The following is a 54707-nucleotide window of genomic DNA, read 5'->3' as shown; positions in this document are numbered from 1 at the left end:
GGGGTCTCCTCCACCGCTGCGGGGGTGGCCGGGGTCGGTGCCTGTGCCGGTGGCTGGCTGCTGGCGGGGGTGGGCTCCTGGGCCGGCTTGCAGGCCGACAGCGCCAGCAACAGTGCCAGCGGCAGCAGCAACGGGGTCTTGCGGGTCATGGCATGTCTCCGGAATCGGTGTAGATATCGCTGACCTTGCGCTTCAGGCGTTCACGCAGGGGCAGTCGCAGATCGTCCAGCGCCGCCAATGCGGCACGTCCCAGGCTGTCATCACGATACGGCAGGTGCTGCTCGGCCACCGGGATGCGCAGCTGGGTGCATTCGTAAAGATCGGCCAGGCTGACTTGGTCCAGATCGCGCGACAGCAGCCACTCGCCGCGCTCATCGCGACGCAGCAGGTCGATGTCCTGCAGATTGCAGATCAGGTCCTGCAGCAGTGAATCGGTCAGCATCGGCTCCAGCCGCAGGATCTCGTCATCGGCCAGGCCCTTGCCCTTCGCCCGTGCATGCTGGAAGCGGCCGAGCAGGCGAAGCAGTCCATAGAACTCATACCCCTGCGGCAGGCGCAGTTCCACCGGCTGGTAGCGGAAGGCCGCCATCGACGAAGACAATGATGCGCCGAGCAGCACCGCCACCCAGCACAGGTAGATCCACAGCAGCAGGATCGGCACGAAGGCCACCGTGCCATACAGCTTCTGGTAGGACTGGAAGCTGCCCAGATAGGCCCCGATTCCCCACTTCACCAGCTCCAGGATCACCGCCGCCAGAATCGCGCCGGGTATCGCGTGCCGCCACTTCACGGTGTGGTGCGGCACCACCCGGAACATCAGCGTGATGCAGACGAACTCGATCAGGATCGGCGCCAGCCGCAGGGCCAGTTCGGCCAGCCAACGGCCCTCCTGGGTACCGAACAACGGCAACGCGAACACCCGCGCCGACACCGCCAGCGACGCAGCGGCGAGCATCGCGCCCAGGGTCAGCACGGTCCAGTAGACCAGGAAGCGGGTCAGCTTGGGCCGGGTGGAGCCAACCCGCCAGATCTGGTTGAAGGTCTCTTCCACGCTGTTGAGGGTGATCAGCAGCGATACCACCAGCGCGATGAAGCCGGCGGCGGTGAGCTGGCCGGCGCTGGCCGAGAACTGCCGCAGGTAGCCCTCGGCCGCGCGCGCGGCGTTGGGCACGAAGTTGGAGAAGACGTAGTCGCTGAGCTGGTCGCTCCAGCGGTCGAAAACGGGGAAGGCCGAGAGCACGCCGAACACCACGATGGCCAGCGGCACCAGCGCGAACACCGTGGTGTAGGCCAGCGCCGCCGCTGCCTGGAACAGGCGGTCGTCGAGGAAGCGATGCCACAGGAAGCGGCCGAAACTGATGGCCCGTGCGCGATCCCGCGCGCGCTCCATCCACAGGTTGAGCGTATCCAAAGGTTCCATCGGCGAAAGGGTACCCGATGCGGAATGCTGGCAGGATAGCCATACTGGTGGCCACACGACGAGGAGAAGCGGGCACGATGGGCGAGATTCTGGTGCTGTACTACAGCCGGGGCGGTTCGGTGGCACGGCTGGCGCGCCAGATCGCGCGGGGCGTCGGCGAAGTGCCTGGCATGAACGCGCGCCTGCGCACGGTGCCGCCGGTGGCTGCGGTGACCCAGACCGCACAGCCGCCGGTGCCCGACGATGGCGCCCCCTACGTGAGCGTGCAGGACCTGGCCGAATGCCAGGGCCTGCTGCTCGGCAGCCCGACCCGCTTCGGCAACATGGCCGCGCCGGTGAAGCATTTCCTCGACGGGCTCGGCGCCGAATGGGTCAACGGCACCCTGTCGGGCAAGCCGGCCGGGGTGTTCACCTCGACTGCTTCGATGCATGGCGGCCAGGAATCGACCCTGCTGTCGATGCAGGTACCACTGCTGCACCATGGCTGCGTGATCGTCGGCATCCCGTTCACCGAGCCGGCGCTGAGCCACACCACCAGTGGCGGCACGCCGTATGGCGCCAGCCACGTGGCCGGTGCCGCCGACGACCCGCAGCCGACCGACGATGAAGCCGTGCTTGCGCGCGCGCTTGGCCGCCGGGTGGCCGACATCGCGCAGCGTTTGGCCCGATGAGCACCGGGCAGCGCACGGTCCTGCTGCTGGCCCTGATGGGGCTGGCTGCGCTGTTCGCCGGCTGGTTCATCAATGACAAGCACTGGCTGGCCACCCAGCTGGTGTTTACCGCGCCACCGCTCGCGCTGGCCATTGCGCTGCGCCTGGGCTGGCGCAGGACGGGTTTCTGGGCCTCGGTGCTGGCCCTGGGCTGGTTCAGCCACGGCGTGATGAGCGCCTGGAGCCACCCGCAGACGCGCTGGCTGGCGCTGATCGAAATCACACTGGCCCTGCTGGTGATCTTCAGCGCCAGCCTGCCAGGGCTGCGCGCCCGCTTCGGCAAGCGACGCTGACGCTGCGCCCGCCGGGCCGTATCATCTGTGCTCCCGGCCCCGCGCCGCTGCACCTGTCCTGGTTTCGCGCATGCACATGATGGAAGAGCTCCTGGTCGTCACCACCGGTGGCACGATCGACAAGATCTACTTCGACGACAAGTCGGACTACCAGATCGGCGATCCGCAGATCGGCATGATCCTGCGCGAGCTGGGCGTGACGTTCCGCTTCAACGTGATTCCGATCCTGCGCAAGGATTCGCTGCACATCAACGATGAGGACCGCGAGCTGATCCGCGCCACCATCGCCGCGCAGCCGACCCGGCACGTGCTGGTGACCCACGGCACCGACTCGATGGTGCAGACCGGCAAGGTGCTGGCGACGATCCCGGACAAGACCATCGTGATGACCGGTGCACTGAGCCCGGCACGCTTCCGCGGCTCGGATGCGGAGTTCAACATCGGCTGTGCGATCGGTGCGGTGCAGTCGCTGCCGAGCGGCGTGTACATCGCGATGAACGGGCGGATCTTCGACCCGCAGCACGTGCGCAAGAACGTGGCCGCGAACCGCTTCGAATCGGTCTGAGGAACAGCGTGCCGACCAAGGTCGGCACCCACCATGGCGCGGCGGCACGTACCACCGCCGGCCCCATGCAAGAACGCCCCGGCCTGGGCCGGGGCGTGCCCATGGAGAGGGACTTGGGCTCAGTACTGGGCGTTGAGGGTCACGCCCGAGAAAGTGCTGTACGCCTTCACCCGCACATACCAGGTACCGGCGGCCGGACTGTTCACCGTGCAGGTCTCGCTGTTGCCGCTCAGGTACGGACGGCAGGTGTACACCGTGTCGGTCGGCGCGCTGCCCTGGCGGATGTAGAGGTCGGCGTCACCGGTGCCGCCGCTGATCGCCACGCGCAGCTGGCTGCTGCCGGCCGGGACATTGACGGTGTAGCTGAGCGATGAACCACTGCTGGCCGACAGGCCGGTGACCGGCACATTGTTCTGCAGGACGTTGCCGCCCGGATTCGGAGTGCCGCCCCCGTTGATGGCCGCGGACACCGCAGCGTTGGCGTCGATGATGCCGGCACCGCAGCCACCCGAGCATGACCCCGGCAGCGGGCGTGCGGTGCTCTTGATGATGCTCTCGACCTGCGCCGGGCTAAGCGGGCTTGGCGCGACCGATTGCATCAGCGCAACCACGCCGGCCACATGCGGCGCCGCCATCGAGGTGCCGTTGTACGACGCGTAGCTGGCGCTGCCCGGCGTGGTGGTGCCGGTGTTGAGCGTGGACAGGATGCTCTGGCCCGGTGCCGAGATGTCGATGCCGGTGCCGTAGTTGGAGAAGCTGGCACGCGCACCGGCCGAGGTTGTGGCCGCCACGGCAATCACGTTCGGGCAGTTGGCCGGCACCGACGAGGACACGTTGGTGTTGCTGTTGCCGGCGGCGACCACCACGGTGGTGCCACGGCCGACAGCGCCATTGATCGCATTCTGGTAGGTGGTGGAGCAACTGCCGCCACCACCCAGCGAGAGGTTGATGACTTCAGCCGGGTTGGCATTGGCCGGCACGCCACTGACGGTGCCGCCGGAGGCCCATACGATCGCGTCGGCGATGTCGGAGGTGTAACCGCCGCACTTGCCGAGCACGCGCACCGGCACAACCTTGGCGTTGAACGCGGTACCGGCCACGCCGGTGCTGTTGTTGGTCACTGCCGCCACGGTGCCGGCGACGTGGGTACCGTGCCAGCTGGAGTTGGAGGCCGGGATGCCCGAGCCGCACTCGTTGGCGCCGTACCAGTCGCCTTCATCGTTCGGGTTGTTGTCGCGACCGCCACCATCGCGCGCCATCGCGGCGTCGCTGATGAAGTCGTAGCCGGGCAGGATGTTGGCGTTGAGATCGGGGTGGTTGGTGATGCCGGTGTCGATCACCGCCACGACCACGCCGGTGCCGGTCGACTTGTCCCAGGCCGGCTGCACGTTGATCGACGCATTGGAGGTACCGAAGCCCCACTGTTCGCTGAAGCGGGTGTCGTTCGGGGTCAGCGTCGCGCGCATGATCTGGTCGACTTCGACGTACTCCACGTTCGGATCGGCGGCCAGCTTGCGCATCAGCAACTCCGATTCAGCCTGGTCGAGCGGGCGATCGGTCCTGACCAGGGTCGGGCCGACGGCCAGCTTGCGGACCTGCTGCAGGCCCAGTGCGCGGCCCTGGCTGCTGGCCAGGCCGGCGGCGGCATTCTTCAGTGAAGAGGCCAGTGCGGTGGTGTTGGCCACCGGCGCGCTGCCGTCGCGGTACTTCACGATGAAACGCTGGTGGGTCGGCGCGGACTGCAGGCCGCTGAGCTGGACATCGCCGGCCAGCGCAGGCGTGGCCAGCAGCAGCGATGACAGAACGGACGCACCAAGGACCACCCACACTCGACGCACACGCGGTTGCGTTACCTGGGACATCGTATTTCCCTTTCTTGTGGTGTGAATGCCGGAATCGGCAGAAGCACCGGCCCGAACCCTGGGCTGGCTTGCATTGGCGAGGTTCGAAGTCCGGCGAGCCAGCGGATCCCCCTAACGATCCGCCGTGCAGATGACGCTAATGGCCGAAACCGGACACCACAAGATTTTCAGCGTCTTTTCAGCTAGATGAAATGTTCGTTCTGAGACTTTTCGGGTCAAGGGTTTGTGAAGGTGAAGGAACTTTCTCGCGTCCTGCACAGACCTGACTGGGCCATCACATGTCCCGGAATGACTTTGCCGACATCGGCGTCCGCCGATCCGGGGTCAGATGCCTTTTCACGCGGAAAGGGATCTGACCCCTTGGCCTGAAATGCAGAAAGCCCGTCGCGGGGACGGGCTTTCCAGAAGCGCAGCCGGGCGCGGGCCCGGCTCTACGATTCGATGTGGGCGATCAGCCCAGCTTGACCAGCCAGTTGTGGCGGTCCGGCAGGCGGCCGTACTGGATGTCGGTCAGTTCCTTGCGCAGCGACATGGTCACTTCGCCGGCCGGGGCGTTGATGTCGCCCACCGAGAAGCCCTCGCCCTTCAGCTGGCCGATCGGGGTGACCACCGCGGCGGTGCCACAGGCAAACACTTCGCTGATCGCACCGGAGGCGACGCCGTCCTTCCACTCGTCGATGCTGACCTTGCGTTCTTCGACCTTCATGCCGCGGTCGCGGGCCAGCTGCAGGATGCTCTCGCGGGTGATGCCCTCGAGGATGCTGCCCGACAGTTCCGGGGTGACCAGCGTGCCGTCCTTGTAGACCAGGAACACGTTCATGCCGCCCAGTTCTTCCAGGTACTTGCCTTCGACCGGGTCGAGGAACAGCACCTGCGAGCAGCCCTGTGCCTGCGCCTTCTGCTGCGGCAGCAGCGAGGCGGCGTAGTTGCCACCGCACTTGGCAGCACCGGTGCCGCCCTTGGCCGCACGCGCGTATTCGGTGGACAGCCAGATCGACACCGGGGCAACGCCCTTGGCGAAGTACGGGCCGGCCGGGCTGGCGATGACGTAGTAGCCGGCCTTGTGCGCACCGCGCACGCCGAGGAAGGCTTCATCGCCGATCATGAACGGGCGGAAGTACAGGCTCGACTCGTCGGCCGACGGCACCCAGTCGCCGTCGACGGCGATCAGCTGCTTCAGCGATTCGACAAAGATCTCCACCGGTAGTTCCGGCAGCGCCAGGCGCTGCGCCGAACGCTGCAGGCGACGGCCGTTGGCATCCGGGCGGAAGGTCCAGATCGAGCCGTCAGCATGGCGGTAGGCCTTGATGCCTTCGAAGATCTCCTGGCCGTAGTGCAGCACGGCCGCGGCCGGGTCCAGCTGCAGCGGACCGTAGGCACGCACGTTGGCGTTGTGCCAGCCGGTGTCCTTGTCCCAGCGTACTTCCACCATGTGGTCGGTGAAGTGCAGGCCGAAGCCCGGCTTCTCCAGGATCTTGGCGCGCTCTTCAGCGCTGCGCGGGTGGTCCGAACGGGTGACGGCGAAGCTGGGAATGGACTGGGACACCGGAGATTTCCTGTTCTGGTTGCGGGTATTGCCGGGCCCGCGTCACTGCGGGCCGTGGGTCAAAGCATGCCGGTCTCGAGCCGGGCCGCCTCGGACATCATGTGCTGGTTCCACGGCGGGTCGAACACCAGGTCGACGTCGGCCTCGGCCACCGTCGGGATCATTTCGAGTTTGCTGCGCACGTCGTCGACCAGGATCTCGCCCATGCCGCAACCCGGTGCGGTCAGGGTCATCTTCACATCGATCTCGCGCTTGCCTTCGTCCAGGTGCTTGATCTCGACCTCGTAGACCAGGCCCAGTTCGACGATGTTCACCGGAATTTCGGGGTCGAAGCAGGTGCGCAGCTGCTGCCATACCAGCTGTTCCACCTGTTCATCGGTGGCGTCGGCCGGCAGTTCCAGCGGTGCCGGCGCTTCCTTGCCGATGGCGTCGCCGTCCTTGCCGGCGATGCGGAACAGGTTGCCCTCGACGAACACCGAATAACTGCCGCCCAGCGCCTGGGTGATGTACCCATAGCTGCCGGCGGGCAGGGTCACGGTGTCGCCCTGCGGGACCATCACGGCCTCGCAATCGCGTTCGAAGTGGACAGGTTCGCTGCTACGGGAATACATGGGGACCGATATGGGGCCGTGGCCGGGGCCACGCAAGACGGCATTCTAGCCCAGCCGCCCTGCCGCCGCCGGTGCACTGCGGCAAACCACAGTATCCTGTGGGTGATCTTCAGGGAGCTTCGATGTCCTCCAATGCCGCGCGTGCCAGGACCGTGACCTGGCTCTGGCCCATCATGCTGTTGCTGGGCCTGCTTGTTGCTCCCCTCGCCTGGATGGTGCTGGCGCTGATGACCGGCCGGCAGGTCGGCTGGATGGCGGTTGTGACCGCCCTGGAACTGGTGTTCATGCTGCGCATGGGTACGCTGGGCCCGGGCCGGCTGCGCATTGCACTGGTCGTGCTGGGCACCCTGCTGGTGACCGCCGTCGCCAATTGGACCATCGCCAGCGCCTGGATGGGCGGCTCGATCGGGCTGGACCTGTGGGACGCGACCCTGCGGATGGGCCCGCACCTGGCCTGGACCCTGATCGCCCTCGCCAATGGCGCGGTGGAATGGCTGTGGCTGGCGCTGGGCGTGGCCGTGGGCGCCTGGCTGGCGCGCTGACCGCGCAGATCCACGTCACGCGTGGATGAGGGTAGCGCCGGGCCATGCCCGGCGAGCGCAGCGGTCCGCACGAAACGCCGCCGGGCATGGCCCGGCGCTACCGGTACGGCCTCAATGCCCGCCGTCGAGCGCCTTCAACTCGCTGACCAGCGAGGCTGCCGCTTCGGCACCATCGCCGTACAGCATGCGGGCGTTGTCGGCGTAGAACAGCGCATTCTCGATGCCCGCAAAACCAGTGCCCTTGCCGCGCTTGATCACCACCACGTTGCGCGCATTGACCACGTCCAGCACCGGCATGCCGTAGATCGGGCTGGCCGGGTCGGTGCGTGCCACCGGATTGACCACGTCGTTGGCACCAATCACCAGCACCACGTCGGTGTTGGCGAACTCCGGGTTGATGTCGTCCATGTCGGCGATCAGGTCGTAGGGCACACCCGCTTCGGCCAGCAGCACGTTCATGTGCCCGGGCATGCGCCCGGCCACCGGATGGATGGCGAACTTCACCTTCACCCCGCGCTGGCCCAGCCGCTGCGCCAGCTCCCAGATCTTGTGCTGGGCCTGCGCCACGGCCATGCCGTAACCAGGCACGATCACCACGCGTTCTGCGTAGGCCATCATCGCCGCGACATCCGACGCTTCAATCGGCTTCTGCGCACCGCTGATCGCCTGCGCTTCCCCGCCGGCGCCACCACCGAAGTTGGAGAACAACACATTGCGGATCGGCCGGTTCATCGCCTTGGCCATCAGCCGGGTCAGCAGGATGCCGGCGGCGCCGACCATCATGCCCGCGATGATCAATGCCTCGTTGCCCAGCACGTAGCCTTCGAACGACACCGCCAGGCCGGTGAACGCGTTGTACAGCGAGATCACCACCGGCATGTCGGCGCCACCGATAGGCAGCGTCATCAGCACGCCCAGCGCCAGCGCCAGTACGAAGAAGGCGATGATCGCCCAGGTGCTGAGCGTGCTGGCGGCGATGATCGCCAGCACCACCACGGCCAGCGCCACCAGCAGGTTCATCACCTGCTGGCCGGGCCAGGTCACGCGCTTGTCCAGGCGCCCATCCAGCTTGGCCCAGGCAATCACCGAACCGGACAGCGACACGGCACCGATCGCCGCGCCGACCACCGCCAGCAGCAGCACCGTGCCCGACGGCTGGCGCGCGGCCAGGTCGGCCAGCGCCTGCGCGCTCCAGTGGCGGGTATCGCGATGGGCCAGGAAGGCGTAGCGCAGCAGTTCCACCGCACCGATCGCCGCCGCCGAGCCACCGCCCATGCCGTTGTACAGCGCCACCATCTGCGGCATGTCGGTGATGGCGACCTTGCCGGCCGACCACCAGGCCAGGCCGGCGCCGAGCAGCAGCGCCACCAGGATCAGCGGCACGTTGTGCAGTTCGGGGAGCAAGAAGGTCGCCACCGTGGCCAGCAGCATGCCCAGCCCGGCCCAGCGGATGCCGCTGCGCGCGGTCAGCGGCGAGGCCATGCGCTGAAGGCCCAGAAGGAACAGCGTGGCGGCAGCGAGGTAACTGGCCTTGACCAGCCAATCGAGCAGTTCGACGGTGCTGATGTTCAAGCCTGCGGCTCCTTCGGTTCGTCCTGGCCCCCCTTGGGCGCGCTCGGCTTGAACATTTCCAGCATGCGCGCGGTGACCACGTAGCCACCGGCGGCGTTGCCGGCACCGAGCACCACGGCGAGGAAGCCCAGGGCTTTCTCCAGCGGCGTCTGCGCATGCCCCAGCACCACCATCGCGCCGATCAGCACGATGCCGTGGATGAAGTTGGAGCCCGACATCAGCGGGGTATGCAGGATCACCGGCACCCGCGAAATGATCACGTGGCCGGCGATGGCCGCCAGCATGAAGATGTACAGCGCCACGAACCCGTCACTCACTGGCAACGCTCCTGCTCTGTCTTCGTCGTCCCATCATAACCATGGGCTGAACCCCGCGTGCACCCGGCGTCAACCGAAGCGGCGCTCACGCGTTGTCGATGGTGACCCCGAGCGAGGAACCGTACCCTGTGCTGGTGAGCAGCCCCGTCCCCCCGAGCGCCGAGACCGATGCCCCGCCGGCATCGCTGGAGGCGTTCCTGGCCAGCGTCGGCCCGCGTGCGTTCCGCTTCGCCGAGGCCGGCCTGCGCCAGCGCGAAGACGCCATGGATGCGGTGCAGGACGCGCTCATGCGCATGCTGGACTACGCCGACAAGCCGGCGGCCGAATGGGCACCGCTGTTCTGGAGCATCCTGCGCCGGCGCGTGATCGACGTGCAGCGCCGGCGCCGCTTCCGCCTGCCGTTCTGGCGCGACAACCAAGACGCGGAAGGCGGCGGGATCGACTGGGCCGATCCCGGCCCCGACCCGGCACAGGCGCATGAACAGCGCCAGCAGTACCAGCAGCTGGTGGACGCGTTGCGCCGCCTGCCCGCCCGCCAGCGCGAGGCCTTCACCCTGCGCGTGCTGCAGGACCTGGACGGGGCCACCACTGCCCGCGCCATGGGCTGCAGCGAAGGCGCGGTAAAAACCCATCTGGCACGCGCCCGGCAGGCGCTGCAGGATTATCTGGAGATCCACCCGTGAAACGCTCCCTGCCTTCCGACGACACCCTGCGCAGCCTGCATGCGCAGTCGCTGCAGGCGCTGTCGCCTGCAACGTTGGCCCGGCTGCGCCACGCTCGCCACGGCGCCACGGCCGCCCACCGGGGGCGCTGGCGCTGGTGGCTGGCCAGTGCGTGCTCGCTGGTGGTGGCGCTGGGAATAGGCCTGCAGTTCACCGGCCATGGCACGCTGACGGGCCCTGCGCCGGCACCTGTGCTTGCCGCGGTGGAAGACAACAGCGCGCTCTACGACGAAAATCCCGATCTGTACCTGTGGCTGGGCGATACCGACCTGGCGATGGAGTGAATCATGCCCCGACTGCACACCCTGCCCCTGCTGATGACCCTGTTGCTGCTGCCGGCCGTCCCGGCGGTGGCGCAGAGCGCCGCGCCCGCCCCTGCCGCACGCCCTGCGCCGGCCGCACCGCTGCCGGCCTGGGAACAGTTGAGTGAAGCGCAGCGGGAGTCCCTGCTGGCGCCGCTACGCGACCGCTGGAACAGCGCCGATGCCGGCCAGCGCCAGCGCATGCTCTCGCACGGCCAGCGCTGGCAATCGATGAGTCCGGAAGAGCGCGACAAGGCCCGCCGCGGCCTGCGCCGCTTCGAGCACATGAGCCCGGAACAGCGCGAGCAGGCCCGCGCCCTGTTCGGCCAGATGCGGGGGCTGCCCCCCGCGCAGCGCGATGCCCTGCGCGAGCGCTGGTCACAGATGACGCCGGAACAGCGCAAGGACTGGGTGCGCGACAACCCGCCGCCGGCGAAGCCCCGGTAAGGCCAGATTCAATCCTCTGTAGCGCCGAGCCCACGCCCGGCTGCTTCATCGCGTCTGCGCAAGCCGAGCATGGGCTCGGCTCTACAGCATGCAGGTCAGGTCACGCCTGCCAGCGCGTCTTGGCCAGCAACTCGTCTTCCCAGTCGAAACCGAGCTGCCCTTCGCGCACGAACAGCGCGACGAAGTTGAGCAGGTTGCGCGCATACATCTCGCTGGCCTGGGTCGCGCCGCGGCTGGCCAGGCCCAGTGGGCCATCAATGGTCACGCCCTGGTGTTCGATGCACTGCCCCGGCTGGGTCAGAGCGCAGTTGCCACCGCTCTCGGCAGCCAGATCCACGATCACGCTGCCAGCAGCCATGCCCTCCACCATTGCCGCAGTCACGATCGTCGGCGCCGGTCGCCCCGGCACCGCTGCGGTGCAGATCACCACATCCACGCTGCGCAGGTGGTCGGCCAGCCGGCGCTGCTGCTCGGCGCGCTCCTCATCACTCAGTGCGCGCGCATAACCGCCCTCGCCGGCCGCACTCACGCCAAGATCGAGGAAGCGTGCACCCAGTGACTGGATCTGCTCGCGGGTTTCCGGGCGCACGTCGAAGCCTTCCACCTGTGCACCGAGGCGGCGCGCGGTGGCAATGGCCTGCAGGCCCGCCACGCCGGCACCGATCACCAGCACCTTGGCCGGGCGCACAGTGCCGGCGGCGGTGGTCAGCATCGGGAAGAAACGCGGTGCACGTTCTGCAGCGATCAGCGCCGCCTTGTAGCCGGCCATGCCGGCCTGCGAACTGAGTACATCCATCGCCTGCGCACGGGTGGTGCGCGGCAGCTGCTGCAGCGGGAACAGCTGCAGGCGACCATCGGTCGCCAGCGCGGCCAGCGCCGGATCGCTGGCCGGGGCCAGCAGGCCGACCACGCTGGCGCCGGGCTTGAGCTGTTCCAGCACCGCCGCAGGGGGGGCCTGCACGCACAGCAGGATGTCGATCTCGGCCCAGCGGCCCGCGTCGAAGACGCGTGCACCGGCATCGTCATAGGCGGCGTCGGTGAAACCAGCGGCCAAACCCGCGCCCGCCTCATACCAGACGGCAATGCCCATGGCCCCGAGCTTGCGCGCGGTTTCCGGCGTCAGCGCCACGCGCCGTTCGCCCGGCGCGGTCTCCTTGATCCCCAGCAACGCCACGGCCATGCAGGTCCCCGCTGATCGGTGAGTTTTCCCGATCCTAGCAGGCGGCCACGGCTCAGTGCAGCGTTGCGCTGCCCGGGTCCAGCCGATCGATCACACCCTGCATCGCGCTGTCGAAGGCGCCATCGTCAACGTGGGCACGCAGGCGGCCCAGCCGCACCATCACCGCCAGTTCTTCCGGCGAGGCCACGCAGAAGCGCACGCCCCGACGGTTGACGAACAACAGACGCGAGGAAATCGGGCTGACCCAGGACAGCTTGCCGGCCTGGACCTTGCCGTCCTTGTCGACGAAATCCAGCCAGTTGCCGATTTCCATGCGGCGGAAGCGGTCGGCATCGGCGTTGTCGAAATCGTCGGCGTCGATCTGCCCGCCGAGCTCGACCGCTGGCGATTCAGCCACCGGCGGTACCGGCAACGCAACCTGCGGCAGCTCCGGCAGCGCGCGCTGCAGCTCCGGCCGCGATTCGGCAATGCCCTGCAAGGTGTCATGCAGGGCATCAATGGCGCCGGTGGCGGCATCACCGTGCACGCCAACGCTGCCGAACACCTTGGCCAGCGCCGGCTGCCAGGCCTGCAGCCATGGCTTGCCGACGATCTGGCGGCGCGCCTCGGCCACTTCCTCCAGCAGGCCGTCGGCCAGGCTCAGTGCCTCGGCCACCGACGCGCCCTCCTCGCCCTCGCGCAGCAGGGCCAGGGTCAGGTGGTGCTGCCACGGCTGGCGCAGGAACTCGGCGATGGCCGGCGGCAGGGAGGCATCGCCGATGCGACGGTCCAGTTCGGCACCTGCCCGGCTGCGGGCCATTTCCAGCTTTTCCTGGCCACGCTGCGTTTCGGCGGCGCGCCGCTCGGCGATTTCCACGCGGCGGCGGTGCTGCACGAGGAACTCGCGGAATTCCTCTTCCAGGGTCAGGAAGATCGCCAGGTTCTCGTTGAACTCGGCCACCAGCCGTTCGATGATCTCCTCGACCTTGGCCATCAGCATGCGCTCGGCCTGGCTCTCGCCGGTGTTGCCCTCGCAGGCCTCCGCCAGCGAGTTGAGCAGCTTGCGCGCCGGATGGGTCTTCTGCACGAACATCCGGCGGTCGAGCATCGCCACCTTGACGAAGGGCACCACCAGGCGGCCGATCAGCTCGCGCGAGCGGCCTTCCAGTTCGCGCTCGTCCAGCATCACGTCGAACAGCATGCCCACCAGGTCGATCGCATCCTCGTCCTGCGGGTCCAGCCGGGTCTGGCCCGGATCGACGCCCAGCCGGGTCGCGCTGGACAGTACTTCACTCTTCAACCGCTGCGCCAGGGATTCGCCGTCCTCGCCGATGGCCGCGCGCAGGGTGGCGCTGGGCGTGGCCTGCAGCAGTGACAGCACCGACATCATCTCGCGCTGGCTCAACGGGCGATGCTGGCCGACCGCGACCTGCGCGGCCGAGGTGGCATCCTCGCGAACGTGACGGGTCTGCTGCAGCAGCTCATGCAGGGCCTCCAGCAGCATGCCCTGCTGGCCGGCATACGCCTCGCCGTTGCCGGCATCGTCGCCCCCGAGATGCTGCTGCATGTGGCCACGGCGCTCGGACCAGCGCGCGGCAAAGCGCTGCGCCCAGGCCGGCGCGGCCTGCTCATCATCGCTGAACTCGGATTCCAAGCCCGCCGCGTGGCGCGGCTCGACCAGATCATCCGCCCCCGCCGCCATGCGCGGGTCGGGCGCGGCCGACAATGGACGCCGCGGGGCCCCCACCTGCGACATCACGCCAGCGGCGGCCAGCTGCTCGTCCAGCTTCTCGTAGATGCGGCCCACCGGCGCGCGCAGGTCGCGCTCGCACAGCTTGATCAGCACCAGGTGCACTTCCGGCGCCAGCTCGCAGCCGGCAAAGGCCTCGTGGATGGCCACGCCCAGGTGTTCGGGGCTGACCGGGTTGTGGTCGGCATCCAGCTCGGCGCCGCCGATCAGGCGGCCCAGGCGCTGGTCCAGCCGCGCCAGCACCGGCTTGAAGTCGCGCAGCAGCACGGTGGCGAAATTGCGCACCGCCAGCCGCGATTCCAGTACATGTTCGGCCAGCAGGCTCAGGCCATCTTCGGCAGGACCGGACAGGGTCGCCTCGGCCGACAGCGGCTCGCCGCTGGCGAGCGCGTCCCAAGCCCGCTGCAGATGGCCGGCGAAGGCACCGGCGATGTCCTCGCGGCGGCGGCGCAGTTCACGCATCGCATCCAGGAACAGCAGCTGCGACGAACCGGCATTGCCGGCGCGGTCGAACAGTGCGTCGTCGAAACGCGCCAGTGCGGCCCCGAAAACCTGGCACAGCGCGGGCAGGACCATGTCCCGGGCACGCTGCAACTGGACCGGGTCACGACCCGGCGATCCCATCGGTGTGGGCGCGCTCATCATTCGGGAAGGCTCCCCACCTTCTCTGGTACGACAGTCAGCATGGACATCGCGGCGGCCGGCACACCCCATGTACCGGTACGTCGATGGTAGGCCGGCCAGCCCGTCACGGACAGTGAAACAGTCCTCACTTCAAACCTCATGACCGGCGGCCCGGCAAGATGGATATCGTAAGCCGTGCAAGGCCCACGAGGCGAGAGCAGGCGGCCGTCCCTTTCCCGCCAGTGGCATGATGTTCATCACAGTTTGGTATTCAGGGGCTGGACGCGACCCAGACGGCGTCTTCGACCACCCCGACTATAATCAAATGCCCGTGATGACCGGTTCAGACTCCATGCCCGACCCCACTGCCCTGCTTGCCCTGGATGCCCGCCGCTCGGTGCCCTCGCGGCAATTGGGCGAGCCCGGCCCGGACCCGGCAACCCTGCAGCGCATGCTGGCCTCGGCCGTACGCGTGCCCGACCACGGCAAGCGGGTACCGTTCCGCTTCCTGAAGATCGCCGGCGATGCACGTCACACTCTGGGCAACTTCCTGGCCGAGCGCAGCCGCCAGCGCGACCCGCATGCCGGCGAGGCGGTATTCGAGAAGGACCGCCAGCGTTTCAGTCATGCCCCGCTGGTGATCGTGGTGGTGGCCAGCCCGCGACCGGACCCGAAGGTCCCCGAACAGGAGCAGCTGATGACCGCCGGCTGCGTCTGCTTCGCCCTGCTGCAGGCCGCACAGGCGCTGGGCTTCGGCGCGCAGTGGCTGACCGCCTGGATGGCCTTCGACCCCGCCGTGCACGCCTACCTGGGCCTGGCCGAGGGCGAGAGCGTCGCCGGTTTCATCCATATCGGTACGCCGAAGGCCGCCGTGCCCGAGCGCGAGCGTCCGGACCCGGCCGCGCTGCTGCGCGACTGGACGCCGCCGGCATGAGCCTGCCGGCACCGCCGCCTTCGCTGTACCTTGTCGATGCCAGCATCTACGTGTTCCGCGCCTGGCACTCGCTGCCGGACCAGTTCCAGGACGCGCAGGGCTGGCCGACCAATGCCGTGCACGGTTTCGCCCGCTTCCTGCTGGACCTGCTCGAGCGCGAGCGCCCGCAGCACATCGCCATCGCCTTCGATGAAGCGCTGGACAGCGGCTTCCGCCACCGCCTGTACCCGGCCTACAAGGCCAACCGTGATCCGGCACCGGAAGCACTCAAGCGGCAGTTCGTGCACTGCAAGGCGTTATGCGCGGCGTTGGGCCTGGCGGTGCTGGCGCACCACGAATACGAGGCCGACGACCTGATCGGCAGCGCCCTGCACGTTCACCGCAGCAGCCATCGCGGCGTGATCATCTCCGCCGACAAGGACCTGTCGCAGCTGCTGGCCGACCATGACGAGCAGTGGGACTATGCGCGCAACCAGCGCTGGAACGTGGCCGGGGTGAAAGCGCGGCACGGCGTGCACGCGCACCAGATTGCCGACTACCTGGCGCTGTGCGGCGATGCGGTGGACAACATTCCCGGTATCAGTGGCGTGGGCAGCAAGTCCGCCGCCGTGCTGCTGGCCCATTTCGGCAGCATGGATGCACTGTACGAACGCCTGGACGAAGTGCCGTTCCTGCGCCTGCGCGGCGCGGCCCAGATGGCGGTGCGCCTGCGCGAGCAGCGCGAGCATGCCCGGCTCTGGCGCCAGCTGACCACCATCGCGCTGGACGCGCCGCTGGAAGGCAGCCAACCCGGCTTGCTGCGCCAGGCGGCCGACCCGGAACTGCTCGGCGGCCTGTGCCAGACCCTTCGATTCGGCCCGATGACCCGCCGCCGGCTGTTCGATGCCGCTGGCGTGGCCGACCCTCTTCCCACCCACAGCGAGCCCGCATGAGCCAGCGCAATACCGAAGCCCCGCGTGTCGTCTATGAAGGCAAGTACCAGCGCATGGTCGTGCGCGGTACCTGGGAATACAGCGAACGCACCCACGCCGGCGGCCTGGCGGCGATCATCATCGCCGTCACCCCGGAGGACAAGGTGCTGTTCGTCGAACAGTTCCGTGTACCGCTGCAGGCCCCCACCATCGAGATGCCGGCCGGCCTGGTCGGCGACATCCACGCCGGCGAATCGATTGAAGTCTCGGCCGTGCGCGAGCTCGAGGAAGAAACCGGCTGGACCGCCGATCACGCCGAAGTGCTGCTGATCGGCCCGACCTCTTCCGGCGCCAGCAGCGAGAAGATCGCCTTCGTGCGCGCCACCGGCCTGCGCCGGATCGGCGAAGGGGGTGGCGACGACAGCGAGGACATCATCGTCCACGAGATTCCGCGCAGTGAGGCAGCGGCCTGGCTGGTGCAGAAGATGGGCGAAGGCTACGAGCTGGACGCCAAGCTCTGGGCCGGGCTGTGGATGATCGAGCATCACCTGGACGGACGCCCGCGTGGCTGACGCCGACCTGCATGCGCTGCCGGCGCTGCTCGGCGCCGACGACCCGGCGATCTACACCCTCCACCGGCCGCAGGGCGCGTCGCCGTACCTGCTGCTGGCCGACCACGCCGGCCAGCAGGTGCCGCGTGCCCTCGCAGGCCTGGGCTTGCCGCAGGCCGAACTGGACCGCCATATCGGCTGGGACATCGGCATTGCCGGCACCACTCGTGCACTGGCCGAACGGCTGGATGCCTGGGCGATCGAACAGACCTATTCGCGGCTGCTGATCGACTGCAACCGCCCACTGGCCTCGCCCACGCTGATTCCGGAGGTGAGCGACCACACCGTGGTGCCCGGCAATGCCGCGCTGTCGGCGGCGCAGCGGCAGCAGCGCATCAATGCGATCCACGCACCGTACCACGCCCGCATCGATGCGGAACTGGACGCGCGCCGCGCTGCCGGCCGCCCCACCCTGCTGGTGATGATGCACAGCTTCACCCCTGTGATGAACGGCGCGCAGCGACCGTGGCACGCCGGCGTGCTGTACCACCAGGACACGCGCTTTGCGCATGCCCTGCTGCAGGCACTGCGCGATGAAGGCGACCTGGTGGTCGGTGACAACGAACCGTATTCGGTCAGCAGTACCAGCGACTACGCGGTACCGGTGCATGGCGAAGGGCGCGGCCTGGTGCACGTGGAACTGGAGATCCGCCAGGACCTGATCGCCGATGCCGCCGGGCAGCAGGCGTGGGCAGAGCGGCTGGCGCGGATCTTCAGCGCGTTGCAGCCGCAGTTGCTGGCGCTGGGTTGAATGCGCGTGGATCCATTCCGGATCGGTAGTGCCGGCCGCTGGCCGGAAACCTCAGGGTAGTTGGATCAATGTGTTTGCCGGCCAGCGGCCGGCACTGCCCAGGCGCGGCACATCCACCCACGGCAGCGCCTTCAATCATGCCTCGTTGGCCGGGCAGACGGTGGCGGCCGATTCGGCCGGCGCCGGGCGCAGGCCCAGCGCGATCACCACGCCGAACAGTGAAAACAAGGCGGCACCGTATTCGGCGCGCACCAGCCCGGCCAGTGCACTCGGCGAACCGGCTGCACCCGCATGGGCATTGGCCACCATCACCAGCACCGCCAGGCCCAGCGCACCACCGATCTGCTGCGCGGTCGCCGCCATGCCAGATGCAACACCCTGCTGTGCGGACGGCACGCCCTGCCCGGCCACGATCCACATCGAGGTCCAGGTCATGCCCTGGCCGATGCTCAGCACTACCACGCCGGGCAGCAGCGGCCAGAAGTTCGAGGCGTGCGGGAGTGTTGCTGCGGCCCAGGCGATGCCAACGGCACCGGCCAGCTGGCCGAGCACCAGCACCTTGCGTGCACTCCAGCGCTTCAGCGCCCACTCCGCCAGCTGGATGCCGACCGTGCACACCGCCGTCGCCGGCAGGAAAGCCAGGCCGGCCTGCAGCGGGCTCCAGCCGTAGCCGTCCTGGAAGTACAGCGCCATGAAGTAGTACTGCACTCCATAGCTGCTCATGAAGGCGAAGGTCAGGCCCAGTGCCGCGCGCAGTCCGGGCAGCCGCAGCAACGCGAACTGCATCAGCGGATCGCGGCTGCGCTGTTCGATCTGCACGAACGCCACCAGCAGCAGCACCGACAGCAGCAGGCAGCCCAGCGTGGCCGGCGCAGTCCAGCCCCACTCCGGCCCTTGCACGAGGGTAGTGACCAGCAGACTGCCGCCGGCAGTGACGGTGAGGCAACCGGCCAGATCGAAGGAACGGCCCTGCAGACGCGGGCCATCGGCCGGCAACCACGCGCCCGCAGCGACCGCGCAGGTGGTGGCCAGTGGCACGATCACTGCCAGCACCGCCGGCCAGCCGAACGCTTGGGTCAGCACGCCACCGAGCAGCGTGCCCAGCGCCAGACCCACCGCGCTGGCCATGCTCCAGATCGCAAGTGCGCGGTTGCGCACCGGACCTTCCGCATACAACGTGTTGATCAGCGCCAGCGTGGCCGGGAACAGCAGTGCCGCGCCGATGCCCTGCGCCGCACGCGCGATGATCAGCAGGGTGGCGTTCGGCGCCAGCGCGCCGAGCAGCGACGCCAGTGCGAACAGCAGCATGCCCAGCCGGTAGAAGCGGCGACGGCCGATCAGGTCGGCGGCACGGCCACCCAGCAGCAGGCTGCCGCCGAAGGCCACGGTGTAGGCACTGACGACCCATTGCAGCTGCTGTGCGTTGATCTGCAGCGCGCGCCCCATGTCGTGCAGGGCGACGAAGATGATGGTGGCATCCAGGGCGATGATCAGCTGGGCGGTGGCCAGCAGGGCCAGCGCCCAGCGCGGGTACTTGAGGGGAGGCATCGACGGTCCGGTGCTGTGGGGGAGCGCAGTCTCATTGATGCAGAGCTATCAATAAACCCCTTTCCAGCCATATCTGTCATGATTTTCAGCATGAATGGAACCTCGATGGACCTCAATGCCGTGCGCATGCTGGTGCAGGTGGCCGAAGCACGCAGTTTCACCGTCGCCGCCGGGCAGCTGGGCCTGAGCCAGTCAGGCCTGTCGCGCGCGATCAGTCGGCTGGAGGCCACGCTGGGGGTGAAGCTGCTGCAGCGAAACACCCGCAACGTGGCACTGACCCCGGATGGTCGTCAGTTCGTCGATCAGGTCGCTCCGCTGCTGTGCGGTCTCGAGGACGCCGAACGCCAGTTGGCCGACCGTCCGTGCACACCCTCGGGCACTCTGAAGATCAGTGCGCCCTCGATGTTCGGGCGCAAGGTGCTGGTACCGCTGCTGGGGTCGATGCTGCAGCAGCACCCGCATCTGCAGGTGGAAGCCGTGCTCAACGACCGCCTGGTCGATCTGGTCGAGGAAGGCTTCGATGCCGCGCTGCGCACCGGGGTCATCGCCGACCAGCGCATCGTCGCGCGCCCGCTGCGTCCGCTGCGCTGGGTGACGGTGGCCAGCCCCGCGTATCTGGCCCGCTGTGGCGCACCGGACGATGTGGCGGCGTTGCAGGGCCACGCGTGCCTGGCGGTGCGCAACCTGCGCAGTGGCCGGCTGGTGGACTGGCAGTTCCTGCAGGACGGGCAACTGCGTGAGGTCACACCGCCGACGCGGATGGTGTTCGACAGCGGCGATCCGCTGGTGGAAGCGGCCATCGCCGGTATCGGCATCGTGCAGGTGATGGATTTCGCCGTGGCCGACGCGCTGGCCGACGGCCGGTTGCAACGCGTGCTGCAGCCGTTCGAGGGCCGCAGCCGTGCGCTGTCGCTGATCTACCCGCCGTCGCGCCAGCACTCGCCGAAGCTGCAGGTGCTGGCCGACGCGTTGCTGGCCGGGGACTGGTAAATCCACGCCATGCGTGGATGGGGGTTGGCAGCGTCGGGCCATGCCCGGCGCTACCGGTGAGGCGTTGCCGGCCAGCGACCGGCACTACCGATCAGGCGAAGCTATCGGTGGCGCGCACCAGTGCGTCCACGTTCTCGGCCTCGAACGCCGAATGGCCCGAAGCCGGGGTGATTTCCAGCTTCGCCTTCGGCCACACCTTGGTCAGGTCCCAGGCGTTGGCCAGCGGGCAGACCACGTCGTAGCGGCCGTGCACGATCACGCCCGGAATGTCGGCGATGCGGTGTGCGTCGCGCAGCAGCTGGTCTTCCACCTCGAAGAAGCCGCCGTTGACGAAGTAGTGGTTCTCGATGCGGGCAAACGCCAGCGCGAAATGCGGGTCTTCGTGGCTGTTGATGAAGTCATCATCGACGTGCAGGAAGCTGGTCGCGCCTTCCCACACCGCCCACGCCTTGGCCGCTTCCAGGCGGGTGGTCTCGTCTTCGCTGGTCAGGCGGCGGTGGAAGGCCGAGATAAGGTCATGACGCTCCACCAGCGGAATCGGCTTGAGGTAGTGCTCCCACGCATCCGGGAACAGGCGGTTGGCGCCTTCCTGGTAGAACCATTCCAGCTCCCAGCGACGCAGCATGAAGATGCCGCGCAGGACCAGTTCGGTCACGCGCTGCGGATGGGTCTCGGCATAGGCCAGCGCCAGGGTCGAGCCCCAGCTGCCACCGAACACCTGCCAGCGATCGACCTTCAGGTGCTCGCGCAGCTTCTCGATATCGGCGACGAGGTCCCAGGTGGTGTTGTCCACCAGGTCCGCGTGCGGGGTGGAACGGCCGGCACCGCGCTGGTCGAACAGGATGATGCGGTACTTGGACGGATCGTGGAACTGGCGCATCTTGTCGCTGCAGCCGCCACCCGGGCCACCATGCAGCATCACCACCGGCTTGCCTTCCGGGTTGCCGCACTGTTCGAAGTACAGCGTGTGGCGGTCGTCGACCTTCAGGGTGCCGACGTCGTAGGGGGTGATGGCGGGGTACAGCGTACGCATGCTTGCAGCTCCAGGGTGATGCCCTGCCGGGGCAGGAGAACCTCCATTCTAGGCCGGACGCCGGCCCAGGGTGATGCGGTCGCGCTGCTCCAGGTCCTGCACGGTCTGCACCTCGGTAAAACCCGCCGCGTCGAACAGCGCGCGGATCGCCTCGCCCTGGTCCCAACCGTGCTCGATCAGCAGCCAACCATCAGGCAGCAGGTGGGCCTGGCCACCGTCGACGATGCGGCGGATGTCATCCAGGCCATCCGGACCCGAGGCCAGCGCGGTGGCCGGTTCGAAGCGCAGGTCACCCTGTTCCAGGTGCGGGTCGTCGCTGGCGATGTACGGTGGGTTGCTGGCAATCAGGTCGAAACGCGCGCCCTGCAGCGGCGCATACCAGTCGTGCCCGCCCTCGGCGAAGCGCACGTTGAGCAGTTCATGGCGCGCGGCGTTGCGCCTGGCCACGGCGAGCGCGCCCGGGCTGGCATCGGTGGCCAGCACCTGCGCCTGCGGCCGCTCGCTGGCCAGCGCCAAGGCGATCGCACCGCTGCCGGTGCCGAGGTCGGCCACCTGCAGGTCGCGATTGGCCGGCAGGCGCTCGAGCGCCAGTTCCACCAGCAGCTCGGTTTCCGGGCGCGGAATCAGCGTGGCCGGGTCGACCTCCAGGTCCAGCGTCCAGAAACCGCGGCGGCCGGTCAGGTAGGCCACCGGCTCACCGGCCACGCGGCGGGCCAGCAACGCCTCGAAGGCGGCCTGGTCATTGGCGGCCAGCGGATCGGTGGCATGGGCGAACAGCCAGCTGCGTGGGCGCTCCAGTACATGCAGCAGCAGCAGTTCGGCTTCGTGGCGGGCGTCGACACCGCCCAAGCGGGCACTGGCGTCAGCTACGACCTGACGCAGGGTGGGTTGGGCTTGAAAGGACATGCTGCAATTGTAGAGCCGAGCCTGTGCTCGGCTGCTTCTGGAGCAGCCGAGCACAGGCTCGGCTCTACAAAACCGGAATCCGTTCAGGTTCCGCCGGATGGGATAAGGAGGGGCTATCAGCCCTCTTCACACGTCCCGGTCGATTTTCCTTGTCACACAAGCAGTTGCAGGATGGGAGCGGCAGGGTTCAGTGCCTGCTCATGGCCATTTGATAGACTCCATCTATCAAATAGATGCAATCAATGGATTGTTCTTATCGCGAGCGAATGGGTAACCTAGCTCCTGTCGATTCACCCACTCCCCTTCACCAAGAGGAAAAATGATGTCCCTCATCAATACCCAGATCCAGCCGTTCGAAGCCAACGCCTACCACAACGGCGAGTTCATCAAGGTTTCCGACGCCAGCCTGAAGGGCCAGTGGTCCGTCCTGATCTTCATGCCGGCCGCCTTCACCTTCAACTGCCCGACCGAGATCGAAGACGCCGCTGACCATTACGCCGAGTTCAAGAAGGCCGGCGCCGAGGTCTACATCGTCACCACCGACACCCACTTCTCGCACAAGGTGTGGCACGAGACCTCGCCGGCCGTCGGCAAGGCCCAGTTCCCGCTGGTCGGCGACCCGACCCACCAGCTGACCCGCGCCTTCGGCGTGCACATTGAAGAAGAAGGCCTGGCCCTGCGCGGCACCTTCATCATCAACCCGGAAGGCGTGATCAAGACCCTGGAGATCCACTCCAACGAGATCGCCCGTGACGTGTCCGAGACCCTGCGCAAGCTGAAGGCTGCCCAGTTCACCGCCGCCAACCCGAACCAGGTCTGCCCGGCCAAGTGGAAGGAAGGCGAGAAGACCCTGACCCCGTCGCTGGACCTGGTCGGCAAGATCTAAAGCAGTACCGGCCTGCCGTGGCCCCACGCCACGGCGCGCCCTTCATCCCCGTGCCGGTCCCCCCGCCGGCGTGGGGGTGAACCCAAGACAGCCAACGCGCGCCCGCCTTGGCCAGCCAGCCCCTTCCACGGTCGCTGTCTTGGGTTCACCCCTACCCCCTGCTGGTCCGCTACCTTCTACAGCGGTGCCACGCCCCCTGTTTGCCTGAAGCCAGGAGATGACCCGATGTTGGACGCCAACCTGCAGTCGCAGCTGAAGACCTATCTGGAGCGCGTGACCCGCCCGATCCAGATCACCGCGCACGCCGACGACGGCGCCAAGTCGCAGGAAATGCTGGACCTGCTGCAGACCCTGGAGAGCCTGTCGGACAAGATCTCGCTGCAGGTGCTGCGCGATGGGCAGGGCCGCGTGCCGTCCTTCGACCTGGGCACCCCGGGCCAGGACATCCACCTGACCTTCGCCGGCCTGCCGATGGGCCACGAGTTCACCTCGCTGGTGCTGGCGCTGCTCCAGGTGGGCGGTCATCCGTCCAAGGCCACCGCCGAGCTGATCGAGCAGGTGCAGAACCTGGAAGGCGACTACCGGTTCGAAACCTACTTCTCGCTGTCCTGCCAGAACTGCCCGGACGTGGTCCAGGCGCTGAACCTGGCCGCAGTGCTCAACCCGCGCATCCAGCACGTGGCCATCGATGGCGCCCTGTTCCAGGACGAAGTCGAGAAGCGTGAGATCATGTCGGTGCCGACCGTGTATCTCAACGGTGAAGTGTTCGACCAGGGCCGCATGACCCTGGAGCAGATCGTGGCCAAGCTGGACACCAATGCCGGCAAGCGCGATGCCGAGAAGATCGCCGCCAAGGACGCCTTCGACGTGCTGGTGGTGGGCGGTGGCCCGGCCGGTGCGGCAGCGGCGATCTACGCCGCGCGCAAGGGCATCCGCACCGGCATCGCCGCCGAGCGCTTCGGTGGCCAGGTGCTGGACACCATGGCCATCGAGAACTTCATTTCGGTGAAGGAGACCGAGGGCCCGAAGCTGGCCACGGCGCTGGAACAGCACGTGCGCGAGTACGACGTGGACATCATGAACCTGCAGCGTGCCAGCGCGCTGGTGCCGGCCGGCGAAGACGGCCTGGTGCAGGTGCAGCTGGAGAACGGTGCGGTGCTCAAGTCCCGTTCGGTGATCCTGTCCACCGGCGCACGCTGGCGGCAGATGAACGTGCCGGGCGAAGACCAGTACCGCAACAAGGGCGTGGCCTACTGCCCGCACTGCGATGGCCCACTGTTCAAGGGCAAGCGCGTGGCGGTGATCGGCGGCGGCAATTCCGGCGTGGAAGCGGCCATCGATCTGGCCGGCATCGTGTCGCATGTAACCCTTCTGGAGTTCGATTCCAGCCTGCGTGCCGACGAAGTGCTGCAGAAGAAGCTGCGCAGCCTGGCCAACGTGACGGTGCTGACCAGCGCACAGACCACCGAAGTGCTGGGCGACGGCAGCAAGGTCACCGGCCTGGTGTACAAGGACCGCATCGGCGGCGATGCCCACCGCGTCGAGCTGGAAGGCATCTTCGTGCAGATCGGCCTGCTGCCCAACACCGAGTGGCTGAAGGATGTGGTGGCGCTTTCGCCGCGCGGCGAGATCGTCATCGATGAGCGCGGCCAGACCAACCTGCCGGGCGTGTTCGCCGCTGGCGATTGCACGACGGTGCCCTACAAGCAGATCATCATCGCCATGGGCGCCGGCTCGACCGCCGCACTGAGTGCGTTCGACCACCTGATCCGCTCGTCGGTGAGCAACAGCAGCGGTGCCGTTGCTGAAGCAGCCTGATCCACCGTTCCCAGATCACCGGGAACATTGTCTGCCTGTCGGGTAACCACGCCGTCAGCCGGTCCGTTACCCCTGGGGTGTAAGGATGAACCTACGTGATCTGAAGTACCTGGTAGCCCTGGCCGACCACAAGCATTTCGGCCGGGCTGCCGCCGCCTGCTTCGTCAGCCAGCCCACGCTGTCGACGCAGATCCGCAAGCTGGAAGAAGAGCTGGGCCTGCCGCTGGTGGAACGCGCACCGCGCAAGGTGATGCTGACCCCGGCCGGTCAGGAAGCGGCGGCACGGGCGCGGGTGATCGTGTCCGAAGTGGAACAGCTGAAGGAAGCGGCGCGACGCAGCCGCGATCCGGAAGCCGGCACGGTGCGCCTGGGCATCTTCCCGACCCTCGGCCCGTACCTGCTGCCGCATGTGATCCCGCGCATCCGCGAGCGCTTCCCGGAGCTGGAACTGCTGCTGGTCGAGGAGAAGAGCGACGTGCTGCTGGACCGCCTGCGCGAAGGCAAGCTCGACGCCGCACTGCTGGCCCTGCCGGTGATCGACGACCAGCTGCATGCCGAATTCCTGTTCGAGGAGCCGTTCCTGCTGGCTGTCTCCGGGCGCCACCCGTTGGCCCGTCGCGAACATCTGGACGTGCAGGAACTGGCGACGCAGAAGCTGCTGCTGCTGGAAGACGGGCATTGCCTGCGCGACCAGGCGCTGGAAGTCTGCCGCCTGTTCGGCGCCAATGAGAAGTCCGAATTCCGCGCCACCAGCCTGGAAACGCTGCGGCAGATGGTCGCCGCCGACGTCGGCATCACCCTGCTGCCAAGTCTGTCCGTGCAGCCGCCGGTGCCGCGCTCGAACAACATCCGCCTGCTCGATTTCACCGGCGAGGGCCGTCCCAGCCGCCGCATCGCCATGATCTGGCGTCGCAGCTCGGCCATGAACGACTTCCTGATGGAGCTGGCCGACCAGTTCAAGCGCCTGCCGCAGGCGCTGTTCACCTTGGATGCGCTGAACGCCACGTCCGATGCGGCATCCCTGCCCGGCCCGGCGCTGAACGGCTGAACCCCTGCAGCATCGGCCCGGAATCGGCAGGAGTCGATTCCGGCCGCATTTGTCCCCACAATACAGACAGGCGGCGCCAGCAGGTGCCGCCTTTTGCATGGCTTTCAACCAAGGAGCTTCACCATGAGTACCGCCAGCGGCCTGCCGCCGTCGATCACCGTTTCTACTTTCGACATGGACCGCCTGGACGCCATGCTCGAATCCCCCGCGCTGAGCCAGACGCCTGCCGCGCTCGCGCTTGCTGAAGAACTCAACCGGGCCACCGTGATGGCACCGGACCAGATTCCCGAAGGCATCGTCATGATGCATTCGCGCGTGGAATGCGAAGATGAAGTGTCGGGCGAAAAGCACGTCCTGACCCTGGTCTTCCCCCGCGAAGCCAACGTTGATGAAGGCAAGGTCTCCGTGCTGGCCCCGGTCGGCAGTGCCCTGCTCGGCCTTTCGATCGGCCAGAGCATCGACTGGAACGCGCCCGGTGGCCGGAAGCTGCGCCTGCGCGTGACCGCGGTCCATAACGACCGCCCCTGATTACCGCTGCGCACCGCGCGCGATTCGATTCCCTTGCACCAGGAGCCGCAATGAGTACCCCGTCCAAACTGTCCCAGCTGCGTGAACTGTCCGTGGTCGTCGCCGATACCGGTGACTACGAGGCGATCAAGCGCCTGCAGCCGGTGGACTGCACCACCAACCCGACCCTGGTGAAGAAGGCGCTGGACCTGCCGGTCTACGCCGAGCTGATCGAACGCGAACTGGCCTGGGGCCGCCAGCAGGGTGGCGACCGCGAAGCCGTGGTGCACGCGGTGGCCGACCGCCTGACCATCGGCGTCGGCGCGCTGCTGAGCACGCTGGTGCCGGGCCGGGTATCCACCGAGGTGGATGCCGACCTGGCTCACGACACCGCGGCCACCGTGGCCAAGGCCCGCCAGTTCATCCAGATGTACGCCGACGCCGGCGTGCCGCGCGAGAAGATCCTGATCAAGATCGCCGCGACCTGGGAAGGCGTGGAAGCCGCGCGCATCCTGCAGGCCGAAGGCATCGACTGCAACCTGACGCTGATCTTCAACCCGACCCAGGCGCTGGCCTGCAGCGAAGCCGGCGCGTTCCTGATCTCGCCGTTCGTCGGCCGCATCCTCGACTGGTACGTGGCCAACGGCCAGACCCCGGCCACCATCGACGAAGACCCGGGCGTGAAGTTCGTGCGCGGCGTGTACGCCGAATTCAAGCGTCGCGGTTCGCCGACGGTGGTGATGGGCGCCTCGTTCCGTTCGACCGCGCAGATCGAAGCACTGGCCGGCTGCGACCGCCTGACGATCTCGCCGGACCTGCTGGAGAAGCTGGACGCCGACCACGGCGAGCTGCCGCGCAAGCTGGTGGCCGGTGCAGCCGATGGCACGGCGGTGACGCCGATCGATGCGGCGAAGTTCGCGGCGGATCTGGCGGCCGATCCGATGGCCACCGAGAAGCTGGCAACCGGTATCGAGGCGTTTGCCAAGGATCTGGAAGCACTGCGCGAGCGGATCCGCGCGGCACTGTGATTCCGGCCAACGCCTGAGCCCCTCGTGGCGGGTCGGTTGGTCGCGAAAGGCATGAAGCAACAGCCGTGCTGGGTCGGGCGGGTTGGGTTCGCGGGAGACGCCGTGAATCCATCCCTGGAGGCTTGGCCGCCGCATCCATGCGGCGGACACTCCCGCGAACCCAACCCGCCCGCCCTCTGACAGTTTCCTGTGGCCGCCCGCCACGGAAGAAAGAAAGAAGAGCAACAGCGGGTCGCGCGCTTCGCTTGCTCGGAGCCGAGCATGGCTCGGCTCTACAAGGGCAATGCAGAACCAAACAAAAAGGACGCGGCAAACGCCGCGTCCTTTTTGTTTTTCTTCAGTTCGTCAGTAACCCATGCTCTTGCCCACCGTCACCGGGAAACTGTCGAAGGGGGGCCGGGGGCGGCTGGCAGGACCGTTGGCGCCATGGGCCCGAGGCATGCCTCGGGCGGGTTGGGCAGGACGCCCAACCCCGGTCTTGCCGTGTGCGCAGGACAGCGCACACGAGCAAGGCGCCATCGAGCCCCCAGGGACGGGTTCACGGCGTGTCCTGCCAACCCACACCGCCCCACCCAACAAGCAGCAACCCAGAGCCGCTTTGGCTTTGGCTTTGGCTTTCAGCCGTTGACGTTGCCCGCCGCAGGCGGACCACCGCGCGTCAGCGCGGCGCCTCCACATCCAACCCGATCGGGCAGCTCACGCCAGTGCCGCCGATGCCGCAATAGCCGTTCGGATTCTTCGCCAGGTACTGCTGGTGGTAGTCCTCGGCGTAGTAGTACGCCGGTGCCGGGTACACGATCTCGGTGGTGATCGGGCCGTAGCCGGCCGCATCCAGCTGCGCCTGGTAGGCCTCGCGACTGGCCAGCGCGGCCTTGTACTGGCCCTCGTCGGTGGCATGGATCGCCGAACGGTACTGGGTGCCGGTGTCGTTTCCCTGGCGCATGCCCTGCGTCGGGTCATGGCTTTCCCAGAACAGCTGCAGCAGCCGTTCCAGGCTCACCACCGCCGGGTCGAACACCACCTGCACCACTTCGGTGTGGCCGGTCAGGCCCGAGCAGACCTCTTCATAGGTCGGGTTCGGGGTGATGCCGCCGGCATAGCCGACCGAGGTGCTGTACACGCCCGGTTCGGTCCAGAACTTGCGCTCGGCGCCCCAGAAACAGCCCAGCGCGAAGCGGATCTGCTGCAGGCCGGCGAAGCGGTCCTTCAGCGGATGGCTGTTCACGAAGTGCTGGTTGCTGTGCAGCGGCAACGGCTGCTCGCGTCCCGGCAGCGCCTCTTCCGCGCGCGGCAGGCGCTGCTTGAAGGCCCCGATGCCGAGGATGCCCTGGCCAATTCCCAACATGATGCGCTCCTACGCCGGAAGGCCGGCTATGTCGTCTGCATCTGAAATGGGGGCGTCCGGCGCGTGGCCCAAGTCCAGCGCGGCCACGATGTCCTCGGCCTGCGGGCGTGCCGCATCGGGTATACCGACCCGCAGCACACCAAACAGCGGCAGCTCGCCCATGCCGCCCAGCAATGACTCGCCAAATACAAAAGCGGGAATGCCGGCGTCTTCCAGCGCGTGCTTGACCAGGTGGGCGTCGAACAGGTTGTCGGCCTTGTACACGATGTGCATGCGGCGGCTCCATGGGACAAGGTTCCAGCATACGCCCGCCCCGTCCCGGTAGCGCCGGGCAATGCCCGGCGGGTTGCCGCCGCGCTCGCCGGGCGTGGCCCGGCGCTACCGATCCGGACCGGGCAACCCCGCCCGGTACGCGCTAGACTGTTGGTCTTTCTGCCCTTTTTCGCCCCAGACTCATGTCCGAGCACACCCCCGCCAGCCCCGAGACCCCCGCCGACAGCCACGAAAAGCGCGATTTCATCCGCCAGATCGTGCGCGAGGACCTGGCCAGCGGAAAGCACCAGGCGATCAAGACCCGCTTCCCGCCGGAACCGAACGGCTACCTGCACATCGGCCATGCCAAGTCGATCTGCCTGAACTTCGGCATCGCCGGCGAATTCAGCGGCGTCTGCAACCTGCGCTTCGACGACACCAACCCGGCCAAGGAAGATCCGGAGTACGTGGCCGCGATCCAGGACGACGTGCGCTGGCTGGGCTTCGAGTGGAACGAGCTGCGCCATGCTTCGGACTACTTCCAGGCCTATTACCTGGCCGCCGAGAAGCTGATCGAACAGGGCAAGGCCTATGTCTGCGACCTGTCGGCCGAGGAAGTGCGCGCCTACCGCGGCACTCTCACCGAGCCGGGCCGCCCGTCGCCGTGGCGCGACCGCAGCGTCGAAGAGAACCTCGACCTGTTCCGCCGCATGCGCGCCGGTGAATTCCCGGATGGCGCGCGCACCCTGCGCGCGAAGATCGACATGGCCAGCGGCAACATCAACCTGCGCGATCCGGCGCTGTACCGCATCAAGCACGTCGAGCACCAGAACACCGGCAGCGCGTGGCCGATCTACCCGATGTACGACTTCGCCCACGCGCTGGGTGATTCGATCGAGGGCATCACCCACTCGCTGTGCACGCTGGAGTTCGAAGACCACCGCCCGCTGTACGACTGGTGCGTGGACAACGTCGATTTCGCCCATGACGATGCGCTGACCCAGCCGCTGGTCGATGCCGGCCTGCCGCGCGAAGCTGCCAAGCCGCGCCAGATCGAGTTCTCGCGCCTGAACATCAACTACACGGTGATGAGCAAGCGCAAGCTGATGGCGCTGGTCACCGAACAGCTGGTGGACGGCTGGGACGACCCGCGCATGCCGACCTTGCAGGGCCTGCGCCGCCGTGGTTATACCCCGTCTGCGATGCGCCTGTTTGCCGAGCGCGTGGGCATCAGCAAGCAGAATTCGCTGATCGACTTCAGCGTGCTGGAAGGCGCGTTGCGCGAAGACCTGGACAGCGCAGCACCGCGCCGCATGGCGGTGGTCGATCCGGTCAAGCTGGTGCTGACCAACCTGCCGGAAGGCCACGAAGAGCTGCTGACCTTCAGCAACCATCCCAAGGACGAGAGCTTCGGCAGCCGCGAAGTGCCGTTCGCACGCGAGGTGTGGATCGACCGCGAGGACTTCGCCGAAGTGCCGCCGAAGGGCTGGAAGCGCCTGGTGCCGGGTGGCGAAGTGCGCCTGCGCGGCGCCGGCATCATCCGCTGCGACGAAGTGATCAAGGATGCCGATGGCACCATCACCGAGCTGCGCGGCTGGCTGGATCCGGAATCGCGTCCGGGCATGGAAGGCGCCAACCGTAAGGTCAAGGGCACCATCCACTGGGTCAGCGCCGTGCGTGGCGTGCCGGCCGAGATCCGCCTGTACGACCGCCTGTTCTCGGTGCCGAACCCGGATGATGACTCGGAAGGCAAGACCTACCGCGATTACCTCAATCCGGAATCGCGCCGCACCGTCACCGGCTATGTCGAGCCGGCCGCGGCCAGCGCCGCACCGGAGCAGTCGTTCCAGTTCGAACGTACCGGCTACTTCGTCGCCGACCGCCGCGACCACACCGAAGCCAAGCCGGTGTTCAACCGCAGCGTGACCCTGCGCGATACCTGGTCGGCCTGAGGACCTGCGCGGGCGCCAGCATGGCGCCCGCACGCCATCGACAATGATCACCGCCCTCTCCGTCCTGTTCTGGTTCATCTCGCAGCATCCGCTGCTGACGTTCTTTGCAGCGATGGTGCTGGCCGGGCTGGTCTCGTGGTGGCGGCGCTTTCCGGGCTACGCCATCGTGGTGTTCCCGCTGGCGATGCTCAACATGTTCCTCGGCCACTTCCTCAACGCCACCTTCCTCAACGTGGTGGGCGAGCGTGGTGAAGCGGTGATCGTCAAGGCCGAGCGAACCAGTTCCACGCTCAACGAACAGTACATCTGGCGCTACGAAGGGGTGCTGCATACCGCCGAGGGCCGCGACGTGGACGTGGTGTTCTACACCAACACCGCTTCGCTGTGGCCGCTGGAAAACGCCATCCGCATCCCGGCGCGCGACCAGCCGTTCGTGGTCAAGTACACGCCGGGCTTCCCACGCAACTTCGTCATCCTCACCAACGAATCCCCGCATGGCATCGCCCAGGCCCGTGCCAGTGCGCGCGAGCGCGTGGAGGTAGCGGCGCGCAAGCTGCACTTCAGCCCGGGCAATGCCGAGTTCCGCGCGGACTATCGCCGCGAACTGGAAAGCTGGCTGCGCGACCACGGCAACGACCCGCAGCAGCAGCCCGACGCGCAGCGATATCGCGCCGAGCTCGACGCGCTCGACCATTAGATTTTCCAGGCCCTGCCTGGATGTTCCACCCCATCCACCGACAGGCCTGACATGACCACGACCTCCGCTGCCCTCCTCCCGCTGCTGCAGCAGGTCCTTCAGGACGCCGGCACCGCCAGCCGCGTCGACGGCAACGCGCTGCTGCTGGACAGCGGCCTGCGCCTGACCCCGCATGCAATGGCCGCACACGCGCGCGACAACGGTGGTTGGCAGACCTCCACCGTCATTGAAAGCCAGCATCCGCAGTTGTTCGCCGATGGCCTGTTCGAGTACCAGCACGCAAATGGTGCCGATGAGCAGGCATCGCTGCTGTCCGGCTTCCAGGCCTGGGCCCGGGTGGACCTGGTGACCCTGCAGACCGCGATCGGCGCCCAAGACGCGCAGGGCCTGCCGATGATGGGCCTGACCTATCCGGCCGGCGCTGACGGCCAGGAACTCGAACGCACCGTGGTGCTCGGTCCACTGGCGCATTACCGCGAGCATGAGATGGACACCGGCCCCCGCAGCGAAGATGATCATGGCTCCTGCCCCTGCTGCCTGTTCACGCGCAGCATCGATGCATTCGATGCGCTGCTGAAGACGCGTTCTTTCCTGGCCATCCGCCTGTTCGCCTCGCGCGATGCCAATGGCCTGTGCGAGGCCGATTGCCGGGTCAACGGCCACGACTTCGCCGCCGCCCTGCCCCTGCTGCGCGCCTACGCGGCCAGCTGGCCGCAGGCAGGGCTGGAATTCCGCAAGCAGTACGTGGTGGTCCGCACCGGCTCGCCAGGCTGACCCACGCCCACACCCGATACAGGCCGGTGCGGCTACACTGCGCGCCGGTTCCCCAAGCAACCGCACTTTTTTCCATCCCACACGAGGCACCCCCGCGATGCTGTACGCGCAAGTCCACCTGACCCTTCCCGCCTGGATCCACGACCAGATCGACCTGGATCGTCGATATCCGGGCGACGAGGCCAAGGTCGCGCTGGCGATCGAGCTGTCGCGGCTGAACGTCGAGCACGCCAGTGGCGGCCCGTTCGGTGCGGTGGTGTTCGGCCCGGACGACAAGGTCATCGCCGCTGGCGTGAACCGGGTGATGCCGCACGCGACTTCGCTGGCGCACGCCGAGAACATGGCCTACATGCTGGCCCAGCAGCGCCTGCAGACCCCGCGCCTGAACGCGGTGCTGTCGCCGGTCACCCTGGCCACCAGTTCGCAGCCATGCTGCCAGTGCTATGGCGCTACCGTGTGGGCCGGCATCGACCGCCTGCTGATCGGTGCCAACTCGGCCGACGTCGAGGAACTGACCCCGTTCGATGAAGGCCCGCTGCCGGCCGACTGGGTCGGCGAGCTCAACAAGCGTGGCATCGAAGTGGTGCAGGGCTTGGACCGCGACGCCGCGCGCAGCGTGTTGCGAACCTATGGGGAAAGCGATGGCGCCCGTTACTGAGACCGGCATCGGCCTGCTGTGCCTGTGCCGGCAGGGCTTTGAACCCGAGCTGGCCGGCGAGCTGCAGTTCCGCGCCGGTGAAGCCGGTTTCGCTGGCTATGCGCGCACCCAGCGCAATGACGGCTATGTGCTTTTCATGTGCGACGACGCTGCAGCACTGGCGCCACGCCTGCGCTGGCGAGAACTGATCTTCGCGCGGCAGAAGCTGGTCGTGCTGGCCGAGCTGCCGCAGCTGGACCCGAGCGATCGCATCACCCCGATGCTGGAGGTGCTGGCCGATGCGCCGCGCTTCGGCGACCTGTGGGTGGAGCACCCCGATTCGGACGCTGGCAAGCCACTGTCCGGGCTGGCCCGTGCCTTCGGCAATGCACTGCGCCCGGCGCTGCGCAAGGCCGGCAAGCTCACTGATAAGCCAAACAACCGCCTGCCGCGCCTGCACGTGGTGTTCGTCGACGGCACCCATGCCTTCGTCTGCGTGGCCGACCCGGCCGACAGCGCGCCGTGGGCACTGGGCATCCCGCGCCTGAAGCTGCTGCCCGAGGCGCCTTCGCGTTCGGCACTGAAGCTGGATGAAGCACTGCTGACCCTGCTGACGCCGGAAGAACGCGAAGCACTGGCCAAGCCCGGCATGCGTGCGGCCGACCTGGGCGCCGCCCCCGGCGGCTGGACCTGGGTACTGACCCGCCAGCACATGCACGTGCTGAGCATCGACAACGGCCCGCTGCGCCAGCACGTGCTGGACACCGGTCTGGTCGAGCACCTGCGCGCCGATGGTTTCCACTGGCACCCCGAACAGCCGCTGGACTGGATGGTCTGCGACATGGTCGAGCAGCCGCGCCGCGTGGCCGAACGCATGGCCACCTGGTTCCGCGAAGGCTGGTGCAGGCACGCCATCTTCAATCTGAAGCTGCCGATGAAGAAGCGCTGGGACGAAACCCGCCTGTGCCTGGACCTGTTCCAGGACCAGGCCGGCAAGCCGCTGGTGGTACGCGCCAAGCAGCTCTATCACGACCGTGAGGAGATCACGGTATTGGCCTCGCCGCTGCGCTGAGGAACATGCCCGCCGGGCATGGGCCCGGCGCTACCGAGGAAGGGAACCATGCGATACCACTCGCTCGCCATGTTGATCACCCTGCTGGCCGCCGCACCAGCGGTGGCCCAGCAATTGCCGCACACCCCTGCGCAGAGCCAGCCGCTGGGCCCCACCGGCGGCGCGATCCGCCAGCAACCGCTGGATGCGGGCCGGGTCAGCGGCAGCGTCGAGATTCCGCAGCAGGCCGGCGAGGCACAGGTGACCGTGCGCTCGCTGGAACCAAGCAGCGTGGCCGGCCAGTACCGCATCCACTTCGCTGCGCTGGATGTGAACGGCGATGGTTTCATCAGCCGCGAGGAAGCGCAGGCGAATCCGGCGCTGGCCGATGAGTTCAATTCGTTGGACGTGAAGCGTCGCGGCAAGCTGGATCGTGCAGACCTGGCCGGCTGGCTGGTGGATTGAATCCACCCGCGATCTTCATCCACACATGGCGTGGATCTACTGACGTGGGGCACCCACCAGAGCGGTTTGCATTCTGCTACACCCCGGCGGCGCGCTTCCAGAATGCCTGCACCAGCGGCGGCCATTTGCCGACGCAGCCCAGCGCGCGGCCGCGGGCCAGGGTCAGGTGCATTTCGTCGTTGGAGAACAGGCGGTTGATCGCATCGAAGCTGTAGGCGGCGATGTGGTTGTCGCTGCGCCGTTCGCGTGCCCAGCGCTGCAGGCGCTGCGGCGACAGCCGCGGCTGGCCGCGGCGCTCGGCCGACGGCGCCAGCCACTGCTGCAGGGCAGCGACATCGCGCAACCCCAGGTTCACGCCCTGCCCGGCCAGCGGGTGCACCACATGCGCGGCATCGCCCAGCGCCAGCACGCGGCCGGCCACATAGTGACGGGCCAGCTGGCGGCGCAGCGGGAACGCCGCACGCGGCGAGGCCAGACGCAGTTCGCCCAGGCGCGCCGCGAAGGCGCGGGTCAGTTCGCGGTTGAAGCTGTCCTCGTCCAACGCCAGCACGCGAGCCGCTTCATCCACGGGCAGGGTCCAGACGATGGAGCTGCGGCGCTCGGCCACCGGCAGCAGCGCCAGCGGCCCGCCCGGCAGGAAACGCTGCCAGGCCGTGGCCTGGTTGGGAAGATCGCTGTCCACGTAGGCCACCACGCCACGCTGGTGGTAGTCATGCTTTTCAACCTCGATCCCGGCCATCTGGCGCAGGGTCGACTCGGCACCGTCGGCGGCCACCGCCAGCGCCGCTTCCAGGCGACGCCCGTCATCCAGGCGCAGGCGCACGCCGTCCTCGTCCTGCTCCAGCGCGTCCACCCGTGCCGGGCAATGCAGCTGCACGCCCGCCGCCGGCAACGCCGCCCACAGGCGGTCCTGCAGCAGGCCGTTCTCGACGATGTAGCCCAGTTCACGACGGCCGAAGCGATCGGCATCGAACAGCAGATCTTCGCCACCGGCCGCATCCCACACCTGCATGCGCCGGTAGGGCCAGGCACGGGCCTGGGCGATCGCCAGCCACACGCCGAGGCGGTTCAACAGCTGCACGTTGTCGGCGGCAAAGGCGAACACGCGCAGGTCCGGCTGCGCAACCTGCCACGGCGCGGGCTCACGACCTTCCACCAACGCCACCGACAGGCCGGCATCGGCCAGCGCCAGCGCGCACGCGGCACCGACCACGCCACCGCCGACGATGGCCACATCCAGGCGCGCGCGGCGGCTCATGCGGTTTCTCCACGGCACAGCCGCGGTACTTCGCCACGGAAGCCCATCGCACCACCGACCAGCATCGACTGCACCGAGGCGCGTTGTGCGGCCACCAGACCGAGGCTGCGCAGCGGCCGCATCAGTGGCGCCGGGTTGCTGGTCAGCCGTGCCAGGCCGCCGGAGAACGCCACCGTCTGCCGGCGGTCTTCCTCGCGGCGTGCAACATAGGCCTGCAGCAATGCATCACTGCCGGCATCCTCATGCGCATTCTCCAGCAGTTCGCCCAGGGTCAGCGCATCGCGCAGGCCCAGGTTGAAGCCCTGCGCACCCAGCGGATGGATGGTCTGCGCGGCATTGCCCAGCAGCACCGTGCGTTCACCGGCCAATGCGCGCGCCAGCACCTGGATGAGCGGATAAGCGCTGCGTGGACCGGATTCGAGCAGGCGGCCGGCACGCCAGCCGATCGCGTCCTGCAGGCGCTGCAGCCAGGCCGCATCGTCCAGCGCCATCACCGCATCGGCCTGATCGCGGGCCACGCCATGCACGGTGCCGAAGTGGCGGTCACCGCGCGGCAGCAGGGCGGTCGGGCCGGTATCGGTGAAGCGCTCCCAGGCCGTGCCATCCGGCGCACGCTGGCTGCGCACGCGGGCGACGAACAGGGTCTGCTGGAAATCATGGCGGTCGACCTCGATGCCCAGCGCGCCACGCACGCCGCTGGTGGTGCCATCGGCCCCCACCACCAGACGTGCCAGCAGCACGCGTTCACTCGCCTCGTCAGCCACCCGCACCTGGCGGTAGCCGTCCACCACCTCGCCCAGTCCCAGGAACCGCATCGGCCGATAACGGCGCAGGCGCGGCAGCTCCTGAAGCCGCGCTTCCAGCGCCTGGCCGAAATCGCGCGCGACCACCACCTGGCCGAACCACGGCCGGTCGTAATCGGCCGCTTCGAGCTGCACACGGCCGAAATCGCCGGCACGACTGACATGGATGCGCCGGATCGGGCCCGGTGCCATCGCCAGCTTCTGCATCACCCCCAGCGCGGTCAGCGCATTGACGGTGGCAGCGGCGAAACTGAGATTGCGCTGGTCGAACACCGCAGGCAGCTCGCCGGCCGGGCTGGCCTCGAGCAGGCCCACGTCGCGGCCCAGCCGGTCCAGGGCGATGGCCAGGCTGGCACCCACCAGGCCACCACCGACAATCAGCACGTCATGTCGTTCACTCATGTGTTCATGATACGCGCTCGCCCCGACTGTACGCCGAACAAGCGGCGCCTGCGCCAACCGGCGCGGCGGGCTAGAATGAAACCTGAATCCGCTCCGGGCCCGCTGCCATGTCCGCCACCGCCAACCGCGCCTTCGTCCTGTCCGTCCTCGTGCTGTTGCTGGCGGCGACCCGGGTCAACCACTTCGCGGCGATCCCCGATGCCTCCTGGGCGGTGTTCTTCATCGGTGGCTTCTATCTGGCCACGTGGACACGCTGGGCGTTTCCGCTGCTGATGATGTTCGCCGTGCTGGTGGACTGGATCGTGATCCGCAGCAGCGGCCTGGATTTCTGGCAGCACTACTGCGTGTCGCCGGGTTACTGGCTGCTGCTGCCGGCGTACTTCTCGCTGTGGGCCGGCGGCATGCTGCTGGGCCGCAACTACCAGGGCGCGCGCTGGCCGGTGCTGGCCAAGGGTGCGCTGCTGCTGGTCGCGTCGGTGGCGATCTGCCACCTGCTGGCGCAGGGCGGCTTCTACTGGACCAGCCGTAACGTGGCCGAGCCGACGCTGGCCGGCTGGGCACAGAACTACGCGCAGTGGTTCGGGCCCTACCTGCGCACTACGGCGATCTATGTGGCGCTGGCCGCTGCCCTGCAGCTGGCCGTGGAGCAGGTGTTGAAGCTCCAGCAGGCCCGCCGCGACATCCGCCACTGAGCCGCGCGCCATGGGTCATCGCCTCTCGCGCATTTACACCCGCACCGGCGACGACGGCAGTACCGGCCTTGGCGACGGCCAACGCGTGGCCAAGGATGACGCCCGCGTGGCGTCCTTCGGTACCGTCGACGAAGCCAACGCCGCGCTCGGCCTGCTGCTGGCCGCGCCCCTGCCCGAGGATGTACGCGCGCTGGTGGTGCATCTGCAGCACCAGCTGTTCGATCTGGGCGCCGAGCTGTGCATTCCCGGCCACGCCGCGATCCATGCCGCCGACGTCTCGGCCCTGGAGCAGCAGCTGGACCATTACAACGCCAACCTCCCGATGCTGAAGGAATTCATCCTGCCGGCCGGCGGCGAAGCTGCCGCGCGCTGCCATCTGGCCCGCACCATCGTCCGCCGCGCCGAGCGCGAGACGGTCACCCTGGCCCGCCACGAGGCCGTCCGCAGCGAGGCGCTGCAATACCTCAACCGGCTGTCGGACCTGCTGTTCGTGCTGGCCCGGGTGCTGGCCCGCGCCGACGGCCATGGCGAAGCGCTGTGGCAGCCACAGCAGCGCCAGCGCTGAGTCGGCACGATGCTGGTCTATTCCCACCCGTCCTGCCTGCTGCATGACCCCGGTCCCGGCCATCCCGAATGCCCGCAACGGCTGCAGCAGGTGCTGGACGCGCTGCACACCGCCTTCCCCGGCCAGCTGGACTGGCGCGAGGCGCCGCCGGCGAAGTTCGGCGAACTGACCCGGGTCCACGACAGCGCCCTGCTCGACTTCGTGCTGCAGCCGCAGACCGCACCGCTGCGCCAGCTGGACATGGACACCTGGACCTCGCCGGGCTCGGCCAGCGCCGCCGTGCACGCCGCCGGTGCCGGTGTGGCCGCAGTCGATGCGGTGATGCTGGGCGAGGACCCGCTGGCCTTCTGCGCGGTACGCCCACCGGGCCACCACGCCACCAGCAGCACCGCCATGGGCTTCTGCCTGCTGAACAACATCGCCATCGCCGCCGCCCATGCCCGCGACCGCCATGGCCTGGAACGGATCGCGGTGGTCGATTTCGACGTGCACCACGGCAATGGCACCCAGGACATCTTCCAGCATGACGCCCGGGTTTCGTACTACAGCACCCACCAGGCCGGGCTGTTCCCCAATTCCGGCCTGCGCCGCGACCGCGGTGCCGGCAACCTGATGAACATCCTGCTGCCGCCGGGAAGCGGCGGCTTCCGCTTCCGCAACGTCTGGGCCGACGAAATGCTGCCAGCCATCGACGACTTCCGCCCGCAGCTGCTGCTGATCTCGGCCGGCTTCGATGCCCACCTGCGTGATCCACAGGCGGATCTGATGCTGGAGACCGACGATTTCGCCTGGATCACCGGTGAGCTGCACGCGCTGGCACGCCGCCACGCGGCTGGCCGGGTGGTGTCGATGCTGGAGGGCGGCTATGACCTGCAGGCCCTGGCCGAGTGCAGCGTGGCCCATGTCCAGGCCCTGCTTACGCCATCCGCCGGCACCTCCGCCGGATGAACCCGAACCGGCAGGCTCCGGCGTCCTTCATTGCCCCTATGCAAGGGATGGGGCAAGCTACCGTCCGTTTTCGCCCGAATCCGAACCGCGTGCGCCGAGCCCTCCGCCTGCTTCCCCTGCCTCTGAGCATCGCCATCAGCCTTCCGGCGATGGCTGATGATAAGCCGCTCAACTGGGGCCTGTGCCCGGCCACCGACGTCATTCCCGCGTTCACCGACGCCCCCACGCCGGTCCCGGGCCAGGACAAGGCTGCCGCTGCGGCCGCCCGCGAGAACCAGCCGACCGACATCGAAGGCGACCAACTGCTGGGTACCACCACCGTGCCGCAGTACGAGGGCAACGTGGCGCTGCGCCGGGGCGACCAGTTCGTCGGTACCGACAAGCTCAGTTTCGACACCGAGACCGGCAACTACATCGCCGACGGCAATGTCCGCTACCAGGACGGGTCGATCCGGATGGTCGCCAAGCGCGCCGAAGGCAACCAGGAAAGCGACACCCACAAGATCACCGACATCAAGTACCAGCTGGTGTCGCGCCGCGGCAACGGCGATGCCGAGTCGGTCGACCTGCAGGGCGCGGTCGGCCAGATGCACCGCTCCACCTACACCACCTGCGACCCGTCACAGCCGGTGTGGAAGCTGTCGGCGCCGCAGATCGAAGTGGACAACGACGAGGGCTTCGGCACCGCCCGCAACGCCGTGCTGCGGATCGGCAAGGTGCCGGTGCTGTGGGCGCCGTACTTCAAGTTCCCGATCGATGACCGCCGCAAGACCGGCCTGCTGTTCCCGCAGCTGGGCATGTCCGGGCGCAACGGATTCGACTACGCACAGCCGATCTACTTCAACCTGGCGCCGAACTACGACGACACGTTGACCCCGCGCTACATGAGCCGGCGCGGCCTGCTGCTCGACAACGAGTTCCGCTACCTCTACAACGGCGGCCGTGGCGAGGTGCTGACCAGCTACATGCCCAACGACAGGCTGCGCGACCGCGACCGCGGCCGGGTGATGTTCGACGGCTACCACAACGTGAACAGCCACTGGCAGGCCCGCGCCAACCTGGCCTGGGTCAGCGACGAGCGCTATGTCGAGGACTTCGCCAACCGCCTGGTGGGGGTGACCGCCTCCAACCTGCAGAGCACCATCGGCCTGTACGGTACGGGCACGAACTGGACGGCTGGCATCATGGCCGACCGCTGGCAGCTGACCGACTACACGCTTGACGAGAATGCCCTGCCCTACAACCGCCAGCCGCGGGTGTATTTCAACTGGAACAAGCCGATGCGGCCATGGCTGGAAACCGGCCTGTACGCCGAAGCGGTGAGGTTCACCCACGACGACGTGAACCTCAAGTACGGTGCCGATGCGGGCCCGGACCTGCAATACACCCGCACCGGCCAGACCGTGCGCGCCTATGGCGGCTCCCGCCTTGACGTCAAGCCGTACGTTTCCTTCCCCATCAGCGGCGCGGCCTGGTACATCACGCCCACTCTGGCGTACCGCTACACGGCCTACCAGCTGGACCGCGGCCTGGCCGACAGGATACGCAGCACCGTTCTGGCCTCGGAGGGCGTGGACGTGACCACCGCCACGCCGGAACAGCTGCGCGGCAACACCTCGCCCAGCCGCAGCCTGCCGATCGGCAGCATCGACGCCGGCCTGTTCTTCGACCGCGAGACCAGCATCCGCGGCAAGTCCTTCCTGCAGACGCTGGAGCCGCGCCTGTTCTACCTGCGCACGCCGTACCGCAACCAGGACGAACTGCCGATCTTCGACACCCGTGACTTCACCTTCAGCTGGGGCCAGCTGTTCCGCGATTCGCGCTACACCGGCGCCGACCGCCAGAACGATGCCAACCAGCTGACCCTGGCACTGAGTACCCGTTTCATCGACCAGACCACCGGCAAAGAGCGGTTCTCGGCCTCGATCGGCCAGATCCAGTACTTCGACGAGTCGCGGGTGACCGTCACGCCGGGCGGCGCGCCGGTGGAGAAGGGCAAGTCGGCGTGGATCGCCGACGGCAACTACATGATCAACGACCGCTGGACCCTGGGCGCCACCTACCAGTGGGACCCGAAGTACAAGCGCGAGGATCTGGCCAGCGTCCGCGCCCGCTACCTGATGCCCAACGATGGCGTGATCAACCTGAGCTACCGCTACCGCATCAACGCCGGCGCCCCGGCGACGGCCAACAAGCATGACCGCACCCTGCTGGAGCAGGCTGACCTGTCGTTCCTGTACCCGCTGAATGCGCGCTGGAGCCTGGTCGGTCGCTATTACTACTCGCTGCAGGACAAGGAGCCGCTGGAAATCATCGGCGGCGTGCAGTGGGACAGCTGCTGCCTGGCCGTGCGCGTGGTCGGCCGCCGCTACGTCCGCAATCGCGAGGGCGAGATGAACAATTCCATCCAGGTGGAGTTCGTCCTGAAGGGCCTGAGCTCCATCGGCCAGGACACGGACCGCACCCTGCGCCGTGCTATCCTCGGCTACAACCGCGACGACCTCTATCTCGTGCCGCCCAGCAACACCGGGGTGACCCGCGATGACTACGATCCGAATCAGATCCCATGACCAAGCGCTTCCCCGTTCTTCTCGCCTCCCTGCTGGCGGTGTCCAGCGTGTCCGCCCCTCTGCAGGTGCTCGCGCAGGAGGCGCAGCCGTTGGACCGCATCGCCGCCGTCGTCGACGAGGACGTGATCCTGCAGAGCGAGCTCCAGCGTGCGATCGCCAACATCAAGGCGCAGTACGCCGGCCGTGAAAACCAGCTGCCGCCGGAAGATGTGCTCAGCCGCCAGGTGCTCGAGCGACTGGTGCTGGTCAAGCTGCAGGTCGCCCGCGCCCAGGGCAGCGGCATCCGCGTCAGCGACCAGGAGCTGAACCAGGCGATGAATGCCATCGCCCAGCAGAACGGTTCGGACCTGGATGCACTGCGCCAGCGCCTGGCCCACGACGGCATCGATTTCAACGATTTCCGTGCTTCGGTGCGCGATGAAATCACTGTGCAGCGCCTGCGCCAGAGCTTCGCGCAGAGCCGCATCAGCGTCAGCGAGGGTGAAGTGGACGCCGCGCTGAAGCAGCAGGCCACGGTGGGCAACCAGTACCACCTGGCACACATCCTGATCGCCCTGCCCGACGGCTCCAACGCCGACCAGATCGCCACCGGCCAGAAGAAGGCCGAGGGCGTGAAGGCCCTGCTGGACAAGGGTGAGCTGGACTTCAACGCTGCCGCCGTGCGTTATTCGGACAGCCCGAACGCGCTGGAAGGCGGCGATCTGGGCTGGCGCAGCCTGGATGAAATCCCGCAGGCCTTTGCCCAGCTGATGGAAAAGATGAAGCCCGGCGAAGTGGTCGGCCCGATCCGCGGCCCCAGCGGCTTCCAGTTGCTGAAGCTGGTGGAAGTGCGTGATGCCAGCGCCGCCAGCGGTGGCGCGCACACGGTCACCGAATACCACGGCCGCCACATCCTGGTGCGCGTGGACGATCACCAGACCGACGCTGCCGCCAAGGCCAAGATCGATACCCTGCGCGCCCGCATCGCCGGCGGCGCGGATTTCGAAACCGTGGCCAAGGAATCCTCCGAGGACAACAACAGCAAGGGTCAGGGCGGCGATCTGGGCTGGTTCCCGGTCGACGCGTTCGGTCCGGCGTTCGGCCAGCAGGTGGCCGGCATCCAGGACGGCGGCGTCAGCCAGCCGTTCCGCACCGATGCCGGTTGGCACATCGTGCAGCGCGTGGCCACCCGCCAGACCGACGTGACCAACGACAACCAGCGCGCCCAGATCCGCGAGACCATCGGCCGCCGCAAGCTGGAAGACGAGTACAACCGCTTCCTGCAGGAACTGCGTGGCGAAGCCTATGTCAGCTTCCGCAGCGGGGACCGCGCGGAAAATACCGCCACGCCGCCGCAGTCCTGACCGATGCGCCCCGAGCTCGCTCTGGTACCGGGCGAGCCCGCCGGGATCGGCCCGGAGCTGTGTGTCCGCCTCGTCCAGCAGCCGCGTGAAGATTGCCGGCTGCTGGCCTTCGCCGACCCGGATACCCTGCGCGCAGCCGCCGTCGCGCTGAACCTGCCCCTGCAGCTGCTGCCCGAGGACGCCGAAGCCCGCGCCCCGGGCGACCTGCGTGTGCGCGCGGTGGCCAATGCCATGCCCAGCCACTTCGGCCAGGCCGACCCGGCCAATGCCGGGGCCGTCATCGGCGCCCTGCTCGCTGCCGGTCAGGCCTGCCTGTCCGGCGAACTGCACGGCGTGGTCACCGGCCCGGTGCACAAGGCGGTCATCAACGAAGGCGGCATCGCCTACAGTGGCACCACCGAACTGCTGGCCGACCAGGCCGGGGTGAAGGTGGTGATGATGCTGGCCAACCCCATCGTGCGCGTGGCCCTGGCCACCACCCACCTGCCGCTGCGCGAGGTGGCCGATGCGATCACCGCGCCCAGCCTGGAACACACCCTTCGCACCGTGCACGCCGCGCTGTGCCGCGAGTTCGGCCTGCCCGCGCCACGCATCGCCGTGCTCGGCCTGAACCCGCACGCCGGCGAAGACGGCCATCTGGGCCGCGAGGAACTGGACCTGGTCATCCCGCTGCTGCAGCGCCTGCGCGCGGAGGGCATGGACCTGGTCGGGCCGCTGCCGGCCGATACCGCGTTCCTGCCGGCCAAGCTGGCCGGTTTCGACACCGTGCTGGCGATGTACCACGACCAGGGGCTGCCGGTGCTGAAGTACTCCGGTTTCGAGCAGGCGGTGAACCTGACCCTGGGCCTGCCCTACCCGCGCGTGGCGGTAGACCATGGCACCGCGCTGGACCTGGCCGGCCGCGGCATTGCCGATCCTTCCAGCCTGCAGGCGGCAACGACGCTGTGTGCGCAGCTTGCGCGGCAACGTACACTGAGCGCATGAATTCCCCGCATTCCCCCTCCGGCCCGGTGTTCACCGCACCGGCCAAGAAGCAGCTTGGCCAGCATTTCCTGGCCGATCGCCACTACATCGACAAGATCGTGATGGCGGTCAACCCGAAAGAAGGCGATCGCCTGGTCGAGATCGGTCCCGGCCAGGGCGCGATCACCCTGCCGCTGCTGCGCGTGCATCCGAAACTGACGGTGATCGAGTTCGACCGCGACCTGATCGCGCCACTGACCGCCGCCGCCGAGCCGCTGGGCGAGCTGACCATCGTCCACCGCGACGTGCTGCGCGTGGACTTCACCGAGCTGGCTGCCGGCCTGCCGATCCGCCTGGTCGGCAACCTGCCCTACAACATCTCCTCGCCGATCCTGTTCCATGCACTGGAACATGCCGCGGTGATCCGCGACATGCACTTCATGCTGCAGAAGGAAGTGGTCGACCGCATGGCCGCCGGCCCCGGCAGCAAGGTGTACGGCCGCCTCAGCGTGATGCTGCAGGCCTATTGCCAGGTGACCTCGCTGTTCGTGGTGCCGCCGGGCGCGTTCCGGCCGCCGCCGAAGGTCGATTCGGCCGTGGTACGGCTGGTGCCGCGTGACCCGGCCTCGATCAACATCAACGACCACGCCCGTTTCGCCGAGGTGGTCAAGGCCGCCTTCGGGCAGCGCCGCAAGACCCTGCGCAATGCGCTCAACAACGTCGTGACGGCCGAGCAGTTCGTCGCCGCCGGCGTGCGCCCCGATGCCCGCGCCGAACAGCTGGATGTGGCTGAATTCATCGCTTTGGCCAATGCCTCCTGATTACACTGCCGGTATGGAAGACGCTGACGTTTACGCCATTTCCGTCGAAGTCGCACCGCGCTTCCTCGACGACCAATCCGCGCCGGAAGACGGGCGCTATGCGTTCGCCTACACGATCCGCATCCACAACCAGGGCCGTGTTGCCGCGCGCCTGGTTGCACGCCACTGGCGCATCACCGATGCCAATGGCCGCGTCGAGCATGTCGATGGCGACGGGGTGATCGGCGAGCAGCCGCGCCTGCGTCCCGGTGAAGACTTCCATTACACGTCCGGTGTCATGCTGGGGACCGATCACGGGACCATGCAGGGCCACTACGACATGGTCGCCGACGACGGCACCGAATTCGCCGCGCCGGTCGCACCTTTCGTGCTGGCCATCCCGCGTACCCTGCACTGACACGGAGGCCGGACGATGAGTGTGTGGGCGATCGGCGACCTGCAGGGCTGCTATGACGTCACCCAGCGGCTGCTGGAGAAGATCCGCTTCGACCCGGCGCAGGACACCCTGTGGTTCTGCGGCGACCTGGTCAACCGCGGTGGCCAGTCGCTGGAAACGCTGCGGCTGGTGCATTCGCTGCGCGGGCACAGCGTGGTGGTGCTGGGCAACCATGACCTTTCGCTGCTGGCCGTCGGTGCACGCACCGAAGAGGAACAGCGCAAGGTCAACCCGGACCTGCTGCGCATCGTGCAGGCCGAGGACCGCGACGAACTGCTGGACTGGCTGCGCCTGCAGAAGCTGGTGCACGTGGACCGCGAGCTGGGCTGGATGATGGTGCACGCCGGCCTGGCGCCGAAGTGGACCACGCAGATGGCCGAAAAGCATGCCGCCGAGGTCGAGGCGCAACTGCACGGTGCCGGCTACCGCAAGCTGTTCCGCAACATGTACGGCGACAAGCCGAGCTGGGCGCCGAACCTGTCCGGCTACGACCGTTCACGGGCGATCATCAATGTGCTCACCCGTATGCGCTACTGCACCCCGCGCGGGCGCATCGGCATCGAGGACAAGGGCACGCCGGGCACGCAGGAACAGGGACTGTACCCCTGGTTCGAAGTGCCAGGCCGGGTCGAGCGCGACCTGAAGATCGTCTGCGGCCACTGGTCGGCGCTGGGCCTGACCATCACCCAGGGCGTGCATGCCATCGACACCGGCGCAGTCTGGGGCGGCAAGCTGACCGCGCTTCAGCTCGATACGGATGAACTGCGCGTGGTGCAGGTGCCGGGCCGCGATGTACCCGCCCCCGTGCCCAACGCCCGCCCGCCCGCGCGCCCGGCGCACGAGCGCCCGGCTGCGTCGGCGCAGGGCAAGGAACAGGGCGGCGGTAACGCTCCGGCCGCCACCCCGGGCAATCGCGGCCCGCGCCGTCGTCGTCGCCGTGGTGGCGGTGGTGGTGGCGCCGCGGGCCCCGGCAACAGCAGTCCCCCGCCGCAGGCATGACGCGGCGCGGCTGGGCACCATGGATGGTGCTGCTGACGCTGGCCCTGGCCAGCGGCTGCCAGCCCACTTCGGCCCCGGCCCCCACCGGCGGCGGAAACGCCGGCCGCACGCCATCGCAACCGCAGGCGCCTTCGCCGCCACTGGTGGCTGCAGCGCGCGCGCAGATCGGCGTCACCACCCGCTACGACCCTGCCTACCAGGTGCTGGCCTATCCCGGTGGAGACGTCCCGGTTGATCGCGGCGTGTGCACCGACGTGGTGGTGCGCGCGCTGCGCAGCCTGGACGTGGACCTGCAGGCCCGCGTGCATGAGGACATGCGCGGCAACTTCAGTGCCTATCCGGCGATCTGGGGCCTGTCACGACCGGATCGCAACATCGATCATCGCCGCGTACCGAACCTGATGCGCTGGTTCGAACGGCAGGGCTGGCAGCAGCCGATCACGGCCCTCGCCGCCGACTACGCGGCCGGCGACATCGTCGCCTGGAAGCTCAACGGCAACGGCCTGCTGCACGTGGGCATCGTCTCCGACCGCAGGCTGGCCAACGGCACGCCGCTGGTGCTGCACAACATCGCGCGCGGCACGCGCGAAGAGAATCTGCTGTTCCAGCACGCCATCATCGGGCATTACCGGATGCCGTAGGCAATCCTGTAGAGCCGAGCCATGCTCGGCTACGGGATGTGTCCGGCAACAGCAGCCGAGCATGGCTCGGCTCTACAGGAAACCATCTTCAGCGGCGCACGTAGTGCACGAAGCGGAACGCGTAGGCATGGCGTTCGTCGGCCGGGTGCGGCTCGCTGCTCACTTCCCGCCAGTCCTGCACGTCCACTTCGGGGAAGTGGGTGTCGGCGGGGACTTCGGCATCCACCCAGGTCAGGTACAGGTCACTGGCCTGGTCCAGCAGCTGGTGGAAGATCTCGCCGCCGCCGATGATGCACAGCTCGCTGGCGCCCTCGCGTTCGGCAATCGTCTTCGCCTCATCCAGCGACGCCACCGCGCGCATGCCCTCGAACGGCACCTGCCCGCTGCGGGTCAGCACCAGGTTGGTCCGCCCCGGCAGCACGCGGCCGATCGACTCGGCCGTCTTGCGCCCCATCAGGATCGGCTTGCCCAGGGTGAGCGCCTTGAAGTGCTTGAAATCATCCGGCAGGTGCCAGGGCATTGCATTGCCCTGGCCAATGCCACGGTTGCGGTCCAACGCCACGATCATCGACAGCTTCATTGCTACCACCTCCTCAGCTGGCGTCGATCTGCAGGCGTTCGCAGGCAGCGTTGGCGGCACTGGCGGCCTGCAGCGCCGCTGCCAGCTCGGGGCTGGATGTGGACTGCTCATCCAGGCCATCGAGGATCTTCTGCTTCTGCGCCTCTTCGATATCCTTCAGGCCCGGTCCTGACAGGATGTCTGCCGACAACGCGGCAGTGTCGGTGCTGGCACGACGTGCCAGAAATGCCTGCAACTGGTCACTGGAATAGACGGTGGCAAGCTGCTGCTCGAGCATGCGCTGATAGGCCGGATCCTCGACACCCGCCTTCAGGTGCTCGGTCATCGCCGTGTACATGCCGGTTACCGCCTCACGCATCTGCGCCCGGCAGCCTTCCGGCACATCCTGGGGCATCATCGTGCTGCCGTTGAACGCCCCGGCGAACGCCTGCACTTCCTCGCGCATGTGCTTGTGCACGATCTGCTCATTGACCTGCCGGGCCAACGACAGCGCATCGGCCGGTCCGGCCTGCACCATGGCCAGCGGCAACATGCCGCCCAGCGCCAGCAGGCCCCCGGAAATCAATCGGGGACTCATACCGCCACCGGCGCCTTGATCGCCGGGTGCGGATCGTAGCCGTCGATGCGGATGTCGTCGAACTGGAAGCCGAACAGGTCGGTCACCTCCGGGTTCAACCACAGCTTCGGCAGCGCGCGCGGTTCACGCGACAGCTGCTCGCGCGCCTGCTCGAAGTGGTTCGAATACAGGTGCGCATCGCCCAGCGTATGCACGAAATCACCCACGCCCAGGCCGGTGGCCTGCGCCACCATGTGGGTCAGCAGCGCGTAGCTGGCGATGTTGAACGGCACGCCGAGGAAGATGTCGCCGCTGCGCTGGTAGAGCTGGCAGCTGAGCTTGCCGTCCACCACGTAGAACTGGAACAGGTTGTGGCACGGCATCAGCGCCATCTGCGAAAGCTCGCCCACGTTCCAGGCGCTGACCACCAGCCGGCGCGAATCGGGGTTGCGCTTGATCTCGTCCACCAGCCACTGCATCTGGTCGATCTCGCGGCCATCGGCGGTGGCCCAGCTGCGCCACTGCTTGCCATAGACCGGGCCGAGGTCGCCGTTCTCGTCGGCCCACTCGTCCCAGATCCGCACCTGGTTGTCCTTCAGGTAGCCGATGTTGGTGTCGCCCTTCAGGAACCACAGCAGCTCATGGATGATCGAGCGCAGGTGCAGTTTCTTGGTGGTGACCAGCGGGAAGCCGTCGGCCAGGTTGAAACGCATCTGCCAGCCGAACACGCTGCGGGTACCGGTGCCGGTGCGGTCGCTCTTCTCGGCGCCGTGCTCGAGCACGTGCGAGAGCAGGTCCAGGTAAGCCTTCATGCCTTGCCCTCGGCAGCCACCGGCAGCTGCGGCTGCAGTACCGGCGCGCGGCGCGACATCACCAGCAGCACCAGGCCGAAGGCGATCAGCGGCAGGCTGAGGATCTGGCCGCGGGTCAGCCAGTCGAAGGCCACGTAGACGCCGTTGTCGGGCATGCGTACGAATTCGACGGCGAAGCGGAACAGGCCGTACATCAGCGCGAACAGGCCGCCGACCAGGTAGCGGTGGCGCGGCCTGGCCGAGACCGTCCACAGCACCACGAACATCACCAGGCCTTCCAGCAGCGCTTCATACAGCTGCGAGGGATGGCGGGCGAACTGGTTCAGCGCGCCGGTGGCGAACTGCGCCTGCAGGGTCGCGTGGTCCAACTGGTTCAGCGGCGCCGGCAGGCCCGACGGGAACACCACGCCCCACGTGCCGTCGGTGTACTTGCCCCACAGCTCGGCGCCGATGAAGTTGCCGATGCGACCAAAACCCAGGCCCAGCGGCACCAGCGGCGCCATGAAATCCATGGTGTCGAAGAAGTGCAGGCGGTGCTTGCGCGACCACCACCAGCAGGCGCCCAGCACGCCCAGCAGGCCGCCGTGGAAGCTCATGCCGCCATCCCATACCTTGAACAGCAGCAGCGGGTTGTGCAGGAAATCGCCCAGCGCGTAGAACAGCATGTAGCCGATGCGCCCGCCCAGCACCACGCCGAGCATGGCGTAGAACAGCAGGTCGGAGAAGCCGTTGGCGTCGACGCCCGGCAGGCGACCGGCGGCGATGCGCGTGCGTCCCAGCAGCCAAGCAGCGGTGAAGCCCAGCAGGTACATGATGCCGTACCAATGCACCTTGATCGGCCCCAGCGAGAGGGCGATGGGGTCGATGTCGTGGAAATAGATCATGGAAGGTGCCTTGCGGTTGAACGCCTATTCTCGGGCCAGTGCCGCCCCGGCTCAACCAAGAAGCTGGGGCGAGTTCGGCAACGCGTCATCGTTCGACCGCGTCGAGGCCGGGAAGTGCCCTTCGATCAGGCTGGAAACCTCGTCGATGGCATCCTGCAGCGCTTCCACCGGATTGGAACCACGCAGGCCCTCGCGCAGATGGGTGCAGACCCGCTGCCACTGCGCCGGGCTGACCCGGCCGTGCAGGCCGCGGTCGGCGACGATCTCGATGGCATGGTCGGCCAGCAGCAGGTAGATCAGCACGCCGTTGTTGTGGGCGGTATTCCAGGTGCGCAGGCGTGCGAAGGCATGCTCGGCGGCCTGCCTCGGGGTGACCTTGTGCCACAACGCGGACAGAGGCAGATCGGCCTCCACAGCGAACATCACCTGACCGCCGTGGCGCTGCTCACCGGCGGCGATGGCCTCGGTGATCGCCTGCAGCGTGGCTGGCGGGAACGCGCGACGTACCGACGGCGAACATACATGGCGGAACAGACGTTGGATCATCACCAGCCTCCCGAAGCGCCACCGCCACCGGAACGGCCACCGCCGCCGCCCCAGCCGCCACCACCGCCGAATCCACCACCACCGCCGAAGCCGCCTCCCCCGCCCCAGCTGCCACCGCCCCAGCCACCACCGCCGGCAAAGCGCCCCGGATGACCGGACAGCATCGCCACGATCAGGCCGACCACGCCGGCCAGGCCACTGGCCATCAGGGTGGAGGTGAACAGGAACGCCGCCAGCGCCGCACCGGCACCGCCGAGCAGGCCGCGCAGCGGTCGCGGTACGCGCGAGAACACGCCGCGCAGGATGCTGCCGGCGAACACGCCGATGAACAGCGCCAGGAACCAGGTGTCGCCGCCACCGCCGGGCTCGCGCCCGCGATGACCGCTGACCGGTGCCGGCAACGCTTCGCCATCGATCAGCTTGACCAGCACCGCAGTTGCATCGGTGATGCCACCAGCGTAGTCGCCGGCGCGGAAACGCGGCACCAGGTATTCCTGGATGACCCGGTTGGCGATGGCATCGGGAATCGCGCCTTCAAGACCGTAACCCGGCTCGATCCGCACGCGCCGGTCGTCCTTGGCCACCACCAGCAGCACGCCGTCATCCACGCCCTTGCGGCCGATCTGCCACTGGTCGAAGACCCGCGTGGTGTACTGCGCGATGTCCTCCGGCTGGGTGGTGGGTACCACCAGCACCTGCAGCTGGCTGCCCTTGCGCTGTTGCAGGTCCAGCGCCTGCTGCACCAGTGCCTGCTTCTGCGCAGCCTCCAGCGTGCCGGTGGTGTCGACCACCGGCGAGTCCAGCGCCGGAATCGGCGCCAGCTGCTGAGCCTGTGCCGCCAGCGGCAGCCACAGCAGCAGGGCCAGCAGCGCAGTGGCCAGGCGCATCGGTCAGTGGCCCGGCTGCGGTGCCGGCTGCTGCTGCGGCGCGTTGCCGAAATCCACCGCCGGTGCGTTGGAGATCTGCGCTTCGTTGTCCACCGTGAAGTTCGGCTTGGTCTTGTAGCCGAAGATCTTGGCGGTGATCACCTGCGGGAACGAACGGATGTAGGTGTTGTAGTCCTGCACCTGCTGGATGTAGCGGCCGCGGGCAACGGTGATGCGGTTCTCGGTGCCTTCCAGCTGGGCCTGCAGGTCGCGGAAGTTCTGGTCGGACTTCAGCACCGGGTAGTTCTCGGTGACCACCAGCAGCCGTGACAGCGCGCTACCCAGTTCGCCCTGGGCCTGCTGGAACTGCTTGAGCGAGGCTTCGTCATCTGCGTTGACGTTGATCTGGCCAACCCGCGAACGGGCGTTGGTGACTTCGGTCAGCACGCGCTCTTCCTGGCTGGCGAAGCCCTTCACGGTCTGCACCAGGTTGGGCACCAGGTCGGCGCGCCGCTTGTACTGGTTGAGCACTTCGGACCAGCTGGCCTTGACCGCCTCATCCTTCTGCTGGATGGCGTTGTAGCCGCAGCCGGACAGCAGGGAGGCCAGCAGCATCAAGGGCAGGACACGGGTGAACAGGCGCATGGCGGAGGTTCCGGGTGGGCTTGGCGCCGAGCATGCCATGGTTCGGGTGAAAGACCGGCCATCGGGCGCCGCCCCCTCCGCGGTGTGGTCCAGCCAGCTCGGGGTGGGCCGGGAGGGTGGGTCGGCTGGGGGCCGCTGCAAGTACGTCCATGTAAGCTCGGTCGCCGCATCCATGCGGCTCACGCCCCCAGCCGACCCACCCTCCCGGCCACGGACAATTTCCTGCGCACCGCGGGAAGATCAAAAGAAAAATCAAAAGCAAAAGCCGGTTCTTCAGGCATTCGTGTCGACCAAGGTCGACACCTACCAAAGCAGAACGCCGTTCCGACCGATCGCGGCAATCTGTCGGAGGTGGGGCGGTGCGGGTTGGCAGGACCGTTGGCGCCATGGATGGCGCCATCGAGCCCCCATGGATGGGTTCACGGCGTGTCCTGCCAACCCACACCGCCCCGCCCAACCCTCAGAAAACCAGCGCCGGCTGTTGCGGTTGCTGTTGCTTCGGCGGTTGCCTTCGCCTTTAGCGGGTGCAGGGCTGCAAGCCCTGCCGGAACCCCATATCACTCAGCAGGCCTCAGCCACCGCAGTGCGGCTACGCCCCAGCCATGCCAGCAGCAGGCCCGACGCGGCCAGCAGGCCACCGGCCACCGGAATGGCGGCGTAGCCCAGGCCCGAGCTGATCACTGCACCACCCAGCGCCGCACCCACGGCATTACCCAGGTTGAATGCACCCACGTTGATCGACGACGCCAGGCCCGGCGCCTCGCTGGCCACCTGCATCACCCGGATCTGCAGCGGCGGCACAAGGGCGAAGGTCGCCGCGCCGAACAGCAGCACGCCGAGCGCCGCGGTGGCGTGACTCATGAAGGCCAGCGGCAGCACGAACATCAGCACCGCCAGGGCAGCCAGCAGGATACGGGTGGCGCCATCGAGCGACCAGTCGGCCATGCGCCCACCGATGCCGTTGCCGAAGGTGAAGCCGATGCCGATCAGGGCCAGCGCCATCGCGATGAAGGCATTGGAGGCGCCGGTCAACTCGGTCAGTACCGGTGCGACGTAGGTGTACAGCGTGAACATCGCACCCGCACCAAGCACGGTGGTGGCCATGGCCAGCAGCACCTGCGGCTGCAGGATCGCCTTCAGTTCGCGGCGCACGTTCGGGCGCGGTCCCGGTGCGGACGCGGGCAGCGCGAAGCCCAACGCAGTGATCGCGACCAGGCCCAGCGCCGCAGTACCGGCGAAGGACAGGCGCCAGCCCATCTGCTGGCCGACCCAGGTCGCCAGCGGCACGCCGCCGATGTTGGCGATGGTCAGGCCCATGAACATGGTGGCCACGGCCGCAGCCTGCTTTTCCTTCGGCACCAGGCTCGCCGCGACCACCGCACCGATGCCGAAGAAGGCACCGTGGTTGAGGCTGGTGACCAGGCGCGACAGCAACAGCATCCCGTAGTTCGGCGCCAGCGCAGACAACAGATTGCCGGCGACGAAGATCGACATCAGCAGCATCAGCGCGGTGCGCTTGCCGAAACGCCCCATCAGCAGGGTCATCACCGGCGCGCCCAGCATCACGCCCACGGCATAGGCGGTGATCAGCATGCCCGCAGTGGGGATGCCAACGCCGACGCCGTCGGCGATGACCGGCAACAGGCCCATCGGGGCAAACTCGGTGGTTCCGATGGCGAAGGCGCCAACGGCAAGCGCCAGCAAGGCGGCTCTGGAATTCATGGGGGAGTCCTGGGGGGCGGGAATCGGGAGTGCGTAGCCTGCGCGCTTTGCTGCGCCGGATTAAGCCTCGCCCCGGGAAAACACTGTTGATCCTGATTCACAAGTGGAGGCCGGAACGCAGCCAAAAGTGCAAAAACCGCAGTGCCGTTGCAGAGCCAACCTCCCCCACAACGCAGAACCCCCGGCATGCCGGGGGTTCTGAGGGACTCACACGCCTGTGGCGCGCTTACCAGTTGCCGGCACCCGGCACGTTGTGCTCGCGGGCGCGGCGGCGCATCAGCAGATTCAGCCACTCCACCAGCACCGAGAAGCCCATCGCGGCGTAGATGTAGGGCTTGGGCACGTGCACGTCCAGGCCGTCCAGGATCAGCACAGCACCGATCATCAGGATGAAGGCCAGGGCCAGCATCTTCACGGTCGGGTTGGCATCGATGAAGCGGCCCAGCGGGTTGGCGGCCAGCAGCATCACCATCACCGACAGCAGGATCGCGGCGACCATCACCGGGATGTGGTCGGCGATGCCGACGGCGGTGATCACCGAGTCCAGCGAGAACACGATGTCGATCACCGCGATCTGCGCGATCACGTAGCCGAACACGGCCGAGGCCTTGGTGGTGCTGGGATCTTCATCCTCGCCGCCGCTGATCAGCTCCTTGATCTCCATGCAGCCCTTGATGATCAGGAACAGGCCACCAACGATCAGCACCAGGTCGCGGATGGAGATGCCCATGCCGGCCACGGTGAACAGGTTGGCCGCCATGTGCGCCAGGTAGGCCAGCGACACCAGCAGCGCGATGCGGGTGATGCAGGCCACCGCGATGCCGAGCTTGCGGGCGAACGGGCGACGCTCTTCCGGCAGCTTGCTGACCGCGATGGAAATGAACACCAGGTTGTCGATGCCGAGCACGATTTCCAGCGCGCTGAGCGTGAACAGGGTTACCCAGGCATTGGGGTCGGCGAGGAACTCAAAGGACATGGAAACTCTTCAAGGCAGTGGGGGAATGGGGTTTCAGCCGTAGTTGCCGGCCAGCGCGTGCGGAACCACGACCAGCGCCCAGCACAGCAGCAC

Annotated in this window: 59 protein-coding genes (2 of these 59 cut by a window edge); 33 read left to right on the top strand and 26 right to left on the bottom strand. The window is 67.8% G+C overall.

The window, feature by feature from the left end; all coding sequences use genetic code 11:
- Both AC5P8C_RS15660 and AC5P8C_RS15655 read right to left on the bottom strand, forming a co-directional pair.
- Positions 1-149 carry the start of a TlpA family protein disulfide reductase gene (locus tag AC5P8C_RS15660; RefSeq protein WP_019661158.1) on the bottom strand. The gene continues 421 nt to the left of window position 1, outside the view, so only the first 149 of its 570 coding nucleotides appear in the window; it begins with the start codon at positions 147-149; the stop codon falls past the left edge of the window.
- Positions 146-1420, bottom strand: coding sequence for a YihY family inner membrane protein (locus AC5P8C_RS15655; RefSeq protein WP_019661157.1), 1275 nt, complete (start codon positions 1418-1420; stop codon positions 146-148). The genes AC5P8C_RS15660 and AC5P8C_RS15655 overlap by 4 nt, the downstream gene beginning before the upstream one ends.
- A gap of 77 nt (positions 1421-1497) precedes the next feature.
- Between AC5P8C_RS15655 and wrbA the strand changes: the two genes are divergently transcribed.
- From wrbA to AC5P8C_RS15640, 3 genes are all read left to right on the top strand, one after another.
- Positions 1498-2091 carry an NAD(P)H:quinone oxidoreductase gene (gene wrbA, locus AC5P8C_RS15650; RefSeq protein ID WP_019661156.1) on the top strand — a complete coding sequence of 198 codons (594 nt, stop codon included), beginning with the start codon at positions 1498-1500 and terminating at the stop codon, positions 2089-2091.
- Complete coding sequence (locus AC5P8C_RS15645) at positions 2088-2423, top strand: DUF2069 domain-containing protein (RefSeq protein ID WP_019661155.1); 336 nt, start codon at positions 2088-2090, stop codon at positions 2421-2423. Before wrbA ends, AC5P8C_RS15645 begins: the two co-directional genes overlap by 4 nt.
- A 79-nt stretch (positions 2424-2502) precedes the next feature.
- A complete protein-coding gene (locus AC5P8C_RS15640) occupies positions 2503-2988 on the top strand; it encodes an asparaginase domain-containing protein (protein WP_010481766.1) in 486 nt (161 codons plus the stop codon).
- A 119-nt stretch (positions 2989-3107) separates the two neighbouring features.
- Here AC5P8C_RS15640 and AC5P8C_RS15635 read toward each other — a convergent pair whose 3' ends face one another.
- The 3 genes from AC5P8C_RS15635 to sufT form a co-directional block, all read right to left on the bottom strand.
- Positions 3108-4850, bottom strand: a complete 1743-nt coding sequence (locus tag AC5P8C_RS15635) for a S8 family peptidase (RefSeq protein WP_019661154.1) — start codon at positions 4848-4850, stop codon at positions 3108-3110.
- Positions 4851-5301: 451 nt separating this feature from the next.
- Positions 5302-6396 (bottom strand): branched-chain amino acid aminotransferase, encoded by a 1095-nt coding sequence (locus AC5P8C_RS15630; RefSeq protein WP_019661153.1) that lies wholly within the window; start codon positions 6394-6396, stop codon positions 5302-5304.
- A 59-nt stretch (positions 6397-6455) separates the two neighbouring features.
- The gene (sufT, locus tag AC5P8C_RS15625) at positions 6456-7007 is read right to left on the bottom strand and encodes a putative Fe-S cluster assembly protein SufT (protein WP_005415385.1); all 552 of its coding nucleotides are present in this window, start codon (positions 7005-7007) and stop codon (positions 6456-6458) included.
- 122 nt (positions 7008-7129) lie between these two features.
- Here sufT and AC5P8C_RS15620 point away from each other — a divergent pair, with 122 nt between their 5' ends.
- Complete coding sequence (locus AC5P8C_RS15620; RefSeq protein WP_019661152.1) at positions 7130-7549, top strand: hypothetical protein; 420 nt, start codon at positions 7130-7132, stop codon at positions 7547-7549.
- 111 nt (positions 7550-7660) lie between these two features.
- Here AC5P8C_RS15620 and AC5P8C_RS15615 read toward each other — a convergent pair whose 3' ends face one another.
- Positions 7661-9121 carry an NAD(P)(+) transhydrogenase (Re/Si-specific) subunit beta gene (locus AC5P8C_RS15615; protein ID WP_019661151.1) on the bottom strand — a complete coding sequence of 487 codons (1461 nt, stop codon included), beginning with the start codon at positions 9119-9121 and terminating at the stop codon, positions 7661-7663.
- Positions 9118-9438 (bottom strand): NAD(P) transhydrogenase subunit alpha part 2, encoded by a 321-nt coding sequence (locus tag AC5P8C_RS15610; RefSeq protein ID WP_019661150.1) that lies wholly within the window; start codon positions 9436-9438, stop codon positions 9118-9120. Before AC5P8C_RS15610 ends, AC5P8C_RS15615 begins: the two co-directional genes overlap by 4 nt.
- 98 nt (positions 9439-9536) lie before the next feature.
- Here AC5P8C_RS15610 and AC5P8C_RS15605 point away from each other — a divergent pair, with 98 nt between their 5' ends.
- Genes AC5P8C_RS15605 through AC5P8C_RS15595 form a run of 3 tightly spaced genes read left to right on the top strand, consistent with a single transcriptional unit; the run spans position 9537 to position 10909 of the window.
- Positions 9537-10121: an RNA polymerase sigma factor gene (locus AC5P8C_RS15605; RefSeq protein WP_019661149.1), complete on the top strand. Its 585-nt coding sequence runs from the start codon at positions 9537-9539 to the stop codon at positions 10119-10121.
- Positions 10118-10444, top strand: a complete 327-nt coding sequence (locus AC5P8C_RS15600; protein WP_019661148.1) for a hypothetical protein — start codon at positions 10118-10120, stop codon at positions 10442-10444. The genes AC5P8C_RS15605 and AC5P8C_RS15600 overlap by 4 nt, the downstream gene beginning before the upstream one ends.
- Positions 10445-10447: 3 nt before the next feature.
- Positions 10448-10909, top strand: coding sequence for a DUF3106 domain-containing protein (locus tag AC5P8C_RS15595; RefSeq protein WP_019661147.1), 462 nt, complete (start codon positions 10448-10450; stop codon positions 10907-10909).
- A 100-nt stretch (positions 10910-11009) separates the two neighbouring features.
- On the opposite strand, the gene AC5P8C_RS15590 is transcribed toward AC5P8C_RS15595, so the two are convergent.
- Complete coding sequence (locus AC5P8C_RS15590) at positions 11010-12089, bottom strand: NAD(P) transhydrogenase subunit alpha (protein ID WP_019661146.1); 1080 nt, start codon at positions 12087-12089, stop codon at positions 11010-11012.
- Between the two features lie 52 nt (positions 12090-12141).
- A complete protein-coding gene (gene pacR, locus AC5P8C_RS15585) occupies positions 12142-14463 on the bottom strand; it encodes a PacR family protein (protein WP_019661145.1) in 2322 nt (773 codons plus the stop codon).
- A 331-nt stretch (positions 14464-14794) separates the two neighbouring features.
- Between pacR and AC5P8C_RS15580 the strand changes: the two genes are divergently transcribed.
- Genes AC5P8C_RS15580 through AC5P8C_RS15565 form a run of 4 tightly spaced genes read left to right on the top strand, consistent with a single transcriptional unit; the run spans position 14795 to position 17649 of the window.
- The gene (locus tag AC5P8C_RS15580; RefSeq protein ID WP_026347148.1) at positions 14795-15376 is read left to right on the top strand and encodes a nitroreductase family protein; all 582 of its coding nucleotides are present in this window, start codon (positions 14795-14797) and stop codon (positions 15374-15376) included.
- The gene (locus AC5P8C_RS15575; RefSeq protein ID WP_019661143.1) at positions 15373-16308 is read left to right on the top strand and encodes a 5'-3' exonuclease; all 936 of its coding nucleotides are present in this window, start codon (positions 15373-15375) and stop codon (positions 16306-16308) included. The genes AC5P8C_RS15580 and AC5P8C_RS15575 overlap by 4 nt, the downstream gene beginning before the upstream one ends.
- Positions 16305-16859, top strand: coding sequence for an NUDIX hydrolase (locus AC5P8C_RS15570; protein WP_019661142.1), 555 nt, complete (start codon positions 16305-16307; stop codon positions 16857-16859). Before AC5P8C_RS15575 ends, AC5P8C_RS15570 begins: the two co-directional genes overlap by 4 nt.
- Positions 16852-17649, top strand: coding sequence for an N-formylglutamate amidohydrolase (locus AC5P8C_RS15565; protein WP_019661141.1), 798 nt, complete (start codon positions 16852-16854; stop codon positions 17647-17649). Before AC5P8C_RS15570 ends, AC5P8C_RS15565 begins: the two co-directional genes overlap by 8 nt.
- Positions 17650-17784: 135 nt before the next feature.
- Here AC5P8C_RS15565 and AC5P8C_RS15560 read toward each other — a convergent pair whose 3' ends face one another.
- The gene (locus tag AC5P8C_RS15560) at positions 17785-19197 is read right to left on the bottom strand and encodes an MFS transporter (RefSeq protein WP_019661140.1); all 1413 of its coding nucleotides are present in this window, start codon (positions 19195-19197) and stop codon (positions 17785-17787) included.
- Positions 19198-19302: 105 nt separating this feature from the next.
- Here AC5P8C_RS15560 and AC5P8C_RS15555 point away from each other — a divergent pair, with 105 nt between their 5' ends.
- Positions 19303-20187, top strand: coding sequence for a LysR family transcriptional regulator (locus AC5P8C_RS15555; RefSeq protein ID WP_233654163.1), 885 nt, complete (start codon positions 19303-19305; stop codon positions 20185-20187).
- Between the two features lie 91 nt (positions 20188-20278).
- Here the strand turns inward: AC5P8C_RS15555 and pip are convergent, their stop codons facing one another.
- A complete protein-coding gene (gene pip, locus AC5P8C_RS15550) occupies positions 20279-21220 on the bottom strand; it encodes a prolyl aminopeptidase (RefSeq protein WP_019661138.1) in 942 nt (313 codons plus the stop codon).
- Between the two features lie 48 nt (positions 21221-21268).
- Positions 21269-22126 (bottom strand): peptide chain release factor N(5)-glutamine methyltransferase, encoded by an 858-nt coding sequence (gene prmC, locus AC5P8C_RS15545; RefSeq protein ID WP_495219053.1) that lies wholly within the window; start codon positions 22124-22126, stop codon positions 21269-21271.
- 322 nt (positions 22127-22448) lie between these two features.
- Here prmC and ahpC point away from each other — a divergent pair, with 322 nt between their 5' ends.
- The 5 genes from ahpC to AC5P8C_RS15520 all read left to right on the top strand — a co-directional run bounded on the left by ahpC (position 22449) and on the right by AC5P8C_RS15520 (position 27413).
- Positions 22449-23012, top strand: a complete 564-nt coding sequence (ahpC, locus tag AC5P8C_RS15540; RefSeq protein WP_005415368.1) for an alkyl hydroperoxide reductase subunit C — start codon at positions 22449-22451, stop codon at positions 23010-23012.
- 225 nt (positions 23013-23237) lie between these two features.
- Positions 23238-24830: an alkyl hydroperoxide reductase subunit F gene (gene ahpF, locus AC5P8C_RS15535; protein WP_019661136.1), complete on the top strand. Its 1593-nt coding sequence runs from the start codon at positions 23238-23240 to the stop codon at positions 24828-24830.
- 85 nt (positions 24831-24915) lie between these two features.
- Positions 24916-25878, top strand: coding sequence for a LysR substrate-binding domain-containing protein (locus tag AC5P8C_RS15530; RefSeq protein ID WP_019661135.1), 963 nt, complete (start codon positions 24916-24918; stop codon positions 25876-25878).
- Between the two features lie 123 nt (positions 25879-26001).
- The gene (gene rnk, locus AC5P8C_RS15525) at positions 26002-26406 is read left to right on the top strand and encodes a nucleoside diphosphate kinase regulator (RefSeq protein ID WP_019661134.1); all 405 of its coding nucleotides are present in this window, start codon (positions 26002-26004) and stop codon (positions 26404-26406) included.
- Positions 26407-26456: 50 nt separating this feature from the next.
- Positions 26457-27413 (top strand): transaldolase, encoded by a 957-nt coding sequence (locus tag AC5P8C_RS15520; protein WP_019661133.1) that lies wholly within the window; start codon positions 26457-26459, stop codon positions 27411-27413.
- A 658-nt stretch (positions 27414-28071) separates the two neighbouring features.
- Here AC5P8C_RS15520 and msrA read toward each other — a convergent pair.
- Entirely contained in the window at positions 28072-28737 is a 666-nt protein-coding gene (gene msrA / locus AC5P8C_RS15515) for a peptide-methionine (S)-S-oxide reductase MsrA (protein WP_026347146.1), read from the bottom strand.
- 30 nt (positions 28738-28767) lie between these two features.
- Positions 28768-29031 carry a putative signal transducing protein gene (locus AC5P8C_RS15510; protein WP_010481810.1) on the bottom strand — a complete coding sequence of 88 codons (264 nt, stop codon included), beginning with the start codon at positions 29029-29031 and terminating at the stop codon, positions 28768-28770.
- A gap of 182 nt (positions 29032-29213) precedes the next feature.
- On the opposite strand from AC5P8C_RS15510, the gene AC5P8C_RS15505 reads away from it, so the two are divergent.
- The 6 genes from AC5P8C_RS15505 to AC5P8C_RS15480 all read left to right on the top strand — a co-directional run bounded on the left by AC5P8C_RS15505 (position 29214) and on the right by AC5P8C_RS15480 (position 34586).
- On the top strand, positions 29214-30962 hold the full coding sequence (locus tag AC5P8C_RS15505; RefSeq protein WP_019661132.1) for a glutamine--tRNA ligase/YqeY domain fusion protein: 1749 nt from the start codon (positions 29214-29216) through the stop codon (positions 30960-30962).
- Between the two features lie 43 nt (positions 30963-31005).
- Entirely contained in the window at positions 31006-31659 is a 654-nt protein-coding gene (locus AC5P8C_RS15500; protein WP_019661131.1) for a membrane protein, read from the top strand.
- A gap of 51 nt (positions 31660-31710) precedes the next feature.
- Positions 31711-32433 (top strand): DUF6348 family protein, encoded by a 723-nt coding sequence (locus tag AC5P8C_RS15495; RefSeq protein ID WP_495219050.1) that lies wholly within the window; start codon positions 31711-31713, stop codon positions 32431-32433.
- Positions 32434-32530: 97 nt separating this feature from the next.
- Positions 32531-33091, top strand: coding sequence for a nucleoside deaminase (locus AC5P8C_RS15490; protein WP_495219049.1), 561 nt, complete (start codon positions 32531-32533; stop codon positions 33089-33091).
- Complete coding sequence (rlmM, locus tag AC5P8C_RS15485; RefSeq protein ID WP_019661128.1) at positions 33075-34142, top strand: 23S rRNA (cytidine(2498)-2'-O)-methyltransferase RlmM; 1068 nt, start codon at positions 33075-33077, stop codon at positions 34140-34142. The genes AC5P8C_RS15490 and rlmM overlap by 17 nt, the downstream gene beginning before the upstream one ends.
- Before the next feature lie 48 nt (positions 34143-34190).
- A complete protein-coding gene (locus AC5P8C_RS15480; protein WP_495219047.1) occupies positions 34191-34586 on the top strand; it encodes an EF-hand domain-containing protein in 396 nt (131 codons plus the stop codon).
- 76 nt (positions 34587-34662) lie between these two features.
- On the opposite strand, the gene AC5P8C_RS15475 is transcribed toward AC5P8C_RS15480, so the two are convergent.
- Both AC5P8C_RS15475 and ubiH read right to left on the bottom strand, forming a co-directional pair.
- Complete coding sequence (locus AC5P8C_RS15475; RefSeq protein ID WP_495219046.1) at positions 34663-35844, bottom strand: UbiH/UbiF family hydroxylase; 1182 nt, start codon at positions 35842-35844, stop codon at positions 34663-34665.
- Positions 35841-37049, bottom strand: coding sequence for a 2-octaprenyl-6-methoxyphenyl hydroxylase (gene ubiH, locus AC5P8C_RS15470; protein ID WP_495219044.1), 1209 nt, complete (start codon positions 37047-37049; stop codon positions 35841-35843). The genes AC5P8C_RS15475 and ubiH overlap by 4 nt, the downstream gene beginning before the upstream one ends.
- Positions 37050-37156: 107 nt before the next feature.
- Here ubiH and AC5P8C_RS15465 point away from each other — a divergent pair, with 107 nt between their 5' ends.
- From AC5P8C_RS15465 to AC5P8C_RS15420, 10 genes are all read left to right on the top strand, one after another.
- Entirely contained in the window at positions 37157-37741 is a 585-nt protein-coding gene (locus AC5P8C_RS15465; RefSeq protein WP_495219043.1) for a hypothetical protein, read from the top strand.
- Positions 37742-37751: 10 nt separating this feature from the next.
- On the top strand, positions 37752-38306 hold the full coding sequence (locus tag AC5P8C_RS15460; RefSeq protein WP_019661123.1) for a cob(I)yrinic acid a,c-diamide adenosyltransferase: 555 nt from the start codon (positions 37752-37754) through the stop codon (positions 38304-38306).
- Between the two features lie 9 nt (positions 38307-38315).
- Positions 38316-39254 (top strand): histone deacetylase family protein, encoded by a 939-nt coding sequence (locus AC5P8C_RS15455; RefSeq protein WP_019661122.1) that lies wholly within the window; start codon positions 38316-38318, stop codon positions 39252-39254.
- An 89-nt stretch (positions 39255-39343) separates the two neighbouring features.
- Positions 39344-41824: an LPS-assembly protein LptD gene (gene lptD / locus AC5P8C_RS15450; protein WP_080112535.1), complete on the top strand. Its 2481-nt coding sequence runs from the start codon at positions 39344-39346 to the stop codon at positions 41822-41824.
- On the top strand, positions 41821-43167 hold the full coding sequence (locus tag AC5P8C_RS15445) for a peptidylprolyl isomerase (RefSeq protein ID WP_019338102.1): 1347 nt from the start codon (positions 41821-41823) through the stop codon (positions 43165-43167). The genes lptD and AC5P8C_RS15445 overlap by 4 nt, the downstream gene beginning before the upstream one ends.
- A gap of 3 nt (positions 43168-43170) precedes the next feature.
- A complete protein-coding gene (gene pdxA / locus AC5P8C_RS15440) occupies positions 43171-44151 on the top strand; it encodes a 4-hydroxythreonine-4-phosphate dehydrogenase PdxA (RefSeq protein WP_019661120.1) in 981 nt (326 codons plus the stop codon).
- The gene (gene rsmA / locus AC5P8C_RS15435) at positions 44148-44951 is read left to right on the top strand and encodes a 16S rRNA (adenine(1518)-N(6)/adenine(1519)-N(6))-dimethyltransferase RsmA (protein WP_019661119.1); all 804 of its coding nucleotides are present in this window, start codon (positions 44148-44150) and stop codon (positions 44949-44951) included. The genes pdxA and rsmA overlap by 4 nt, the downstream gene beginning before the upstream one ends.
- Before the next feature lie 13 nt (positions 44952-44964).
- On the top strand, positions 44965-45348 hold the full coding sequence (gene apaG, locus AC5P8C_RS15430; RefSeq protein WP_005412297.1) for a Co2+/Mg2+ efflux facilitator ApaG/CorD: 384 nt from the start codon (positions 44965-44967) through the stop codon (positions 45346-45348).
- 15 nt (positions 45349-45363) lie between these two features.
- On the top strand, positions 45364-46386 hold the full coding sequence (locus AC5P8C_RS15425; RefSeq protein ID WP_019661118.1) for a symmetrical bis(5'-nucleosyl)-tetraphosphatase: 1023 nt from the start codon (positions 45364-45366) through the stop codon (positions 46384-46386).
- Positions 46383-47027, top strand: a complete 645-nt coding sequence (locus AC5P8C_RS15420; protein WP_019661117.1) for a DUF1287 domain-containing protein — start codon at positions 46383-46385, stop codon at positions 47025-47027. Before AC5P8C_RS15425 ends, AC5P8C_RS15420 begins: the two co-directional genes overlap by 4 nt.
- Positions 47028-47115: 88 nt before the next feature.
- On the opposite strand, the gene AC5P8C_RS15415 is transcribed toward AC5P8C_RS15420, so the two are convergent.
- The 10 genes from AC5P8C_RS15415 to AC5P8C_RS15370 form a co-directional block, all read right to left on the bottom strand.
- Complete coding sequence (locus tag AC5P8C_RS15415) at positions 47116-47607, bottom strand: dihydrofolate reductase (protein WP_019661116.1); 492 nt, start codon at positions 47605-47607, stop codon at positions 47116-47118.
- Positions 47608-47620: 13 nt separating this feature from the next.
- A complete protein-coding gene (locus AC5P8C_RS15410; RefSeq protein WP_245541222.1) occupies positions 47621-48184 on the bottom strand; it encodes a hypothetical protein in 564 nt (187 codons plus the stop codon).
- Complete coding sequence (locus AC5P8C_RS15405; RefSeq protein ID WP_012479193.1) at positions 48181-48975, bottom strand: thymidylate synthase; 795 nt, start codon at positions 48973-48975, stop codon at positions 48181-48183. Before AC5P8C_RS15405 ends, AC5P8C_RS15410 begins: the two co-directional genes overlap by 4 nt.
- Positions 48972-49859, bottom strand: a complete 888-nt coding sequence (gene lgt / locus AC5P8C_RS15400) for a prolipoprotein diacylglyceryl transferase (RefSeq protein WP_019661114.1) — start codon at positions 49857-49859, stop codon at positions 48972-48974. Before lgt ends, AC5P8C_RS15405 begins: the two co-directional genes overlap by 4 nt.
- Before the next feature lie 51 nt (positions 49860-49910).
- Positions 49911-50405, bottom strand: a complete 495-nt coding sequence (locus tag AC5P8C_RS15395) for a TPM domain-containing protein (RefSeq protein WP_495219042.1) — start codon at positions 50403-50405, stop codon at positions 49911-49913.
- Positions 50405-51292: a TPM domain-containing protein gene (locus tag AC5P8C_RS15390; RefSeq protein ID WP_019661112.1), complete on the bottom strand. Its 888-nt coding sequence runs from the start codon at positions 51290-51292 to the stop codon at positions 50405-50407. The genes AC5P8C_RS15395 and AC5P8C_RS15390 overlap by 1 nt, the downstream gene beginning before the upstream one ends.
- Before the next feature lie 3 nt (positions 51293-51295).
- Positions 51296-51916: a LemA family protein gene (locus AC5P8C_RS15385; RefSeq protein WP_005415338.1), complete on the bottom strand. Its 621-nt coding sequence runs from the start codon at positions 51914-51916 to the stop codon at positions 51296-51298.
- A 561-nt stretch (positions 51917-52477) separates the two neighbouring features.
- Entirely contained in the window at positions 52478-53638 is a 1161-nt protein-coding gene (locus tag AC5P8C_RS15380) for an MFS transporter (protein ID WP_019661111.1), read from the bottom strand.
- A gap of 226 nt (positions 53639-53864) precedes the next feature.
- Positions 53865-54614, bottom strand: coding sequence for a TerC family protein (locus AC5P8C_RS15375; RefSeq protein ID WP_019661110.1), 750 nt, complete (start codon positions 54612-54614; stop codon positions 53865-53867).
- Between the two features lie 33 nt (positions 54615-54647).
- On the bottom strand, positions 54648-54707 hold the final stretch of the coding sequence (locus tag AC5P8C_RS15370) for a diacylglycerol kinase (protein WP_019661109.1). It continues 336 nt past the right edge of the window; 60 of the gene's 396 nt are visible here — the last part of the coding sequence; its start codon lies beyond the right edge, outside the window; the stop codon is at positions 54648-54650.

This window comes from Stenotrophomonas sp. YJH_SMC_46, from assembly GCF_059370315.1.
Note: the sequence above shows the minus strand (reverse complement) of the source record. Positions and strands in the feature narration are given on the sequence as shown.

What these genes read in the sequence shown, in the direction of transcription:
- AC5P8C_RS15490 (WP_495219049.1), top strand. Translation starts at nt 32,531, where the DNA reads ATGCTGTACGCGCAAGTCCACCTGACCCTTCCCGCCTGGATCCACGAC.
- prmC (WP_495219053.1), bottom strand. Translation starts at nt 22,126, where the DNA reads ATGTCCTTTCAAGCCCAACCCACCCTGCGTCAGGTCGTAGCTGACGCC.
- rnk (WP_019661134.1), top strand. Translation starts at nt 26,002, where the DNA reads ATGAGTACCGCCAGCGGCCTGCCGCCGTCGATCACCGTTTCTACTTTC.
- AC5P8C_RS15595 (WP_019661147.1), top strand. Translation starts at nt 10,448, where the DNA reads ATGCCCCGACTGCACACCCTGCCCCTGCTGATGACCCTGTTGCTGCTG.
- AC5P8C_RS15395 (WP_495219042.1), bottom strand. Translation starts at nt 50,405, where the DNA reads ATGATCCAACGTCTGTTCCGCCATGTATGTTCGCCGTCGGTACGTCGC.
- AC5P8C_RS15605 (WP_019661149.1), top strand. Translation starts at nt 9,537, where the DNA reads ATGGTGACCCCGAGCGAGGAACCGTACCCTGTGCTGGTGAGCAGCCCC.
- AC5P8C_RS15510 (WP_010481810.1), bottom strand. Translation starts at nt 29,031, where the DNA reads ATGCACATCGTGTACAAGGCCGACAACCTGTTCGACGCCCACCTGGTC.
- pdxA (WP_019661120.1), top strand. Translation starts at nt 43,171, where the DNA reads ATGCGCCCCGAGCTCGCTCTGGTACCGGGCGAGCCCGCCGGGATCGGC.
- AC5P8C_RS15375 (WP_019661110.1), bottom strand. Translation starts at nt 54,614, where the DNA reads ATGTCCTTTGAGTTCCTCGCCGACCCCAATGCCTGGGTAACCCTGTTC.
- ahpF (WP_019661136.1), top strand. Translation starts at nt 23,238, where the DNA reads ATGTTGGACGCCAACCTGCAGTCGCAGCTGAAGACCTATCTGGAGCGC.
- AC5P8C_RS15635 (WP_019661154.1), bottom strand. Translation starts at nt 4,850, where the DNA reads ATGTCCCAGGTAACGCAACCGCGTGTGCGTCGAGTGTGGGTGGTCCTT.
- AC5P8C_RS15655 (WP_019661157.1), bottom strand. Translation starts at nt 1,420, where the DNA reads ATGGAACCTTTGGATACGCTCAACCTGTGGATGGAGCGCGCGCGGGAT.
- AC5P8C_RS15380 (WP_019661111.1), bottom strand. Translation starts at nt 53,638, where the DNA reads ATGAATTCCAGAGCCGCCTTGCTGGCGCTTGCCGTTGGCGCCTTCGCC.
- apaG (WP_005412297.1), top strand. Translation starts at nt 44,965, where the DNA reads ATGGAAGACGCTGACGTTTACGCCATTTCCGTCGAAGTCGCACCGCGC.
- AC5P8C_RS15475 (WP_495219046.1), bottom strand. Translation starts at nt 35,844, where the DNA reads ATGAGCCGCCGCGCGCGCCTGGATGTGGCCATCGTCGGCGGTGGCGTG.
- ahpC (WP_005415368.1), top strand. Translation starts at nt 22,449, where the DNA reads ATGTCCCTCATCAATACCCAGATCCAGCCGTTCGAAGCCAACGCCTAC.
- AC5P8C_RS15495 (WP_495219050.1), top strand. Translation starts at nt 31,711, where the DNA reads ATGACCACGACCTCCGCTGCCCTCCTCCCGCTGCTGCAGCAGGTCCTT.
- AC5P8C_RS15555 (WP_233654163.1), top strand. Translation starts at nt 19,303, where the DNA reads ATGGACCTCAATGCCGTGCGCATGCTGGTGCAGGTGGCCGAAGCACGC.
- AC5P8C_RS15590 (WP_019661146.1), bottom strand. Translation starts at nt 12,089, where the DNA reads ATGGCCGTGGCGTTGCTGGGGATCAAGGAGACCGCGCCGGGCGAACGG.
- AC5P8C_RS15390 (WP_019661112.1), bottom strand. Translation starts at nt 51,292, where the DNA reads ATGCGCCTGGCCACTGCGCTGCTGGCCCTGCTGCTGTGGCTGCCGCTG.
- AC5P8C_RS15465 (WP_495219043.1), top strand. Translation starts at nt 37,157, where the DNA reads ATGTCCGCCACCGCCAACCGCGCCTTCGTCCTGTCCGTCCTCGTGCTG.
- AC5P8C_RS15445 (WP_019338102.1), top strand. Translation starts at nt 41,821, where the DNA reads ATGACCAAGCGCTTCCCCGTTCTTCTCGCCTCCCTGCTGGCGGTGTCC.
- AC5P8C_RS15385 (WP_005415338.1), bottom strand. Translation starts at nt 51,916, where the DNA reads ATGCGCCTGTTCACCCGTGTCCTGCCCTTGATGCTGCTGGCCTCCCTG.
- AC5P8C_RS15455 (WP_019661122.1), top strand. Translation starts at nt 38,316, where the DNA reads ATGCTGGTCTATTCCCACCCGTCCTGCCTGCTGCATGACCCCGGTCCC.
- AC5P8C_RS15570 (WP_019661142.1), top strand. Translation starts at nt 16,305, where the DNA reads ATGAGCCAGCGCAATACCGAAGCCCCGCGTGTCGTCTATGAAGGCAAG.
- AC5P8C_RS15645 (WP_019661155.1), top strand. Translation starts at nt 2,088, where the DNA reads ATGAGCACCGGGCAGCGCACGGTCCTGCTGCTGGCCCTGATGGGGCTG.
- AC5P8C_RS15480 (WP_495219047.1), top strand. Translation starts at nt 34,191, where the DNA reads ATGCGATACCACTCGCTCGCCATGTTGATCACCCTGCTGGCCGCCGCA.
- AC5P8C_RS15575 (WP_019661143.1), top strand. Translation starts at nt 15,373, where the DNA reads ATGAGCCTGCCGGCACCGCCGCCTTCGCTGTACCTTGTCGATGCCAGC.
- AC5P8C_RS15560 (WP_019661140.1), bottom strand. Translation starts at nt 19,197, where the DNA reads ATGCCTCCCCTCAAGTACCCGCGCTGGGCGCTGGCCCTGCTGGCCACC.
- sufT (WP_005415385.1), bottom strand. Translation starts at nt 7,007, where the DNA reads ATGTATTCCCGTAGCAGCGAACCTGTCCACTTCGAACGCGATTGCGAG.
- lgt (WP_019661114.1), bottom strand. Translation starts at nt 49,859, where the DNA reads ATGATCTATTTCCACGACATCGACCCCATCGCCCTCTCGCTGGGGCCG.
- AC5P8C_RS15405 (WP_012479193.1), bottom strand. Translation starts at nt 48,975, where the DNA reads ATGAAGGCTTACCTGGACCTGCTCTCGCACGTGCTCGAGCACGGCGCC.
- AC5P8C_RS15530 (WP_019661135.1), top strand. Translation starts at nt 24,916, where the DNA reads ATGAACCTACGTGATCTGAAGTACCTGGTAGCCCTGGCCGACCACAAG.
- AC5P8C_RS15580 (WP_026347148.1), top strand. Translation starts at nt 14,795, where the DNA reads ATGCCCGACCCCACTGCCCTGCTTGCCCTGGATGCCCGCCGCTCGGTG.
- AC5P8C_RS15415 (WP_019661116.1), bottom strand. Translation starts at nt 47,607, where the DNA reads ATGAAGCTGTCGATGATCGTGGCGTTGGACCGCAACCGTGGCATTGGC.
- wrbA (WP_019661156.1), top strand. Translation starts at nt 1,498, where the DNA reads ATGGGCGAGATTCTGGTGCTGTACTACAGCCGGGGCGGTTCGGTGGCA.
- pip (WP_019661138.1), bottom strand. Translation starts at nt 21,220, where the DNA reads ATGCGTACGCTGTACCCCGCCATCACCCCCTACGACGTCGGCACCCTG.
- pacR (WP_019661145.1), bottom strand. Translation starts at nt 14,463, where the DNA reads ATGATGAGCGCGCCCACACCGATGGGATCGCCGGGTCGTGACCCGGTC.
- AC5P8C_RS15640 (WP_010481766.1), top strand. Translation starts at nt 2,503, where the DNA reads ATGGAAGAGCTCCTGGTCGTCACCACCGGTGGCACGATCGACAAGATC.
- rsmA (WP_019661119.1), top strand. Translation starts at nt 44,148, where the DNA reads ATGAATTCCCCGCATTCCCCCTCCGGCCCGGTGTTCACCGCACCGGCC.
- AC5P8C_RS15425 (WP_019661118.1), top strand. Translation starts at nt 45,364, where the DNA reads ATGAGTGTGTGGGCGATCGGCGACCTGCAGGGCTGCTATGACGTCACC.
- AC5P8C_RS15500 (WP_019661131.1), top strand. Translation starts at nt 31,006, where the DNA reads ATGATCACCGCCCTCTCCGTCCTGTTCTGGTTCATCTCGCAGCATCCG.
- rlmM (WP_019661128.1), top strand. Translation starts at nt 33,075, where the DNA reads ATGGCGCCCGTTACTGAGACCGGCATCGGCCTGCTGTGCCTGTGCCGG.
- ubiH (WP_495219044.1), bottom strand. Translation starts at nt 37,049, where the DNA reads ATGAGTGAACGACATGACGTGCTGATTGTCGGTGGTGGCCTGGTGGGT.
- AC5P8C_RS15520 (WP_019661133.1), top strand. Translation starts at nt 26,457, where the DNA reads ATGAGTACCCCGTCCAAACTGTCCCAGCTGCGTGAACTGTCCGTGGTC.
- AC5P8C_RS15410 (WP_245541222.1), bottom strand. Translation starts at nt 48,184, where the DNA reads ATGAGTCCCCGATTGATTTCCGGGGGCCTGCTGGCGCTGGGCGGCATG.
- AC5P8C_RS15505 (WP_019661132.1), top strand. Translation starts at nt 29,214, where the DNA reads ATGTCCGAGCACACCCCCGCCAGCCCCGAGACCCCCGCCGACAGCCAC.
- AC5P8C_RS15620 (WP_019661152.1), top strand. Translation starts at nt 7,130, where the DNA reads ATGTCCTCCAATGCCGCGCGTGCCAGGACCGTGACCTGGCTCTGGCCC.
- AC5P8C_RS15460 (WP_019661123.1), top strand. Translation starts at nt 37,752, where the DNA reads ATGGGTCATCGCCTCTCGCGCATTTACACCCGCACCGGCGACGACGGC.
- AC5P8C_RS15420 (WP_019661117.1), top strand. Translation starts at nt 46,383, where the DNA reads ATGACGCGGCGCGGCTGGGCACCATGGATGGTGCTGCTGACGCTGGCC.